The sequence below is a fragment of the Streptomyces sp. NPDC043878 genome (assembly GCF_056435735.1).
This window is the reverse complement of sequence record NZ_JBWKDW010000001.1, coordinates 582,551-640,221: the sequence shown is the minus strand read 5'-3', so window position 1 is coordinate 640,221 and position 57,671 is coordinate 582,551. Positions and strand designations below refer to the sequence as shown.

Below are 57,671 nucleotides of genomic sequence, written 5' to 3'. Positions count from 1 at the left end.
CCATCGCCCCGGACGGCACCGTGACCCTGTCCGGCACCTACCGCTGCACCACCGGCTCGGGCCCCGTGTTCGTCAGCTCCACCCTCTCCCAGAGCTCCCCGACCGTCCTGCACGGCATCGGCGGCACACGCGCGCTGTGCGACGGCGCCGAGCACGCCTGGACGAACACCGGCACGGCCTCCTCGGAGACGCTCAAGCCCGGCGCGGCCCACGTGGAGGCCACCCTGATGGAACTCAGCCCCCAGGGCGGCCTCCCCCTCCCCCTCTTCCACGCGACCCAGCAACAGGACATCACCCTGACCAACAGCTGACCCGGGCCGACCGGAGGCGCCGGACCACGGGGACGCACGTCCTGCCGGCGTCTCTGCCGTGGAGGAGTGCGGCGTCAGACCTCGACACCGGCGCTCCCTCCCCCGAGAACCGTCCTCAGATGTCCCGGAAGATCTCGATCTGCGCCCCGATCGAGTTCAGCCGTTCGGCCAGGTCCTCGTAACCCCGGTTGATCACGTACACGTTGCGCAGTACCGATGTGCCCTCGGCCGCCATCATGGCCAGCAGGACGACGACGGCGGGGCGCAGGGCCGGCGGGCACATCATCTCGGCGGCGCGCCAGCGGGTGGGGCCCTCGACCAGGACGCGGTGCGGGTCGAGGAGCTGGAGCCGGCCGCCGAGGCGGTTGAGGTCCGTGAGGTAGATAGCGCGGTTGTCGTACACCCAGTCGTGGATGAGGGTCTTGCCCTGCGCGGCAGCCGCGATGGCGGCGAAGAACGGGACGTTGTCGATGTTCAGGCCCGGGAAGGGCATCGGGTGGATCTTGTCGATCGGCGCCTCCAGCTTGGAGGGCCGGACGGTGAGGTCGACCAGGCGGGTACGGCCGTTGTCGGCCCAGTACTCGGGCGTACGGTCGTGATCGAGCCCCATCTCCTCCAGCACCGCGAGCTCGATCTCCAGGAACTCGATCGGCACCCGGCGCACGGTCAGTTCCGACTCGGTGACCACGGCGGCGGCCAAAAGGCTCATCGCCTCGACCGGGTCCTCGGAGGGGCTGTAGTCCACGTCGACGTCGATGGTCGGCACGCCGTGCACGGTGAGCGTGGTGGTGCCGATGCCCTCGACCTCGACACCGAGGGCCTCCAGGAAGAAACAGAGGTCCTGGACCATGTAGTTGGAGGACGCGTTGCGGATGACCGTGACGCCGTTGTGCCGGGCGGCCGCGAGCAGCGCGTTCTCGGTGACCGTGTCGCCGCGCTCGGTCAGCACGATGGGGCGGTCGGGGGCGACGGACTGGTCCACCCGCGCGTGGTAGAGGCCCTCGGTCGCGGCGATGTCGAGGCCGAACCGGCGCAGCGCGATCATGTGCGGCTCGATGGTCCGGGTGCCGAGGTCGCAGCCGCCCGCGTAGGGGAGCGTGAAGTGGTCAAGGCGGTGCAGCAGCGGGCCGAGGAACATGATGATCGAGCGCGTACGGCGGGCCGCGTCGGCGTCGATCGCGGTCAGTTCCAGCTCGGCCGGCGGCACGATCTCCAGGTCGACCCCGTCGTTGATCCAGCGGGTGCGTACGCCGATGGAGCCGAGTACCTCCAGAAGGCGGTACACCTCCTCGATGCGGGCGACCCGGCGCAGCACTGTGCGCCCCCGGTTGAGCAGGGAGGCGCACAGCAGTGCCACGCACGCGTTCTTGCTGGTCTTCACGTCGATGGCGCCGGACAGCCGACGGCCGCCGACCACCCGCAGATGCATCGGTCCCGCGTAGCCCAGGGAGACGATCTCGCTGTCCAGCGCTTCACCGATTCGAGCGATCATCTCAAGGCTGATGTTTTGATTGCCGCGCTCGATGCGGTTGACGGCACTCTGACTGGTGCCGAGCGCCTCGGCGAGTTGTGACTGTGTCCAGCCGCGATGCTGCCGGGCGTCACGGATGAGCTTGCCGATGCGTACGAGGTAGTCGTCTGCCATGGGACTGAGGTTATCTCAGATATGAGATGGCGCCTCTCGGGAGGTCCGTTCGGGCGACGAGGCTGACGTGTCCTCAGTGGCGCTTGGCGGTACGGGTGCGACGCCATCCGAAGGGTCCGGGCAGGTCCATCGACGTCGTGCGCCGTCCCGTGCTGCTGTGGGTGTGCCGGGGGCCGCCGCTGCCGCCGGTGGTGATGGACCAGGAGTGCTTGTTGATGTTCAGGCGCACGCCGGGAAAGATGCGGAAGCTCTTGCGGAAGGTGAGGGGCATGTCGGGTCGCCTTTCAGGGGTCCGGTACCTGCTTTCCGCTGTCGTCTACCCCGACTTGGCGAACCGATGGGTGAACCCCGCCCACTCGTGCGGGAGTTCCCCGACCCGCGCGGCGACCGACTTCGCCGGCCGGGCAAGTGGTGCTGATATGAGCCGGTTTCACCGACCGGGAGTCTCCGCGAGCCGCGCCTCCCGGGCGCCGATTGTCAGAAGGGCGGCCAGTTCCGCAGTGCCGCGTCGGCCACCTGCTGGAGTTCGGAGCGGGTGGCGCCGCCGGCGGCCTGGACGGCGATGCCGTTCGACACGGTCATGAGGTAGCGGGCGAGCAGTTCCGGGTCCGTGCCCGGGGGCAGGTCACCCTCGTCGACGGCCCGTTGGAACCGGTGGCGGAGGCGGGCGCGGCCGTCGTCGCGCCAGGCGATCAGGGCGTCCTGGGCGACCCGCCCGGAGTCGCCGGCGGCCAGTGAGCCCTGCACGCCCAGGCATCCGGCGGGGCAGTCGGGGCGGGTGGTCGTCCTGACCGAGCCGGCGAGGAACGCCGCAGCCACCTCTCGCGCGCTCGGCTTCTCCAGCGCGCGGGCCGCGTAGGCGGCGGGACCTTCGGTGTAGCGCTCCAGGGCCTTGCGGAACAGCTCCTCCTTGTTGCCGAAGGCCGCGTACATGCTCTTGCGGGTGATGCCCATGGCGCTGGTCAGGTCGGTCAGGCTGGCGCCTTCGTAGCCCTGCCGCCAGAAGACGATCATCGCCTGCTCCAGGGCCTCGTCCGCGTCGAAGCCTCTCGGCCGACCGATCGGTGCTCTCCGGGTGATCTCCACGAGCTCAGTCTACTCCTTCGATATCGATCGGTGCAGAAGTGCTACAGTCTCTTTCTGCACCGATCGGTATCTAAGTACGGGGAGTTCAGGCAATGGGACAGCTGGAAGGCAAGACCGCCGTCGTCACCGGCGGCAGCACCGGGATCGGCCTGGCCACCGCCGCGCGGCTGGCGTCCGAGGGGGCCCACGTGTTCATCACCGGCCGGCGCGAGGACGCGCTCGACAGGGCTGTCGAGTCGATCGGGTCCGCGGTCACCGCCGTACCCGGCGACGTCGCGGAGCCCGCCGACCTGGACCGGCTCTACGGCGCGGTCCGCGACCGGGGCCGGGGCCTGGACGTGCTGTTCGCCAACGCGGGCACGGCCACGCTCGCTCCGCTGGCGCAGGCCACCGAGGAGCAGTTCGATCAGATGTTCGGCATCAACGTGCGGGGCACCCTGCTCACCGTGCAGAAGGCGCTGCCGCTGTTGAACGACGGCGCCTCGGTGATCGTCAACGACTCCATCCGTGCCGACGACGGCCGGGAGGCCTTCGGCCTGTACGCGGCGTCGAAGGCCGCCGTCCGGTCCCTCGCGCGGACCTTCGCCAACGAGCTGAAGGGCAGGGGTGTCCGGGTCAACACGGTCGCGCCGGGCGCGGTCGACACGCCGGGAGTCGACATCGCGCTGGGTGAGGAGAACGCGGCCGCCGCCAAGGTGGACCTCGCTACGGGAGTGCCCATCGGCCGGATGGGGCGCCCGGAGGAGGTCGCCGCCGTCGTGGCCTTCCTCGCCTCCGCGGACAGCAGCTTCATGGTGGGCGCCACCGTGTATGTCGACGGCGGTGAGAAGCAGTTCTGACCGGGCCGCGCGGAGTTCCCGCCGACCGCGCGCGAGTCACCGCCCGCGGGACACCGCCCGGCCGGTGCGAGCGTTCGCACCACACGTCCTGACCGGTCCGAACGCCGGAAACGACCGGGTCCGCCGTCGAACCGCTGGGCGGGGCGGCGGCGGACGGGTGGGGTCCGGGCATGACCAGTCCGCCCTCGTGTACTAGAGTTATCTCGACATCGAGATATCTGCCGAGGTGCATCGCAGCCGCCACCCGGTAAGGCTTGCCTAACTTAGCCTGACCTCACCGGATCGGCCAACCGGCCGTGGCGGCAGGATCGTGGTGGAACGCGCACATCAATGAAGGAGACTGTCGTGTCGGCGAACAGCTTCGACGCCCGCAGCACGCTGCAGGTGGGCGACGAGTCGTACGAGATCTTCCGCCTGGACAAGGTGAAGGGCTCTGCCCGGCTCCCCTACAGCCTTAAGGTCCTGCTGGAGAACCTGCTCCGCACCGAGGACGGCGCGAACATCACCGCCGACCACATCCGTGCCCTCGGCGACTGGGACTCGCAGGCCCAGCCCTCGCAGGAGATCCAGTTCACGCCGGCCCGCGTGATCATGCAGGACTTCACCGGCGTGCCCTGCGTCGTGGACCTCGCCACCATGCGCGAGGCCGTGAAGGAGCTCGGCGGCGACCCGGCGAAGATCAACCCGCTGGCCCCGGCCGAACTGGTCATCGACCACTCCGTCATCGCCGACAAGTTCGGCACCCGCGACGCCTTCGCGCAGAACGTCGAGCTGGAGTACGGCCGCAACAAGGAGCGCTACCAGTTCCTGCGCTGGGGCCAGACCGCGTTCGACGAGTTCAAGGTCGTCCCGCCGGGCACCGGCATCGTCCACCAGGTCAACATCGAGCACCTGGCCCGTACGGTCATGGTCCGCGGCGGCCAGGCGTACCCCGACACCCTCGTCGGCACCGACTCGCACACCACGATGGTCAACGGCCTCGGCGTGCTCGGCTGGGGCGTCGGCGGCATCGAGGCCGAGGCCGCGATGCTCGGCCAGCCGGTCTCCATGCTGATCCCGCGCGTCGTCGGCTTCAAGCTGACCGGCGAGCTGCCGGCCGGCACCACCGCCACCGACCTCGTCCTCACGATCACCGAGATGCTGCGCAAGCACGGTGTCGTCGGCAAGTTCGTCGAGTTCTACGGCGAGGGCGTGGCCGCGACCTCCCTCGCCAACCGCGCCACCATCGGCAACATGTCGCCGGAGTTCGGCTCCACCGCCGCGATCTTCCCGATCGACGACGAGACGCTGAAGTACCTGCGTCTGACCGGCCGCGACGCGCAGCAGGTCGCGCTCGTCGAGGCGTACGCCAAGGAGCAGGGCCTCTGGCTCGACCCGGCCGCGGAGCCCGACTTCTCCGAGAAGCTCGAACTGGACCTCTCCACCGTCGTCCCGTCGATCGCCGGTCCGAAGCGCCCGCAGGACCGTATCGTCCTCGCCAACGCGGCCGAGCAGTTCCGCGCCGACGTGCTCAACTACGTCGAGGCCGGTGTCACCGGCGGCGACGACCGCAAGCCCGGCGTCCCCGCGCAGGAGAAGCCGCACGGCGTGGCCTCCCCGGTGGACGAGGCGAGCGCCGAGTCCTTCCCGGCCAGCGACGCCCCGGCCTACGGCCACGACGACAACGGCTCCGGTGCCCCGCAGCACTCGGCCGTCGTCCCCGGTGCCGGCCCGTCGAATCCGGTCACCGTCACGGCGCCCGACGGCTCCACGTACGAGATCGACCACGGCGCCGTCACCGTCGCCGCGATCACCTCCTGCACCAACACCTCGAACCCGTACGTCATGGTCGCCGCCGCGCTCGTCGCGAAGAAGGCCGTGGAGAAGGGCCTGACCCGCAAGCCGTGGGTCAAGACCACCCTCGCCCCGGGCTCCAAGGTCGTCACCGACTACTTCGACAAGGCGGGTCTCACCCCCTACCTCGACAAGGTCGGCTTCAACCTCGTCGGCTACGGCTGCACCACCTGCATCGGCAACTCCGGCCCGCTGCCGGAGGAGGTCTCCCAGGCGGTCAACGACCACGACCTCGCGGTCACCTCGGTCCTCTCCGGCAACCGGAACTTCGAGGGCCGGATCAACCCCGACGTCAAGATGAACTACCTGGCGTCCCCGCCGCTGGTCGTCGCGTACGCCCTCGCCGGCTCCATGAAGGTGGACATCACCAAGGACGCCCTGGGCACCGACCAGGACGGCAACCCCGTCTACCTCGCGGACGTCTGGCCCTCCGAGGCCGAGGTCAACGACGTCGTGGCGAACGCCATCGGCGAGGACATGTTCAGCAAGTCCTACCAGGACGTCTTCGCGGGCGACGCCCAGTGGCAGGCGCTGTCGATCCCCACCGGCAACACCTTCGAGTGGGACCCGCAGTCCACCTACGTCCGCAAGCCCCCGTACTTCGAGGGCATGACGATGGAGACCACCCCGGTCTCCGACATCTCCGGTGCCCGCGTGCTCGCCAAGCTGGGCGACTCGGTCACCACCGACCACATCTCCCCGGCCGGCGCCATCAAGGCCGACACCCCGGCCGGCACGTACCTCACCGAACACGGTGTGGAGCGCCGCGACTTCAACAGCTACGGCTCCCGCCGCGGCAACCACGAGGTCATGATCCGCGGTACGTTCGCCAACATCCGCCTGCGCAACCAGATCGCGCCGGGCACCGAGGGCGGCTACACCCGCGACTTCACGCAGGCGGACGCCCCGGTGGCGTTCATCTACGACGCCTCGCGCAACTACATCGAGCAGGGCATCCCGCTGGTCGTCCTCGCGGGCAAGGAGTACGGCTCCGGCTCGTCCCGCGACTGGGCCGCCAAGGGCACCGCGCTGCTCGGCGTCAAGGCCGTCATCGCCGAGTCGTACGAGCGCATCCACCGCTCGAACCTCATCGGCATGGGCGTCCTCCCGCTCCAGTACCCGGAGGGCGCGAGCGCCGAGTCCCTCGGTCTGACCGGCGAGGAGACCTTCTCCTTCACCGGCGTCGAGGAGCTGAACAACGGCACCACGCCGCGCACGGTCAAGGTCACCACCGACACGGGCGTCGAGTTCGACGCGGTCGTCCGCATCGACACCCCCGGTGAGGCCGACTACTACCGCAACGGCGGCATCATGCAGTACGTGCTGCGCAGCCTGATCCGCAAGTAGGGCGCAGTCTCCCGCCAACCAGGCGGCAGCACACGGAAGTTGAGGGCCGCATCCCCGGCGACGGGGGTGCGGCCCCCTGTCGTACGGGGGCAGAGACATCGCCGGTCCTCAGCCTGAACACAGGGTTCCCCCAGCGGACCGGGACAGGATCGGTACATGACTGGCACCCCCGGGACCCGCACCGGCCGCGTCCGCGTGCTCACCACCGACGCCGACACCGACGCCGACATCGCCCCCGAGGCCGACGTCGACGCCGCACCCGTCCAAGTGCCGTCCGTGGCAGCCCCGGTGGCCCGTCGACGGCGTCATCCCGACCTCGCCGGAGCCGCCCGGGCCGCCGCCGCGCGCGGGACGCGTACCCGCGAGCCGGTGTCGCCGCGCCACGCCACCCGGGCGAAGGGACACGCCAGCGGGTGCGCGGAGGACGGCAGATGACCACCCGGACCACACCCCCTGCCCCGACCACGCGGTCCTCCCAGCCGGCCACCCGCCCCCACCCCCCGGCCACCATCCGTGGCCGGCGGTCCTGGTCGTGGCTGCCGCGCACGCGCTCCCTGCGGGGCCGTCTCCTGCTGTTCGTCGGTGTCACGCTCGTCGCGGTGTGCACCACGACGGCGCTGACCACCGCCCTCGTCCAGCGCGCCTACGTGATGGACGACCTCGACAACCGGGTCGCCGACGCCGCCGAGGGCAGCCTGGGCGGCGCCGGGCTCCACCCGGACGACGACAGCGACCTGTCGTTCCTCACCCGGAACGGACAGCCCGCCGGTCTGCTCGCCGCCCGCGTCGACGCCGGCGGAGGCGTCCTCGCCGCGGCGACGGTCCAGGGCTTCGCACCGCGAACCCTCGGCGCCGCCCAGCAGGCCGCGCTGCGGGGCGTCGCGGCCGACGGTACGCCCCACACCCGTGACGTCCCCGGCCTCGGCGCCTACCGTGTCATGGCGCTGGACAGCGGCGGGACACGGGTTCTCGCCGGGCTCCCGATGGACGACGTCCAGGGCATGATCGGCGGTCTGGTCCTGGTCGAGGCGGCGACCGCGGCGGCCGGCCTGGCCGTGGCGGGCTGCGTGTGCGCCGTGTTCATACGACGGCAGCTGCGCCCCCTCGGCCGGGTCGCCGCCACCGCCGCCGAGGTCTCCAGAGCCCCCCTCCACCCCGGCGAGATCACCGCGCTGACCCGGGTGCCCGAACGCGACACCGACCCCGGCACCGAGGCGGGCCGGTTCGGCGCCGCGCTCAACCGGATGATCGACCACGTCGAGTCCGCGCACGCCGAACGCCGGCGCAGCGACGAGCGGGTCCGGCACAGCGAGGAACGCATGCGCCGGTTCCTCGCCGACGCCGGACACGAACTGCGCACCCCGCTCGCCTCGATCGCCGGATACGCCGAGCTGATGAACCGCGGTGCCGACCGGGTCGAACCGGTGCTGGCCTGGCGCCGCGTCTCGGCCGAGTCGGCCCGTATGACCGGCCTGGTCGAGGACCTGCTCCTGCTGGCCCGGCTCGACGAGGGCCGCCCGCTGCAGTCGGCCGAGGTGGACCTCGCGGCCCTGGTCGCCGAGGCGGTGTGGGACGCGCGAGCGGCGGGCGGCGGCCACGACTGGCAGCTGGAACTGCGCCTCGACGCCCCCGCGCTGGTCACCGGCGACGAGGCCCGGCTGCGTCAGGCGGTGGCCAACCTGCTGGCCAACGCGCGTGCGCACACCCCGGCCGGCACCTGTGTGGTCGCCGTGCTGGAGAGCGGGCCGGCGTCCTGCGTCATCCGCGTCCGTGACGACGGTCCCGGCATCCCGCCGGCCCTTCTCCCCACGGTGTTCGAACGCTTCACCCGGGCGGACGCCTCCCGCGCCCGCGTCCACGGCACCCCGGGGGGTTCCGGGCTGGGCCTGGCCGTCGTGGCGGCGATCACGCAGGCGCACGCCGGCCGGATCGACGTGAGCAGCGTACCGGGGCGCACCGAGTTCAGCGTAGAACTGCCGTCCGCGGCGCCCTCGTTGGCGCAAGCGGAACCGCAGTCGCCGACGCAGCCGAGGGGCAGGCCGGCGTCTGTGTGACGCGCCAGGCGTTTACAACTGGGCCGCGGGGCGCTACCTTCCGGCACAGGTGGGATGGGAGCGCTCCCATGCGGGCAGACCGGAACCTGCCCGTACGACGCCCCCATCCCGCCGTCCACAAGGCCCGGGCCGCACGCCCGCCGCGGTGCCGGGTTCGCACGCCCGCGCCCCGTATGCGGGCGCCTACGCGCAGCCTGCAGCCTTGGTCGGCCGGCCAAAGCCGCCGGTACGTCGCACGTTGCATACCGCACATTGCATACCGCGCACAGCACACGGCACTGCGCACAACTCACATCGCGCACCGCGCATTGCATACCGCACACGGTGTATCACGCACCGCATGTCGCACGCCAAGTGCCGTACCTCGTGGCCCAAGTACCGCACACGGAATATTGCATACCGAATACCGCGTATCGAACACCGCGTATCGAACACCGTGCACTGCGCCCCGCCCCCCCACACGCCCCGCCCCGCCCGTGCACTCCACGCCCCGCTCACCCACCCCCGCTCACCCACCCCCACTCACCCATCCGCGCGCCCCACCCGAAGGGATGGATCACCCTGTCATGATCACGTCAAAACCGGGAGCGACCTCGACCTCGACCTCGGCCAGCAGCCCACCCGGCCTCCTGGCCCGATTAACCCGCCCCGCCCGCACCCGAGCCTTCCTCCTCGTGCTGCTCTCCCTGCTCGCCACGATTCCGGCCGTCGGTCTGGTCGTGACGGCCGGTGGCCGGGCCGAGGCCCACGGCACCCCCATGAAGCCCGCCAGCCGCACCTTCCTGTGCTGGCGGGACGCGCTGACCGACACCGGCGAGATCAAGCCGGTCAACCCGGCGTGCCGGAACGCGCAGCAGGTCAGCGGCACCACGCCGTTCTACAACTGGTTCTCGGTGCTCCGCTCGGACGGCGCCGGCCGCACCCGCGGCTTCGTGCCCGACGGCAGTCTGTGCAGCGGCGGCAACCCGAACTTCACCGGTTTCGACGCGGCCCGTGCCGACTGGCCGCTCACCCACCTCACCTCGGGCGCGACCGTCGACTTCTCGTACAACGCCTGGGCGGCGCACCCGGGTTGGTTCTACGTCTACGTCACGAAGGACGGCTTCGACCCGACCAAGCCGCTCACCTGGAACGACATGGAGGACCAGCCGTTCCTGAGCGTCGACCACCCGCCGCTCAACGGCTCCCCGGGCACGGTGGACGCCAACTACTCCTGGTCCGGCAAGCTTCCGGCGAACAAGTCGGGGCGGAACATCATCTACATGGTCTGGCGGCGCTCGGACAGCTCCGAGACCTTCTACTCCTGCTCGGACGTCACCTTCGACGGCGGCAACGGCGAGGTGACGGGCGTCCACGACCCGGGCAACCCGACCGACCCGGTGCCGGGCACCTGCTCCGCGACCCGCCGTACGACCAACAGCTGGTCGGGCGGCTACCAGTCCGAGGTGACCGTCACCAACTCCGGTGACGTCCCGATGCTGGGCTGGATGGTCGACTGGACCTTGCCGGGCGGCCAGAAGGTCGAGAGCCTCTGGAGCGGCAACGCGACCTACAGCGGGCAGGACGTGATGGTGCACAACGCGGACTGGAACGGTTCGCTGAGTCCGGGGCAGAGCGCGACGTTCGGCTATGTCGTCTCGGGCTCCGGAGGTGACCCGGCGACGGCCCTGCCCTGTCGGGTCGGCTGAACCGTCGCTCGGGGCGGACCCGGTGGGGGGTGGGCCACCGGGTCCGCGAGCGGGTCGGCAAAGGGGGGTGCCGGCCCGAGGGGTGCATGGCTTGTGGCGTTCGGCGGTGCGACAACGTTGTCTAATGGTCTGCACATGACTCTATCGCGTCAACCGACAACGATGTCAACCCTGTTGGGCACCGAGTGAGGCCGGCGGCAACGGGGCCGGCGGCTTCGGCGGCTTCGGCGGCTTCGGCGGAAGTAGGAGGCACCCACCCACCTCCGGAGAGCCAGGCCCCCGCCCGAGCCGTCCCCCAGCGCGCGCCGCCCCCCGGGGCCGCACCACCCCCGCCGCCCCCCGTCCGGGCGGCCCGTCCGGGTCCCCCCGTGCGCCCTCCACCCCGCAGGCGCTCTTCCGTGGTACCGCTGGCGCACGCTACTGTCCCTGCGGCTTGTGCGACCTGTGGTGCGCGACCCGTCCGAAGGAGGAGGGGCCGCGTCATGCGTTTCCGTCCTGTGTCCCTGCTGCTGGCGGCCGTTCTCGCGGCCACCGGAGCCACCCCCGCCCTGGCGGCCTCCGCCGCCCCGCCCGGTCTCGTCGACGACCCCGCCGCGTACGTCGACCCGCTCATCGGCACCAGCGGCGGCGGCAATGTCTTCCCGGGTGCCGTCGTCCCGTTCGGCATGCTCTCCTGGAGCCCCGAGAACACCCGCGGCGACGCCACCCGCACCGCCGCGCCCGGCGGCTACCAGTACGGCGCCACCCGTATCCGGGGCTTCAGCCTCACCCACATGTCCGGCACGGGCTGCGCGGGCGGCGGCGGCGACATCCCGTTCCTCCCGTACGCCGGAGAGGTCACCTCGTCCCCGGCGAGCGACACCAGGGACGCCGTGTACGCGGCCGACTTCAGCCACACCGACGAGACCGCCGAGCCCGGCCACTACAAGGTGGGGCTCGCCTCCGGCGTCACGGCCGACCTCACGGCCACCGCCCGCACCGGCTCGGGCCGCTTCACCTTCCCGGCCGGCAAGCCCGCCTCGCTGCTGATCCGTACCGCCAACTCCGAGGTGGGTTCCACCGACTCGTCGATCGAGATCGACCCCGCCACCCGCACGGTCTCCGGCTCGGTCACCTCCGGCAACTTCTGCGGCTACCTCGACCCCGAGGGCCGACGGGCCTACTACACCCTGCACTTCACCGCCCGCTTCGACCGCGCCTTCCAGCAGACCGGCACCTGGCAGGACGACCGGCTCAGCCCCGGTTCCACCTCGGGGTCCGGCGGCACCGGCGGTTTCTCCGGCGGCGGACGGCCCACCGCCGGCAAAGGCGCGGGCGGCTATGTCGAGTTCGCGCCCGGCACGGGCCCGGTCAACGTCAAGGTCGGCATCTCCTACGTCAGCAGGGCGGGCGCCGAGGCCAACCTCAGGGCGGAGAACCCCGGCCGCCGTTCCTTCGACTCCGTGCGCGACGCGGCCCGCCGGGCCTGGAGCGACCGGCTCGACGCCGTCCGGGTCGGTGGCGGCACCGGCGCGGAGCGCACCACCTTCTACACCGCGCTGTACCACGCCCTGCTGCACCCGAATGTCATCAGTGACGCGGACCGCAGATACCGGGGGAGCGACGGAGAGGTGCACGGCGTACGGGCCGGCCACCAGGCCCAGTACGGCACCTTCTCGGGCTGGGACGTCTACCGCTCGCAGGTCCAGCTGCTCACGCTGCTCAGCCCGGGCACCGGCTCGGACATCGCCCAGTCGCTGTACGAACTCGCCCGCCAGAACGGCGGGGTGTGGGACCGCTGGCTGCACGGCGCGAGCGGCACGCACGTCATGAACGGGGACCCCTCGCCCGCCGCCCTCGCCGGCATCCGCGCCTTCGGCGGCACCGACTTCGACCTGCGCGGCGCGCTGCGCTCCCTGGTCGAGGCGGCGACCGTGCCCACCGAGGGCGACCTGTCGGCGGCCGGCAAGCCCGTGCTGTCCGTGGGGCAGCGGCCCTCCCTGGACAAGTACCTGGACCGGCACTACATGCCGTCCGTCTCCAACGCCTGGGGCGGCGCGGCCGAGACGCTGGAGATGTCGGGCGCGGACTTCGCGCTCTCCCAACTCGCGTCGGCGGCAGGGGAGAAGAAGACCGCCGACACCTTCGCCCGCCGCTCCCAGTGGTGGCAGAACAACTTCAACATCGCCGCCGACGACACCGGCGGCTACATCGCCAACCGCAAGGCCGACGGCAGTTGGGTCACCGGCTTCACCCCGGCCACCGGCAACGGCTTCGTCGAGGGCACGGCCGCCCAGTACACCTGGATGGTGCAGCACGACCCCGCCGGACTGTTCGCGGCGATGGGCGGCCGGGACAAGGCTCTGAAGCGCCTGGACGCCTTCTTCCACAACGCGGACGGCAGCTGGGCGTTCACCGGCAGCGGCGGCGACAAGTCGGAGCTGGACAACGAGCCGTCCACCAACGTGCCCTACCTGTACGCCTACGCGGGCGCGCCCTACCGGACGCAGGAGACGGTCCGGGCCGCGATGACCCGGCTGTGGTCCACCGAGCCGGGCGGCATCCCCGGCAACGACGACCTCGGCGCCATGTCCTCCTGGTACGTCTTCTCCGCGCTCGGCATGTACCCGCAGGTGCCCTCGCGGGCCGAACTGGTCCTCGCCTCACCGCTGTTCCCGAGGATCGAGATCGACCGGCCGCACGGCAACGACATCTCCGTGCGGGCTCAGGGCGCCGCGGCCGACGCGCCCTACGTGCGCTCGCTGAAGGTCGACGGCCGGCCGAGCGACCGGGCCTGGCTGCCCGCCTCCTTCGTGCGGGACGGCGGCCGGCTCGACTACACGCTCTCCGGCACGCCCGACCCCGCCTGGGGCTCCACGGACGCGCCGCCGTCCTTCCGGGCCGGCGAGCAGCCGTACCAGATCGGCGTCGGCCCGACCACGGCCACCCTGGCCCCCGGGGAGTCGACGAAGGTCGGCATCCGGGCGCTCGCGCTGAGCGGTGACGGTCCGGGACCCGAGGTCCGCTTCCGGGTCGACACCCCCGCCGGCATCCGGGCGACACCCGCCTCAGGGACGGTCACAGACGGCGCGCAGGAGATCACCCTGTCCTCCGCCGACGACATCGCGCAGGGCTTCCACGACGTCACCGTCACGGTCACCTCGGACGGCACGTCGTACGAACAGCCGGTGGCCCTGACGGTCGCCGCGCCCGGCTCCCTGCTCGCGGCCTACAACAGCACCGGGATCTCCGACGACGCGGGCGACCACGACGAGGCCGACTTCGACGGCGGCGGCTGGAGCTACTCGCGCCAGGCGCTCGCGGACGCCGGCCTCACCCCGGGCCGGCGGACCACGGCCGGAGGGCTCTCCTTCACCTGGCCGGACTCTCCCGCGGGCCGCCCCGACAACGCGTCGGCGGCCGGCCAGACCATCCGGCCGGCCACGCCCACCAGCCGGCTGAGCTTCGTCGGCAGCGCGGTCAACGGCAACCAGCAGACCGAGGCCACGGTGACGTACTCCGACGGCTCGACCGAGGCCGTGGACCTGTCGTTCACCGACTGGACGGTGGGCGGAGGCGGCGGCACCGTGCAGTACGGCAACGAGGTCGTCGCCAGGGCGGCGTACCGCAACGTCGCGGGCGCCGACAAGGACCCGGTGGCGACGTACGTCTTCGCCACGAAGCCGTTCACGGCCCCGGCCGGCCGGACGATCTCCGCGGTGACCCTGCCGGACGACGCGGACCTGCACGTCTTCACGCTCGCCGTGGACTGAGCGCACCCCGCGTCCGGGCGACGGAAAGGGGCGGGCGCGGAGACCATCTCCGCGCCCGCCCTCCGTTCACGGGGCGTCCGGGGTCAGCCCAGCAACTCCACCTCCGCCAGCGTGCCCGGGCCGTCGAGGACCAGCCGGTAGTGCGCGTACGAGCCCGCCTTGCCGACGGAGAACGCCCGCGTCTGCCGGTCCCACGGGAACGACTCGGCGCGGCGCCGGTCCAGGGTCTTCCAGTCGGTGCCGTCCGCCGAGCCCTGCAGGACCCAGCCCACCGGTGCCTTCGTGTGGTCCGAGGACGACGTCAGCGTGTACTGGACGGCCTCGGTGCGGCCCTCGACCGGCAGGTCCACCGAGGTGACCTCGGCCTCCGTCGCCGAGGTGTTGTCGAAGAGCGGTCCGTCGCCCTTCAGGACGTCCGCCCGGGGCGTCGGCACCCGGTCGTCCGTGGTGATGGACGCGGGCGCCGCGTTCCGGCCGGTGCCCCACGCGGAGGGCCTGGAGCCCATGTCGAAGTCCAGCACGCCGCCCCTGGCGAGCAGCGAGTGGGGCAGCGAGGTCGACGTCCAGGTACGGCCGTTGACTTTCAGTCCCTGCACGTAGACGTTGCGTGTGCTGTTCTTCGGCGCCCTGACGACCAGGTCCCGGCCGTTCTCCAGATGGACCGTCGCCTGGGTGAACAGGGGCGATCCCACGGCGTACTCGCCGCTGCCGAGCACCAGCGGGTAGAAGCCCAGCGCGGAGAACAGGTACCAGGCCGACTGCTCGCCGTTGTCCTCGTCACCGTGGTAGCCCTGCCCGATCTCGCTGCCGGAGTACAGCCGCGACAGGACCTCGCGGACGTCGGCCTGCGTCTTCCAGGGCTGCCCGGCCGCGTCGTACATGTAAGTGACGTGGTGCGCCACCTGGTTGGAGTGGCCGTACATGCCCATCCGTACGTCCCGGGCCTCCGTCATCTCGTGGATGACCCCGCCGTAGGAGCCGACGAAGTCCGGTGAGGCGGTCTCGGGCGTCCCGAAGTACGCGTCGAGCTTGTCCGCGAGGCCCTTGCGGCCGCCGTACAGGTTCGCCAGACCCCGTGAGTCCTGCGGGGCGGTGAAGGCGTAGCCCCAGCCGTTGGTCTCCGTGTAGTCGTAGCCCCACACGCGCGGGTCGAACTTCGTGGAGTCGACCCGCCAGTCGCCCTTGGCGTCGCGGCCCTGGAAGAAGCCGGCCTTCGGGTCGAAGAGGTTGACGTAGTCCTGGGCGCGGTTGAGGAAGTACCGCGACTCCTCCTGGTAGCGCCGCTCGCCGGTCTTCTCGTAGAGGGCCTTGCCCATCCGGGAGATGCCGTAGTCGTTGAGGTAGCCCTCCAGCGCCCAGGACAGGCCCTCGTGGGTGTCGGTGCTGGTGTAGCCGAGGAAGGGGGAGGTCGCCATGCCCTTGCGGCCGACACCCGACATGGGTGGGACGACGGTGGCGTTCTTCAGGGCGGCCTCGTACGCCGACTTCGCGTCGAAGCCGACACCCTTGACGTACGCGTCCGCGAAGGCGACGTCGGACGAGGTGCCCGTCATCAGGTCCGCGTACCCCGGGGAGGACCAGCGTGAGGTCCAGCCGCCGTCCTTGTACTGCTGCACGAACCCGTCGACCATCGTGCCCGCCTGAGTGGGCGTCAGCAGCGAGTACGCCGGCCAGGTGGTCCGATAGGTGTCCCAGAAGCCGTTGTTGACGTACACCTTGCCGTCCACGATCTTCGCCCCGGTGTGCGTCGGGGTGTCGGGACCCGGCATCGGCGAGAACGGGGACGCGTACTGGTACTTCGAACCCACCTTCTCGAAACCGGAGTTGGGGTACAGGTACAGCCGGTACAGGCTGGAGTAAAGGGTCGTCAGCTGGTCCGGGGTGGCGCCCTTCACCTCGACCTTGCCGAGGACACGGTCCCAGGCCCGCTGCGCCCGCGAGCGCACCGAGTCGAAGGAGGTGCCGTCCGGGATCTCCTGGCGCAGGTTGTCCTTCGCCTGGTCGAGGCTGATGAGGGAGGTCGCCAGCCGGAGGGTGACCGTGCGGTCCTCGCCGGCGGCGAACCGCAGGTAGCCCTTGACCCCGCTGGAGTCGCCGTCCGTCACGGGCTTGTCGAACACCCCGTACACGAACAGGCGGGTGGCTCCGGTCGACAGTCCCGACTTCACGTCCGAGTAGCCGGTGATCACGCCGGCCGACCTGTCGAGGGTCAGACCGGCCTGGTCGGTCACGTTGTCGAAGAGGACGCTCGCGTCGTCACCGGGGAAGGTGAAGCGCAGGGCGGCCGCGTGGTCGGTCGGTGCCATCTCCGCCCGGAGACCGTTCTCGAAACGCACCCCGTAGTAGTACGGCCGGGCGGTCTCGTTCTCGTGCCGGAAGGCGAGTTCCCGTGTCTCCCGGCCGGTGGGCGGGGTGCCGGCCGCGGCGGACGGCATGACCTGGAACGTCTGCCGGTCACCCATCCAGGGGCTCGGCTCGTGGCTGGCGCTGAACGCCTGGATGGCCGGCAGGTTGTCCGCGTTGTTGCCGCGCGCGTAGTCGTAGAGCCAGCTCAGCGAGGAGGCGTTGGTCACCGGAGTCCAGAAGTTGAAGCCGTGCGGCACGGCCGTCGCCGGGAAGTCGTTGCCGCGCGAGAAGCTGCCGCTGGAGTTGGTGCCGCGGGTGGTGAGCGCGTAGTCCGACAGGTGGGCCTTCGGCTTCTGGGGCGGGGCCGCCCTCAGCGTCACGTCGTCCAGCCAGCCGCGGAACTTCGCCGGGCCGCCGGGGGAGTCGTAGGCGACCAGGACGCGGTCGACGGTCCGGCCGGCCGCGACCGACCCGATCCGCGCGACCACGTTGTTCCACTGGTTGACGTAGAGCGCCTTGGAGTCGCCCTGGCCGCGCGGGCTCAGCCTGAAGCCGTGCTGGTCGGTCGCGCCGAGGTCGCTCAGCCGGGTGCCGTCGGTGAAGGCGAGGTCCACCGCCACGTTCGTGGCGTCGTAGTCCCGGTCGCCGTCGGCCATCGACGGGTAGATCCGGTACGACAGTTCGGTGTCCCGGGCCACCGCCACGTTCACGTCGAAGACCTTGTTGTACGAGTAGGCCCGGCCGTCCGCGGTGTGCCGGCCGGCGTAGCGCAGGGCCCGCTTCCCGGTGAAGCCGGCGCCCGACTTCGCGGTGGGTGAGCCGCTCGGTCCCCGGTCCACCAGGGACAGCATGTCCTCGGGTACGGGCCCGTTGCCGCCGCCGGTGGAGAACTGGATGTCCGCGAGCTGGAGGATGTCCGGGGCGCCGTTGTTCTTCGTGACGTCGAGCCGGAAGTGCTGGTACTCGGCCGGCTCGGCGAGGTCGTAGGACCGGGTCTGGAAGCGTTCGGCGAAGGTCTGCCGGGAGCGGGTGTCCAGGGTCTTCCAGTCCTTGCCGTCGGTGGAGCCCTGGAGCGTCCAGTCCGCCGGGTCGCGTTCGTCGTGGTCGTTGGCCGAAGTAAGGGCGTATGTCGCAAGCTTGACTGGTTTGTCCAGGTCGAACTCAGCCCACCCGGTGGGGGCGAAGATCAGCCACTTGGTGCCCGGTTCGCTGTCGACGAGGTTCTCCTTCACCTCCCCGCCGGCCGTGTTCTCGCCCTCGGCCCGTACGTCGGTGACGTGGTCGGTGACGTTGCCCGGGATGCCGCTGCTGTAGCCGCCGTCGACGCCGGAGGCGGCCTTGCCGCCGTCCGGCGCGGTGTCGACGGTGCTGAGCCAGTCGGGTGCGGGATCACCCGTCTCGAACGAGGAGGCGAACTCCCGGTCCGCGGTCGCGCCGGTCTCCGGAAGCGCGATCGCCGCCCCGGTCGAGCCCATCGTCAAAGCGAAGGCGGCCGCCAACACGACCACCGATCTGTGCCGAGCTCCGTGCTGCATCTGCGAGCACCCTCCTGCGCGGGACAACGTTGTCAGCTTTGTGGCGCAAGGATCAGTTGTGACCCAAGTCCTCAGCTGTGTCAAGGGTGTTGGCTGCGGCATTAGGGCCCTATGTCCAGGATCTTTCCGACAGGACGCCCACAGTCGGCTCATATTTCCGCGAGGTCTCAACTCGGATAAGACAAACGGCCAACCTTGCATTCGATCTTGCTCCGTCGGCGGGAAGTGGACTATACCTGTCGGCAATTCACCCGATTCGCATTTCCTGCACGACCCAGCTCGACCCGTTCGCGGTGCCCGGAGATCCGGTTCACCGCCTGAGTCCTGGAGAAGGCGAGGACTTGAGCATGGGATCCACCTCCGAGCACGACGGTTTTGAGAACAACGGCTGGTCAGGTGTCGGCCGCCGTGATCTGATCAGACGGTCGGCCGCCCTCGGCCTGATCGCCGTACCGACGATGAGCTTCCTGTCCGCGTGTGCCAGCGGCGGCGGGGACGACGGCTCCGGCGACGACACGTCCAAGGGCAAGGCGACCAAGGACAACCCCTTCGGCGTGGAGAAGGGCGGCAAGCTCGACGTCGTCATCTTCAAGGGCGGCTACGGCGACTCCTACGCCAAGGCGTGGGAGGCCGACTTCCAGAAGAAGCTCGGCGTCACCTCCACCCACACCGGCACCCAGGAGATCACCGGCAAGCTCCAGCCGCGCTTCAACGCCGGCAACCCGCCGGACGTCGTCGACGACTCCGGCGCCCAGCAGATCAAGGTCGACGTCCTGTACAAGAACGGCCAGCTGCTCGACCTCGCCGCCGTCCTCGACTCGCCCTCCGTCGACGACCCCTCCAAGAAGGTCCGCGACACCCTGATCACCGGCACCCTCGACCCGGGCCTGCAGGAGGGCAAGGTCGTCGCCCTCAACTACATCTACACGGTGTGGGGCCTGTGGTACTCCGGCAAGCTCTTCAAGGAGAAGGGCTGGGCGGAGCCCAAGACCTGGGCCGACTTCCTCGCCATCTGCAAGGACGCCAAGTCCCAGGGCATCGGCGGCCTCGCCCACCAGGGCAAGTACCCGTACTACATCAACGTCGCCATCATGGACATGATCGCCAAGAAGGGCGGTCTGGACGCCATGAAGGCGATCGACAACCTCGACCCGAAGGCGTTCGTCGGCTCCGACGCCGCGCAGGCGGGCATCGAGGCGATCTACGAGGTCGTCGAGAAGGGCTATCTGATGCCCGGCACGAACGGCCTGACCCACACCGAGTCCCAGACCCGCTGGAACCAGTACAAGGCCGCGTTCATCACCTGTGGCTCCTGGCTGGAGAACGAACAGCTCAAGCAGACCCCGGACGACTTCGACATGAAGTTCATGCCGATGCCGCTGCTGCCGGACAGCGCGATGCCGTTCGAGGCGATCCGGGCCGGCTCCGGTGAGCCGTTCATCATCCCGAAGAAGGCCAAGAACCTCCCCGCCGCCCAGGAGTTCGCGCGGCGGATGCTGTCCAAGGAGTGGTCCACGCTCTTCGCCAAGGAGGCCAACTCACTGACCATCCTCAAGGACGGCGTCGACGCGGGCGTCCAGCTGCGGCCGGGCACCCAGTCCACGGTCGAGGCGTCCAAGGCGGCCGGCGAGAACACCTTCCGCTTCCTGTACACCGAGTGGTACAGCGAGATGGGCGCCTCCATCGAGGCCGCCTCCAACGAGCTCATGGCCAAGCGCATCCAGCCCAAGGAGTGGCTGAAGCGGGCCCAGGCGGCGGTGGACAAGGCGGCCAAGGACCCGGCGTCCAAGAAGAACCACCGCGACTGATCGCGCGACCAGCCGTACGCACTCCGGGCCGGACCCGCGTCCGGCCCGGAGGTGGACACCAGGGGCAGGAACGCCATGCGCAAAGGGCAGTACAGGTTCGTCGCGGGATTTCTTCTCGTCCCCGTGGCGCTTTACCTGGTCTTCGTCATCTGGCCGTACATCCAGACGATCGGCTATTCGCTGACCGACTGGAAGGGACAGTCGCAGACCTTCAAGTTCGTCGGACTCGACAACTACCGGGCGCTGTACCACGACGACGTCTTCCAGAAGGCCATCTGGCACAACATCCAGTTCCTGGTGTTCATCCCGGTGATCACCATTCTGCTCGCCCTCTTCTTCGCCTTCATGGTGAACGCGGGAGGTCGCAGCCGTGCCGGCGGGGTCAGCGGGGTCGCCGGATCCGGGTTCTACAAAATCGTGTACTTCTTCCCGCAGGTGTTGTCGCTGGCGATTCTCGCGGTGCTGTTCAACGCCGTGTACCGCAGTGACGGCGGCGGCATGCTCAACGGCGTGCTGATCAAACTCGGGCTGGTCGATCCCAGCAGTCCGGTGGAATGGCTCAACGAACCCGGAATCGTCCGCTGGGCCCTCATCCTGGTCGTCGTGTGGCACGGCGTCGGCTTCTACCTGGTGCTCTTCTCCGCGGCGCTCCAGTCGATCCCCAGGGACATCTACGAGGCCGCCCTGATCGACGGCGCCGGCCGCGCCCAGTCCTTCTTCCGCATCACCCTGCCGCTGCTGTGGGACACCGTGCAGACCGCCTGGGTGTACCTGGGCATCGTCGCGATGGACATGTTCGTGCTGGTGTCCTCCATGACCGCGAGCATGGGCGCGTACGGCGGCGGACCCGATCACGACAGCGACGTCATGTCGACCGTGATGATGCGCAACTTCCTCTACTTCGGGAAGAGCGGTTACGCCTGCGCCATGGGCGTGGTCATGCTGCTGCTCACCCTTGTCCTGTCCGTGGTCACACTGCGCGCCACCCGCCGTGAGCGCATCGAGTTCTGAGCGGGAGAGACGACGACGATGAGTGCACCCATCAAGGAGCCCACCGAGGTCCCCGTCCGGCCGTCCGCGCAGGGGGGTCCGGCCCGGCCCGGCACCCGGCGCGGTGAGGGCGTCGTGCTGAACGCCTTCTCGCACGGCTTCCTCGCCCTGTGGGCCCTGCTGATCGTGCTGCCGCTGCTGTGGCTGGTGTTCAGCTCCTTCAAGACCGACGCGCAGATCGGCGGCTCGGCCTTCGGCTGGCCGCAGCACTGGTCCCTGGACGTGTTCTCGCGGGCCTGGGGCAAGGGCATCGGTGACTACTTCCTCAACACCGTCATCGTGCTGGTGTTCTCGGTGCCGCTGACGATGCTCTTCGGCTCGATGGCCGCCTACGTGATCGCCCGCTACCGCTTCCCCGGCAACCGTTTCCTCTACTACTTCTTCGTCGCGGGCGCGATGTTCCCGGTGTTCCTGGCCCTGGTCCCGCTGTTCTTCATGGTCAAGCGCCTGGACATGCTGAACACCTACCAGGGCCTGATCCTGGTGTACGTCGCCTACTCGCTGCCGTTCACGGTGTTCTTCATGCACGCCTTCTTCCGGACCCTGCCCACGGCCGTCTTCGAGGCGGCGGTCCTCGACGGCGCCTCGCACACCCGGACCTTCTTCCAGGTGATGCTGCCGATGGCGAAACCGGGCCTGATCAGCGTCGGGATCTTCAACGTGCTGGGCCAGTGGAACCAGTTCATCCTGCCCACGGTCCTGATGCAGCCGCAGAGCGGCGACGATCCCGAGCGCTACGTCCTGACCCAGGGCCTCATCCAGCTCCAGCAGCAGATGGGCTACGCCTCCGACCTGCCCGTTCTCTTCGCGGGCGTGACCATCGCGATGATCCCGATGCTGGTGGTCTACCTGTCCTTCCAGCGTCAGGTCCAGGCGGGCCTGACCTCGGCCACCCTCAAGTAGGAAGCTCCGAGCGACCCCGCGCGCGCACGCCGTTCCCGGTTCCGGTGACGGCGTGCGCCGGCGTGTCCCGGGCCCCCGATCCGGTTCAACCTCTTGACGGGAGGCAACCCGAACGGCTCAGCTTAGAGTTCACTTGTTGGACATAGACGGGGCCTCATCGAAGCGGTCCCGCGCGCGGGAGGTCGTCGTGGAGACTCCAGGGTCGCAGTCGTCGCTGCACCGAGCCAACCTGGAGCGGGTCGTACGAGCCGTACGGCTGGCCGGGTCCCTCACGCAGGCGGAGATCGCGCGGACGACGGGCCTGTCCGCCGCGACCGTCTCCAACATCGTGCGCGAACTCAAGGACGGCGGAACCGTCGAGGTCACGCCCACGTCGGCGGGCGGCCGGCGGGCGAGGAGCGTCTCCCTGAGCGGGGACGCGGGCATCGTCATAGGTGTCGATTTCGGCCACACGCATTTGCGCGTCGCGATCGGGAACCTCGCCCACCAGGTGCTGGCCGAGGAGTCCGAGCCACTGGACGTGGACGCCTCCTCGACCCAGGGCTTCGACCGGGCGGAGGAGCTGGTCAATCGCCTGATCGCAGCAACCGGGGTGGACCGGTCGAAAATCGCCGGCATCGGCCTGGGCGTGCCCGGTCCGATCGACGTCGAGTCCGGCTCGCTCGGCTCCTCCGCGATCCTGCCGGGCTGGATCGGCACCAAGCCCGCCGAAGAGCTGCGGGGGCGCCTGGGCGTGCCCGTTCACGTGGACAACGACGCCAACCTGGGCGCCCTGGGAGAGCTGGTCTGGGGCAGTGGCAGGGGCGTGCGCGACCTGGCGTACATCAAGGTCGCCAGCGGGGTCGGCGCGGGTCTGGTGATCAACGGGACGATTTATCGCGGGCCCGGTGGCACCGCAGGAGAAATCGGACATATTACACTTGACGAATCCGGTCCCGTCTGCCGGTGCGGTAACCGGGGCTGCCTGGAGACCTTTGCGGCCGCACGCTATGTGCTGCCCCTCCTCCAGTCCAGTCACGGCACCGACCTGACGATGGAAGGCGTCGTGCGGCTGGCGCGGGACGGGGACCCGGGCTGCCGTCGCGTGATCGCCGACGTCGGCCGCCACATCGGCAGTGGAGTCGCCAATCTCTGCAATCTGTTGAACCCGAGCCGAGTGGTCCTGGGCGGTGATCTCGCCGAGGCCGGTGAGCTGGTGCTCGGGCCGATCAGGGAGTCTGTCGGCCGCTACGCGATCCCGAGTGCGGCACGTCAACTGTCCGTTCTCCCGGGGGCACTCGGGGGCCGTGCGGAGGTGCTCGGAGCTCTCGTTCTCGCGCTCAGCGAGATGGGGGATTCGACCCTTTTGGACGGCACGCTGTCGGTGGCGACCCCTGCCTTCACTTAGAGAACGCACGACGCCGTTGCCATCTCGTTAAGTATTTACTTCTTGACGTCGCACGCGTGCCCGAGAAGACTTCCAGCCACCTCGGCCGCAACGACGCGGCCTCGTCAGGGAGGTTTCTGAAGTGAACACGCATATGCGTCGTGCAGCCGTTGCCGTCATCGCCTCCGCGATGGCCGTCTCGATCGCGGCCTGTGGCAAGGCCGGCGACAACAAGGACTCCGGCAGCGGCAGCAGCAGCAGCTCGGACAACAAGTCGATCGGCCTGCTCCTGCCCGACAGCGTCACGGCGCGGTACGAGAAGTTCGACAAGCCGTACTTCGAGGACAAGGTCAAGGCGCTCTGCTCGGACTGCACCGTGCAGTACGCCAACGCCAACGCCGACTCGGCCAAGCAGGCCCAGCAGGTCAGCAGCATGATCACCAAGGGCGTCAAGGTCATCGTGATCAGCGCCCAGGACTCGGCCGCGATCAAGTCCTCCATCAAGGCCGCGGTCGACAAGGGCATCAAGGTCATCGCGTACGACCGCCTCGCCCAGGGTCCCGTCTCCGCGTACGTCTCCTTCGACAACGTCGAGGTCGGCAAGCTCCAGGGCCAGGCCCTGATCGACGCGCTGGGCAAGAAGGCCACCACGAAGTCCAAGGTCGTCATGATCAACGGTGACGACGCCGACCCGAACGCCGCGCAGTTCAAGAAGGGCGCCCACGAAGCCCTCGACGGCAAGGTGAACATCGCCTACGAGCAGTCCGGCCTCTGGAAGGACACCGTCGCCGCGCAGAAGATGTCCGCGGCCATCACGCAGCTCGGCGCCAAGAACATCGCGGGCGTCTACGCGGCCAACGACGGCATGGCCGGCGGTATCGCCACCACGCTGAAGGGCGCCAAGATCGCCGGCATCCCGCTGACGGGTCAGGACGCGGAGCTCGCCGGTATCCAGCGCATCGTCGCCGGTACCCAGTCCAGCACCGTCTACAAGGCCTTCAAGCCGGAGGCCGAGGCGGCCGCCACGCTCGCGGTCGACCTGCTCCAGGGCAAGAGCATCTCCGGCCTCGCCACCGAGACGCTGACCAGCGGCTCCGGCGACAAGGTGCCCTCGCAGCTGCTGACCCCGGTCTCGGTCACCAAGGCCAACATCAAGGACACCGTGGTCAAGGACGGTCTCTACTCCGTCCAGGACATCTGCACCTCGGCGTACGCCGCGGCCTGCAAGTCCGCGGGTCTCTCCTAGTCGGCCGCGCGGGCCGGGTCGAAGGACCCGCCCCGACGGCAGGCAGAGCCTGTCCGGCGCCCGCCCCACCTTCAACCCCGCTGCGGGGCGGGCGCCGGACGGCAGCATGACCGGCGCCGAGCGGCCCAAGGGCCGCTCGGCCGTTGCCAAACGGCACCGGTCGCGCGATGTTCATCTTGTAAATCGGTGCCCTCGGGCACAACTTTCCGCGTCTTTCGAACAAGCGCGGCATCCCCGCCGGTCAGGCGGCGAAGGAGATGGTTCACGTGTCCGCTACGCCCGTGCTGGCGTTGCGCGGAGTCTCCAAGCGATTCGGTGCGGTACAGGCACTCACCGATGTCGAACTGGAGGTCCACGCCGGAGAAGTGGTCGCACTCGTCGGCGACAACGGCGCCGGAAAGTCCACTCTGGTAAAGACGATCGCCGGTGTGCACCCGATCGACGAAGGCGTCATCGAGTGGGACGGCAAGCCCGTCAGCATCAACAGGCCGCACGACGCCCAGGGACTCGGCGTCGCGACGGTCTACCAGGACCTCGCCCTGTGCGACAACCTCGACGTCGTCGGAAACCTCTACCTCGGTCGTGAGCTGCTGCACCGCGGTGTGATCGACGAGGTCACCATGGAGAAGAACGCCCGGGAGCTGCTGAGCACCCTCTCCATCCGCATCCCCAGCGTCCGGATCCCGATCGCGAGCCTCTCCGGCGGTCAGCGGCAGGTCGTCGCCATCGCCCGCGCGCTGATCGGCGACCCGAAGATCGTCATCCTCGACGAGCCCACCGCCGCCCTCGGCGTCGAGCAGACCGCGCAGGTCCTCGACCTGGTCGAGCGGCTGCGCGAGCGCAACCTGGGCGTCATCCTCATCAGCCACAACATGGCCGACGTCAAGGCGGTCGCGGACACCGTCGCCGTCCTGCGCCTGGGCAAGAACAACGGTTCCTTCCCGGTGAAGGACACCACCCACGAAGAGATCATCGCCGCGATCACCGGTGCCACGGAAAACGCCGTGACCCGCCGTGCGGGGCGTCGCACCACGGAGGCGGCAAAGTGAGCGACACGTCCAAGACCGTGAAGCAGGATCCGGAGCCGGTCCAGGAGACCGTCGCTCCCGCCGACGACCCCACGGCCGCGCCCGTCACGGTCGTCGACCCGCGTCTGCTGATCCGCGAAGAGGGCCTCAAGGGCTACTGGACGGAGTTCAAGCGCAAGGTGAAGGGCGGCGAGCTCGGCTCGCTGCCGGTGGTCATCGGACTGATCGTCATCTGGACGATCTTCCAGCTCCAGAACGACCGCTTCCTCAGCGCCGACAACCTCTCCAACATCAGCTACTACCTGTCGGCCACCGGCATGCTCGCCATCGGCCTGGTGTTCGTGCTGCTGCTCGGTGAGATCGACCTGTCGGTCGGCTCCGTCAGCGGTCTGGCGTCCACGCTGTTCGCCGTCTTCGTGGTCAACCACGGGATGACCCCCTGGCTCGCCCTGGTCCTGGCGATCGTCACCGGCATCCTGATCGGCGCGTTGCAGGGCTGGTTCTTCGCCCGGATCGGTGTCCCGGCCTTCGTGGTCACCCTGGCCGGCTTCCTCGGCTGGAACGGCCTGATGCTGTGGCTGCTCGGCGCGAGCGGCACCATCAACATCCCGGACGAGGGTCCGGTGCACCTGCTCGGCCAGAGCTCGTTCTTCATGGACCAGGCCGTCATCGGCGGCTACCTGCTGGCCGGCCTCGGTGTCGCGTCCATGCTGGCCGGCTCGATCATCGACCAGCGCCGCCGCAAGGCCGCCGGGGTGCCGTTCCGCCCCACCAGTGAGATCGCGCTGCGGGTCGGCGCCCTCGCGGTGGCCGCGTTCGTCTCCGCGTACGTCCTCAACCAGTCCTCCGGCGTGTCCAACGCGCTGGTGATCTTCCTGGCGTCGCTGGTGATCGTGGACTTCGTGCTGCGCCGCACCACCTACGGCCGCAAGGTCTTCGCGGTCGGCGGCGGCATCGAGGCCGCGCGCCGCGCCGGTATCAACGTGTCCATGATCCGCATCACCGTCTTCGCCATCTCCGGTGGCTTCGCGGCGGTCGGCGGTATGTTCTTCGCCGGCCAGACGCAGAGCGCCACGCTGAACGCCGGTGGCGGCAACACGCTGATGCTGGCGATCGCCGCCGCGGTCATCGGCGGTACGAGCCTCTTCGGTGGTCGCGGTACCGTCTGGTCCGCCCTGCTGGGCATGCTGGTCATCCAGTCCATCCAGACCGGCCTCGACCTGCTCAACATGAACACCTCGATCCAGTACATGATCACCGGTGCGGTGCTGCTGGGCGCGGTCGTCATCGACTCCGTGTCCCGCCGCAGCCAGAAGGCGTCCGGCCGCGCGTAGCCGCCGTCCCGCGACATGGCTGTTGCCCGGTACCGACGAGGTACCGGGCAACAGCCATGTCGTGGGCAGGGCGCATAGTGGGTACAGCCGATCGCGTGACGCATGACGCACCGCCCGGGCGCCGGGCACAAAGGCGGAACATTAGACTCGACAAGCCCGGAACAGCTCGATCAGCTCTACTGCAAGGAGGCACGGGTGCCGCTGCTGACCCGCATCAGGGGACCGCGCGATCTGGACCGGCTCAGCCTGGAGCAGCTGGACCAGCTGGCAGAGGAGATCCGGACCTTCCTCGTCGACGCCGTCTCCAAGACCGGCGGCCACCTCGGCCCGAACCTCGGCGTGGTCGAGCTCACCATCGCGCTGCACCGGGTCTTCGAGTCGCCCAGGGACAAGGTGCTCTGGGACACCGGCCACCAGTCCTACGTCCACAAGCTGCTCACCGGCCGCCAGGACTTCTCCCGGCTGAAGATGAAGGGCGGCCTGTCCGGCTACCCCTCGCAGGCCGAGTCCGAGCACGACGTCATCGAGAACTCGCACGCCTCCACGGTCCTGGGCTGGGCCGACGGCCTCGCCAAGGCCAACCAGGTGCTGAAACGAGACGACCACGTCGTCGCCGTCATCGGTGACGGCGCCCTCACCGGCGGCATGGCCTGGGAGGCGCTCAACAACATCGCCGACGCCCGGGACCGCCCGCTGGTCATCGTCGTCAACGACAACGAGCGCTCGTACGCGCCGACCATCGGCGGCCTCGCCAACCACCTGGCGACCCTGCGTACCACCGACGGCTACGAGCGCTTCCTGGCCCGCGGCAAGGACCTCCTGGAGCGCACCCCGGTCGTCGGCAGGCCCCTGTACGAGACGCTGCACGGCGCCAAGAAGGGCCTGAAGGACTTCATCGCCCCGCAGGGCATGTTCGAGGACCTCGGCCTGAAGTACGTCGGCCCCATCGACGGCCACGACATCGAGGCCCTGGAGTCCGCGCTGGCCCGCGCCAAGCGCTTCGGCGGCCCGGTCATCGTGCACTGCCTCACCGAGAAGGGCCGCGGCTACCAGCCCGCCCTCCAGGACGAGGCGGACCGCTTCCACGCCGTCGGCAAGATCCACCCGGACACGGGCCTGCCGATCGCCACCTCCGGCGCCGACTGGACCAGCGTCTTCGGCCAGGAGATGGTCGAGCTGGGCCGGGAGCGCGAGGACATCGTCGCCATCACGGCCGCCATGCTCCAGCCCGTCGGCCTCGACAGGTTCGCCAAGGTCTTCCCGGAGCGGGTGTACGACGTCGGCATCGCCGAGCAGCACGCCGCCGTCTCCGCGGCCGGCCTCGCCGCGGGCGGTCTGCACCCGGTGTTCGCCGTGTACGCGACCTTCCTCAACCGCGCCTTCGACCAGGTCCTGATGGACGTCGCCCTGCACCGGTGCGGAGTGACGTTCGTGCTGGACCGGGCGGGCGTCACCGGCACCGACGGCGCCTCCCACAACGGCATGTGGGACATGTCGATCCTCCAGGTCGTCCCCGGTCTCAGACTGGCCGCGCCGCGCGACGCCGACCAGGTGCGCGCCCAGCTGCGCGAGGCCGTCCAGGTGACCGACGCGCCGACCGTGGTCCGTTTCTCCAAGGGCGCCGTCGGCCCCGCGGTCCCCGCCGTGGGCCGGGTGGGCGGCATGGACGTGCTGCGCGAGCCGGGCACCGACACGCCGGACGTGCTGCTGGTCTCGGTGGGCGCCCTCGCGCCGATGTGCCTGGAGATCGCCGGCCTGCTCGACCGGCAGGGCATCACCACCACCGTCGTCGACCCGCGCTGGGTCAAGCCCGTCGACGAGGCCATGGCCCCGCTCGCCGAGCGGCACCGCGTGGTCGTCACCGTCGAGGACAACTCCCGCGTCGGCGGCGTCGGCTCGACGATCGCCCAGGCGCTGCGGGACGCGGGCGTCGACGTCCCGCTGCGTGACTTCGGCATCCCGCCGCGCTTCCTCGACCACGCCTCCCGCGCCGAGGTCATGGCCGAGATCGGGCTCACCGCTCCCGACATCGCCCGCCAGGTCACCGGCCTGGTCTCCCGGCTCGACGGCCGCTACAACCCCGCCGCGGCCGAGGCCGACCCGGTGGAGTCGGCGCGCGACTGACGCGAGGCGACGCGTCCGAACGGGCCGCTTGAACCCCCACGAAGGGTGGTGAAAGCGGCCCGTTTGCGTGAATCCGGCCGCGCCGGGGCATACGGAATACGCCCCCTCTCGATCATGTCGAGGACGACACAGCGTGGGAGGTACGCCCGTGAGCAGCACCCTCTTCCGGACGAAGAAGGTCGAGCAGTCCATCCTCGATACCGAGGAGCCAGAGCACGCGCTCAAGAAATCGTTGTCCGCGCTGGACCTGACCGTCTTCGGCGTCGGTGTCATCATCGGCACCGGCATCTTCGTCCTGACCGGCACGGTGGCCAAGAACAACGCCGGCCCCGCCGTCGCCCTGGCCTTCGTCGTGGCCGGCGTCGTCTGCGCGCTCGCCGCGCTCTGTTACGCCGAGTTCGCCTCCACCGTCCCGGTGGCCGGCTCCGCGTACACCTTCTCCTACGCCTCGCTCGGTGAACTGCCCGCCTGGATCATCGGCTGGGACCTGGTCCTCGAGTTCGCGCTCGGCACCGCGGTGGTCGCGGTCGGCTGGTCCGGCTACATCGCCTCGCTGCTGGACAACGCCGGCTGGCACCTGCCGGCGGCGCTCAGCGGACGGGAGGGGGCCAACGGCTTCGGCTTCGACATCCTCGCGGCCGCCCTCGTCCTGGTCCTCACCGGCATCCTCGTGGTCGGCACGAAGCTCTCCGCGCGCGTCACCGCCGTGGTGGTCGCCATCAAGGTGACCGTCGTCCTGGTCGTGATCATCGCCGGTGCCTTCTTCGTCGTGGGCGACAACTACCACCCGTTCATCCCCAAGGCCCAGCCCGTGGAGGCGGGCGGCGGCCTCAAGTCCCCGCTGATCCAGCTGATGTTCGGCTGGGCGCCGTCCAACTTCGGTGTGATGGGCATCTTCACCGCCGCCTCCGTCGTCTTCTTCGCCTTCATCGGCTTCGACGTGGTGGCCACCGCGGCCGAGGAGACCAACAACCCGGAGCGCGACATGCCCCGCGGCATCATCGGCTCGCTCCTCATCTGCACCACCCTCTACGTCGCCGTGTCGATCGTCGTGACCGGCATGCAGCACTACACCAAGCTGTCCGTGGACGCCCCGCTCGCCGACGCCTTCAAGGCCACCGGACATCCCTGGTTCTCGGGCTTCATCAGCTTCGGCGCCGCCGTCGGCCTGACGACGGTCTGCATGATCCTGCTGCTCGGCCAGACCCGGGTGTTCTTCGCGATGAGCCGCGACGGACTGCTGCCCCGGTTCTTCTCGCAGGTGCACCCGCGGTTCAGGACCCCGCACCGGCCGACCATCCTGCTCGGCGTGATCATCGCGATCGTCGCCGGCTTCACCAGCCTCAGCGAGCTGGCCGAACTGGTGAACATCGGCACGCTGTTCGCGTTCATCGTGGTCGCCGTCGGTGTGGTCATCCTCCGCAGGACCCGCCCCGACCTGCCGCGCTCCTTCCACACCCCGCTGGTGCCGTTCCTGCCGATCGCGTCGGTGCTCGCCTCGCTGTGGCTGATGCTGAACCTGCCGGCCGAGACCTGGCTGCGCTTCGGCATCTGGATGGTCATCGGCTTCGCCGTGTACTTCCTCTACGGCCGCTCCCACAGCCGGCTGGCCCTGGGGGAGCAGACCCCGGCCGGTCCGGCCGGCGAGTAACCACGCCGCCCGGGCGCCCGGCCCCGTACACCCCGCCACGGCGGAGCGTGCGGGGCCGCGCCGCGTCCGGCGGGGGAGGCGCTTCGCGGCGTGGGGTCCCGGGGCACGCACACGGGTCACGGGTGTCGCGGGGTGTGCCGGTCCCGGGCCGTCGACCACCGGGCGACGGCCGGTCTCCTACGGCCTGACGGTCCGCGGTCCCGTCACCCGCGCGCCCAACTCGCCCACCCTTCGCCGCAGTTCACGGTCTGCGGTGACCGCGAGGACCGGCCGCCCGCCGGCCTGGGCGACCAGAGCGACGATGTGGTCGTCGCCGCTCCCGGGCGCGGACTCGACCCGGACGCCGGGCACGGACTCCACCCCGCGGGCGCCGCCCTCGACCACGAGGACGATCTCCACCGGCCCCTCGTGCCCCGGCAGTCCGTCTGCCGCCAGCCGGTCCCGCAGTCGCTCCGCGGCCCCGCGCCGGTCCCGCCACCAGCCATCCGGCACCGATCCGACGACGTTCGCGGCGTCGACGATCACGAGGAGCGGAGGGTTCTCGGCCGTGGGCTCGTCCATGGGGCAAGGGTCGCACGGGGTGCCCCGCACGAAGGCGGTGACCGGGCCCCGTCATACAGTGATCCGGTGAACGGCGACTGGCTCATGCGCGGCCGAGACGGCCGCCTCAGTGTCTATCTGCCCTCGGGCGACGCCGTCCTGTGCCGGGCGGAGCGCGGCCCGGGCGGACCCTGGGGCCCGCCCCGCCGGGTGGGCGGCGACCAGCGGCTGCACGCCGGGTTCGCGCTCGGGCAGGGCGGCGACGGCTACGCCCATCTGGTCGCCTGGCGGCCCACCGTGTCCGGTGAGTCGGGCCTCGTCCACTCCACACACTTCCGGCCCCGGCTCGCCGCCCTCGACTGGAACCCCGTCGGCCATCCCGACAAGAAGGGCGAACGCACCGGCACCCCGGCCGTCGCCGTGGACGACGAGGGCCGCGCCCACGTCTTCGTCCGCAACAAGGGCGGCGGCCTGAGCATGCTCGCCCAGAAGGAGAAGGGCGGTTGGGGCCCGTGGCGCGACCTCAAGGGACGGGACGTCGCTGACGGGCCGGCGGCGGTGACCGGCGAGTCGGGGCGCGTCGAGGTGTACGCGGCCGTCCCCGGCGCGATCCTGCACTGGCGGCAGGAGAAGCCGGGCGGCCAGCCGGTCCTGGAGGAGGCGATGGAGGTGGCGGTCCGCCCGGGCACGCTCCGCGCGCTGGCCACCTCCGGGCGCAGCACGACCCTCTTCTTCACCGACGACTCCGGCGACCTGTGCGCCTGGCGTCCGGGCGGCGCCCCCGCCCCCCTGCTCACCGCCGCCGGACCCGGCCCGGTCTCCGCCGTCCGCTGCGAACTGGACGGCTACGACTGCACGTTGCTCGCCCAGCGCTCGGCGAGCGGCCGGGTCGCCTTCGCCGCGTATCCCACGGAGCAGGAGTCGGCGGGTGCCTGGTGGGCCGAGTCCGGTCCGCAACTCCCCGTGGACGCCGAGGTGTCGACGGCGCTCGACGAGGAGGGGCGGGTGGTCGCGGCCACGCTGTCCCCCTCGACAGGCGGCCTGCTGATGACCCGCCGCAAGGACGAGCCGGGGCTGGCACTGGAGGCATGGCGGGAGATCTGAGGGGCCGGGCGGTGGGCCGCGGAGTCCTGCGGCCGGTCATCCTCCCGGGCGGGTGGCCGCCTCACGTGCGACCGGCCGCCTTCCCGCGGGGGCCGGCCGCCTCTCCGTGCGGGCGGTGCAGGGTCAGGAACTCCCGCCCGTGGCCGGGGACTTCTTCGCCGACTCCGGGATCCGCGCGTCGTTGCGCAGCGCCTTCCACAGGGTGGACGCCTGCGGCTCGGCGGCCACCACGCGGTTCGGGTCGATCTTGTCGTACTCCACCGGAAGCATGATCGTCTCCATGCTCGACGGGTCGACGCCGTTCAGGCTGCGGCCGAACTCCGCGAGCTTGGTGAGGGAGGCGAGGTCGGAGTCGGTGGTGAGCGCCGCGGTGAGCTCGTCGGCGATCTTGTAGGTCCTGGTGGGGCTGCCCAGCAGGTCCTGCTTCTTGATCTCACCCAGCAGGGCGATCATGAACTGCTGCTGGAGACCGATGCGTCCGAGGTCGCTGCCGTCGCCGATGCCGTGCCGGGTGCGGACGAACTGCAGGGCCTGGGTGCCGTCGAGCCGGTGTGTGCCGGCGGTCAGGTTCAGGCCGCTGGAGCTGTCGTGGATGTCCTGGCCGACGGTGACGGTGACCCCGCCGATGGCGTCCACCAGCCCCTTGAAGCCGGCGAAGTCGATCTCGACGTAGTGGTCCATGCGGACCCCGGAGATCTGCTCCACGGTCTTGACCACGCAGGCCGGACCGACCTGCGAGTAGATGGAGTTGAACATCACGCGCTTGGCGGAGGCCACGGTGGAGCCGTCCGCCCTGGTGCACTCGGGCCGGGTCACGAGGGTGTCGCGCGGGATGCTGACGGCGACGGCTCGCGTACGGCCCTCGGGTATGTGCATCACCATCGCGGTGTCGGAACGCGCCCCGGAGACCTTGGCCTTGTCCAGTGCCGCGTTGGCGCCGGCGCGCGAGTCGGAGCCCAGGATCAGGATGTTCTGCCCCGAGGTGGGCAGCTTCTCGGGCCGGTCGTCACCGATGGCCCTGTCGATGTCGACGCCCTTGATGTTGCCGTCGAGATCCCGGTAGAACCAGTAGCCGGTGCCGGCGGCGGCCACGAGGACCACGACCAGGCCCAGCAGGATCCATCTCCCGATCCGGCGGCGGCCCGTCCGCTCGCGCTTGCGTCCGCGGCCGCCCGCTCGTCTGGACGGTGTGTCGTCGTCGGTGTCCTGGGGCGTCGAGACATGGCTCATCCTGGTCCGAGTCCTCGCTGTTCGTGCCCGGAAAGGGCGGTGCGTGCGGTGGTGAGGACTCGGGTGGGGGAGGCCGGTCCGTACTGCTCGATCGACCCAGAACTATAAACAGTTCTCAGACCGGTCATGTTCGGATCGTGATCGAATCGTGAACACAAGCCGAACAAGCCGCATCCGCCCGCAACCCGGCCGATCCGGGACGAGTCGGTGCCCGGACCGCCGCCCGGCGGGGTCCGCTCCCGCCGCGAGGCAGGGGAACTGGTGAACGAGCGGCATATGATGACGCGGAATGTCAGGGTTTCCGTGGCCGTGACACGGCGGGCTTCAGGAAGGTGCACCAGGCCATGCGGAGAAGGTCGCCAGGCTCTGCGGTCGCCGCCCGCCCCGTCGCTCCCACCGTGCGGGAACAGGGCCGCGTCGCCTCCGCAGCCGCCCACGGCGACTGGCTCACCCTCGGCAGGGACGGCCGGCTCAGCCTCTACGCCCCCACCGGCGGCGGCCTGTTGCGCTGGACCGAGACCACCCGGGGCGGCCCCGGATGGAGCGGCCCGTACTTCGTGGCCGTGGCCGGACTGACCTACCTGACGGTGGCGCAGGGCGCCGACACCTACGTGCACCTCCTCGGGCGCCGGGAACGTGCCGGCGCCGACGGCTCCCGGGGCGTGGACATCGTGCACGCCGTCCAGTACCAGACCGGGCTCGCCGTCTCCGACTGGCGCTCGCTCGGCAATCCGCACCGGGGGGAGCGGGGCCGCGAACTGGGACCGCCGGCCGGGGCGGTCGCGCCGGACGGCACCGTGCACGTCTTCGCCCGCGGGGCCCAAGGCGGCCTGATGCTGCGCCGCGAGGCTCCGAACGGCAAGTGGCGGGCCTGGGAGGACCTGCGCGGCGGCGGCATCGACGCGCTGCCGGCGCCGGTCGCCCTCGCCGGTGGCCGCGTCGAGGTGTGTGCCGCCGCGGAGACCGGTGTGCTCGTGTGGCGCCAGCTGGAGCCGGGCGGGGACTTCACGGGGCCCCGCGGTTTCGCGCTGCACCCCTCGCCGGGCACGGTGGCCGCCCTGGAGACCGGGCCGGAGCGGACCACGTTCTTCTGGACGGACGCCGACAGCGGCGGGGCCGCGGCCTGGCGGGCCGGCGGCTGGCCCGTCACCCTGGGGTTCTCCCCGGCCCGGGTGCCGTACGGGACGCTGCGCGCGTCGGTCGACGGCTACGACTGTGTCGTCCTCGCCTGCCGGGACGACGACGGCACCGCCGTGCTCGGCGTGGGCGCCACCGAGGGGGAGTCCGACGGCTTCTGGTGGTACGCGCTTGCTGAGGTGTGCCAGGGCGCGCCGGCGCTGGCCCTCGACGGCGCGGGCCGGGTCGTGATGGCGCTGATCGGTCCCGACGGGGTGCCGAAGGTGGCCCGGCAGGAGGACGGTTCCGGCCTCACGCTGACCCGCTGGCACCGGCTCTGACGCCCCGGGGGTCTCCGGACCCCGCTGCCCCGGTCATATGACGCGGATCTCACTCACCCTCATCTCCCTTGCCAGCGCTATGCCTTAACACGTCCAAGCGGTGAACGGACCATTAATGGACCTTGACCATTCGTTAAGGCGACATAAGATGTGCCAATCCTGTGACCGCAGGTGGAGGGGGCTCGACCGCGGTTTCGGAGGCGCGTGATGCCCAGGACGGCAAGGGGGCCGGACGGGCGCGCCGTTCAGGGGGGCCCAGCTGTCGCCGGCCGGTGTCCCGGGGGTGAATTGTCTGGGTAGGAGTATGTGTTGGCGGTACACCCGCGTCTGAGTGTTGTCGTGCCCTTTCAGGACGTAGAGGTGTACCTCGCCGAATGTCTGGAATCGATCGCTCGCCAGTCGTTCCGTGACTTCGAGGTGATCCTGGTCGACGACGGCTCCACCGACGGATCCGTCCGGATCGCGGCCGATTTCTGCGCAGCGGACAAGCGCTTCCGGCTCATCCGGCAGCACGCGCACGGCCCCGGCCACGCCCGCAACACCGGTCTGCGCTCCCTGCACCCCCGCGGTGAGTTCCTCGCCTTCGTCGACGGTGACGACGTCATCCCCGAGTACGCCTACGAACTGCTGGTCCGCACCCTGGAGGAGTCCGGCTCGGACTTCGTCTCGGGCAACGTGCAGATGATGAACTCCACGAAGAAGTGGCAGTCCCCGCTGCACAAGAGCCCGATGCAGAAGAACCGGCGCGGCACCCACATCACGAGGTTCGACGCGCTGATCTACGACCGCACGGTCTGGAACAAGCTGTTCCGGCGGACCTTCTGGGACCACCACCACATCGAGTTCCCCGAGGGCGTCCTCTACGAGGACTCCTGGGTCAACATGTACGCGCACTTCCGCGCCGCCAAGGTCGACGTCCTCACCGACATCGTCTACTTCTGGCGCCGCCGCGACGGTGGCGCCGCCCCCTCGATCACCCAGCGCCACACCGAGCTGTCGAACCTGCGGGACCGTGTCTCCGCGGTGCAGTCGGTGAGCCGGTTCCTCGCCGACCGGCGCTCGAAGCAGTACGAGGGCAGCAAGCGCAAGTACGACCTCGCCTGTCTGAAGTCCGACCTCATGCTGCACCTGAAGGTGCTGCCGGACGCCGACGAGGAGTACCAGCAGGCGTTCATGGAGTGGGCCAACGAGTTCCTCGACGAGACCGACCTCACCATCATCGACGAACTGCCCGCCGACGCCCGGGTCAAGTGGCTCCTGGTGCGCGACCGCCGGCTGGCGGAGCTCCTGGAGGTCGTCCACTTCGAGCGCAAGGGCGGGCCGATGCCCGTCCACCGGCGGTTCCACCGCTACCTGAAGTACCCCTACCTCGGGGACCGCAAGGTCGGCCTGGACAAGAAGGCATACCGCCTGGACAAGGAGTTCTCGCTGCACGGGACGCTGAACGGCGCCCGCTGGAGCGACGACGGTCACCTGCTGACCCTCACGGGCGCCGCCTACGTCCGCTTCATCAACGTCCACAAGAAGCACATGTCGGTCAAGGCGATCGCCCTGCGGAACAAGAAGCAGGGGCGGATGGTGGTCACCACCGCGAAGACCACCTACGCGCCGCAGGTCACCGAGCGCTCCAACCAGAATCGTTACTGCTACGACTGGGCCGGCTTCGAGGCGCGCATCGACACCACCCGGCTCAAGCGCAAGGGCCGGTGGGCCGAGGGGACCTGGGACGTCGCGGCCGGGGTCCTCAGCCGCGGTCTGTTCCGCTACCGGGGCATCGACCGCGGCGGCGCGGGATCGGCAGCCAACCCGCCGTACCGCTATGTCGACAAGAACACCCGTGTCCTTCCGGTGTTCGTGCAGGGCAAGCTCAAGCTACGCGTGGAGATCGTGCGCTGCCGGATCACCGGCCACCGCGTCACCGGCGACCAGCTGGAACTGCGCGGTGTCTACCTCGGCCCCACGGTCCCGGAGTGGGGACGACTGCGGGTCACCAGCATGAGCGGGGCCGGACAGCACGACGCCCGCGCGCACTTCACCCCCGGCGGCGACGGCTGGTCCACCTTCAGCGCCCGCATCCCACTGCGCCTGCTGGTACCGGGCTTCCGGTCCGACGCCCGGGCCGGCTCGGACATCCCCAAGTCCTGGAGCATGGGCAGCAACGGCTGGAAGACCACCTTCCACGTCGAGGGCCGCAAGATGACCATGTATCCGGTCATGGCCCAGGACACGCCGGACGGGCACTACCGCATGCCCGCCTCGCTCCAGACCCGCGAGGGCGACCGGGAGGTCGTCGTCCACCGCAACGGCTCGGGCTACCTCGTCCTGTTCGAGCGCGCGACCCTGCCCACCGCGACGGACGTCACCTGGCGCGACGACGGCTCCCTGGAGATCGGCGCCCGCTACCTGGCCGCCGACCGGCTCTCCGCCCAGCAGTACGGCGACGCCCACCTGGTGGTCCGCTCGCGCGCCCACGGGGCCGAACGCCCCGTCCCCCTCGTGTGGGACGGCAACACCTTCCGCAGCGTGCTGACCCCCGCCGCGATGCGGACCCTCGCCGGCGGCATCCCGCTCGCGGCCGGCCGCTGGGACTTCTTCCTGCGCCGCCAGGACCTCTCGGCGGTCGCCCGCGACGACCGGCTCGAAGACCTGACGGTGAAGATCGAACAGGACCTCGTCGAGTCCTTCCCGCAGCACCACGCGGAGAACGAACGCGGCTACGAGCTCCAGGCCGAGGCGTACGACCGGCTCTCCCTCCTCGTCCACTCGGCGATGCCCGACCACGCCCGCGGCCCCTACCGCCAGAAGCTGCTGCGCACGAAGACCTACCCGGCGGCCCGCCGCGCGAAGGTGCGCCCGGCGATCCTCTTCGACGCCTTCAAGGGCACCCAGTACTCCGACAGCCCGCGCGCCCTGCACGAGGAACTGGTGCGGCGCGGAGTCGACCTGGAGCACCTCTTCGTGGTCCGCGACGACCAGGTCGAGGTGCCGCCCACGGCGAAGCCCATACGCATGTGGTCCCCGCAGTGGTACGAGGCGCTGGCCACCAGCCGGTACGTCGTCGCCAACAACCACCTGCCCGACTGGTTCCAGAAGCGGGAGGGCCAGATCGTCGTGCAGACCTGGCACGGCACCCCGCTGAAGAAGATCGGCCATGACATCGAGGCCATCCACTTCGCCGACCAGCGCTACCTGGAACGGGTGGAGAAGGAGGTGCAGAACTGGGACATGCTGGTCTCGCCCAACAGCTTCTCCACCCCGATCCTCAAGCGCGCCTTCGGCTTCCCCGGCGAGATGGTGGAGAGCGGCTACCCGCGCAACGACATCCTGCGCCTGCCCGGCACCGAGCGGCGCGAGCAGGAGATCCGCCGCCGTATCGGCCTGCCGGAGGGCAAACGCGTCGTCATGTACGCCCCGACGTGGCGCGACGACCAGTTCTACGCCCCCGGCAAGTACAAGCTCGACTTCCGCATCGACCTCGCGGACGCCCGCGCCCGGCTGGGCCCCGACCACGTCCTGCTGGTCCGCCGCCACCCCAACGTGGTCGACCCGGTCCCGGGAGCCGGTGACGGCTTCGTCTTCGACGTCTCCGACTACCCGGACATGGCCGACCTGTCCCTGATCACCGACATCATGATCACGGACTACTCGTCCCTGATGTTCGACTACGTGAACACCGGCCGTCCGATCCTCTTCTTCACCTACGACCTGGACCACTACCGCGACACGCTGCGCGGCTTCTACTTCGACTTCCAGCAGAGCGCTCCCGGGCCCCTGCTGTACACCTCGCAGGACCTGGTCGGCGCGGTCCGGGACATCGACCGGATCCAGGAGACGTACGCCGAGCGCTACCGCTGGTTCCAGGACGAGTTCTGCGACCTCGACGACGGCTACGCCTCGGCGCGGCTCGCCGACCGGATGCTCGTGGCCGGCGGCGACCTCGTCCCGGGGGACGCGCGGGCTCCCGCGGTCGGTACGGTGGCCCACCGCCACGTCGGGCGGCCGCTCACCCCGGTCCGGTGGCAGGCCCAGCACTGGTTCGCGCCCCAGTGGCGCCGGGCACGGACCCCGGCCGAGGGCACCATCGGCGCGATCCCCGGCCAGCCCGTGCCCGCCGACCGGACGGCGCCGGCACGGGGAGCCACCAGCGGGACGCAGCCGTACCTGCCGGCGGGCACGCCGCAGGCGCAGGCCCGGACACCGGCCCACTCCCGCCCCGCGACGGGTCAGGCCGCTGCCGCCGGCCAGGAAGCGCAGCATCAGCAGGCGCAGTTCGGGGCGATGCGGCTCCAGCAGGGCGTGGGGCAGACCCCGCGCACCCAGGGGGCCGGGGGCAGGGCCGTCGCGGACGTGATCGTGTGACAGCGGCCCGCGCGTGCCGCCGGTGTCCGGACGAGCCGAACGGCCGCGGGACGCCATGAGCCGGCCCCACCCCGGCACACCACCGGCGCTCACCGGCGCCCGCACCCGGTGGCCTTGGAAGCGGCGTCCCGGTGGCGCCGGCTCAGTCGGTCCGCACCGTTGCGAGCAGCGCGAGGTGGTCGGAGGCTCCGGTGTCGCGCACCGTGCACCGCAGCCTGGGCAGGCCGGTGAACAGGTAGTCCAGCTTGTGCCCGGAGGTGTGGGTGACCCGGCCGGCGCGGGAGGACGCGGACCGCTGGTCGCACTCCCGGTGGATCGTGTAGGGCGCCGGAGGCCACACCCAGGAGGCGGAGTCGGCGCCGCCCGGCGGACTGACGTTCAGGTCGCCGCCGTACACCGTGCGCCGCCGGGGCACGGCCGCCACCAGGGCCTTGAGCTGGTCGTCGCGGAACTCCCAGTCGGGGTGCGCCCGGTCGCTGCCCGCCGGACTCAGATGGGCGGTGCACAGCCGGACGTCGTGCGCCGCGACCGTGGCGCACAGGATGCCGCGCCGCAGACCCACGGTCGGCTGTCGCGAGGGCACCGCCGTGACGGCGGACAAGGGGTACGCGGCGAGGATCGCGTAGCCCGCGGCGCCCTGCCCGGGGTCGGCGCACCGCACGGTGGTGACGTGCCCCGCGTGGTCCCGTTCGGTGTAGGCCCGGAACGCGCTGTGCCACGACCGGCCGAGCGACCCGCGCACCGCCGCCACGTCACCGGCGCACGCCTCCTGGAGGAGGACGGCCCGCGCACCGGACCGGGTGGCGAGGTGCCTCAGCTCCCGCTGCTTCACGGCGCGGCTCCCGGTGTCCGCGCAGTCCCACTGCCGGACGCCGCACATGTTCCAGGTGGCCACGGTCAGCGTCCGGGCCGAGGCGAAGGACCGGTCGCCGCCCGTGGTCTGCGCGACCGTCACCGCGGCGGCGAGCCCCAGCAGGGCCGCCGCCACGGCGACGGCCCGGCGAGCGCGACGCGGCCGTGGGCCGGGCGCGGGCCGGGCGGGTGTCGGGAGCATCCCGACATCATGTCCGACTCACACATCGGACGCCATGGCTCCGGCTTTTCATCCCGTCTCGGGCGTTCGCTCCACCGCGGGCACCGAGACCGTCCCCTTCCGAAGGACCTGACGAAAGTGGAAGCGCACCATGTCTGACGCACCCGCCAAGGGCCGACAGGTGATCCGGGGAATCGACGCGTCAGGTGGCCGTCCCGTCGAGTACCGGTTCTCCCACGCCAAGAGCGGCAACCGGCATCTGACGGTGGTCTTCGCCAACATCTTCGCGCCGGACGACTACGGCTGGGCCACGGGCGTGCTGGACAACCTCCGGTCCAACATCCTCTGGATACGCGACCGGTTCGACGGCGGGAACACCTACTACCTGTGCGAAGGCATGGACTTCTCCGTGGAGAGGTCCGTCATCGGACTCATCTCGAAAGTGGTGACGTCGCTCGGTCTGACGCCCGGCGACGTCACCCTGTGGGGCAGCTCGAAGGGCGGCAGCGCCGCGCTCTACTTCGGGCTGCGGTACGGCTTCGCGAACATCGTCGCGAGCGTTCCGCAGATCGCGATCGGCACCTTCGTACGGAACGTGTATCCCGACACCGGCCGGCACATGCTGGGCGAGGCGATGGCCGACGACGACGTCCGCACCCTCGACGCGATCCTGCCCGACCTGCTCGCGTCCGGAGCGAACCCGAACGCACACATCTACCTGGTGTCCTCCCCGCAGGACGAGCAGTACGGCAGCCAGGTGGAGCCCTATCTGGGGCTGTTGCGGCGCTACGAGAACTTCAACTTCATCTTCAGCGAGTCCCCGTTCATCACGGACCACGGGAAAGTGACCCAGCGCAACACACCTCCGCTGCTGGGGATCGCCTACCTGCTCGTCGAGGGCATCGCTCCGCGCCTGGGCATCACCCGGCACGGCTACGAGGAGCCCGACGCCGACCGGTCGGGCATCGACTCCTTCCTCAAGTCCACCTCGGTGGTGCAGGGTTCGTTCGCCGCTCCGGTCGTGACCGCACCCGCCCCGCACGATCTGCTGCCCCTCACCGGCGTCCGTTTCACCGGACACGCGCCGGGAGCGGTCCGGGTGAGCATCTGGGAGCACGGCACGTACCTGTCCTCGGCCCCCGTGGGCGAGGACGGCGGCTGGACCTGGGTCAAGGACAGCCCGTGGAGCCCGGGCGAGCACCAGGTGAGGCTCTTCGCCGTCGACCCGAACGGATACCAGTCCGAGCGCGTCGACGCCCGGTTCACGGTCTCGGAGCACGTCGCGGCGCGGCCGCCGGGCCCCGGCACCGGGCATACGGCGGACACGGTCCCCGGCGAACTGCCGGCGCCGCTGGTGCAGCAGCCGGAGGCCTACCGCCGACTGGCCGACGCCCAGGTCGACTTCGCCGGCTTCGCCGCAGGTGCCGTGCACGTGGGTTTCCGGGAGAACGGGATCTTCCTCGGGTCGTGCGCCGTCGCTCCCGACGGTCGCTGGTCCTGGAAGCCGGGCTGGTCCTGGGCCGGGGGCATGCACACCGTCGAGGTCTTCGCGGCGGACGCGGCGGGCGGCGAGTCCCCGGCGGCTGCCGTGCCCTTCGCCGTCCAGAACCTCCCGGCAGACGCGGCGACCGCCCGGTACTGAGCTCGTCGGACTTCGCAGAATCAGAGAGTGGATCACGCACATGTCACAGGCACCCCCGAGCGGGCGGCAGTTGCACACCGGCATCGAAGCCTCCGGGACGTTCCCGGTCGAGTACCGGTTCACCCACGCCCAGAAGGGCAACCGCCATCTGGTGGTCGTCTTCGCCAACTTCGCGGCGCCGGGCGACTACGGCTGGTCCAACGGGGTGTTCGACAAGCTGCGGGCCAACATTCTCTGGATCCGTGACAAGTTCGACGACAACCAGAGCTTCTACCTGTGCAGGGAGATGGACTTCTCGCTGGAGCAGTCCGTCGTCACGCTCATCTCGACCATGATGCGCGCCCTTGACCTCACCCCGGACGCCGTCACCCTGTGGGGCAGTGCCAAGGGAGGCAGCGCAGCGCTCTACTTCGGCCTGAAGTACGGCTTCGGAAACATCGTCGCCGTCGCGCCGCAGTTCTCCATCGGCACGTACGTCAGGGACCTCCACCCCCGTACGGCCCGTTACATGCTCGGCGAGGGGGTGCCCGAGGAGTACGTGCGGGCGCTGGACTCGCTCCTTCCCGACCTGGTGCGCTCGGGCGCGAACCGCGCGGCCAACATCTATCTGGTGTCGGCGGCCCAGGACGACCAGTACCCGGTCCAGGTGGAGCCCTTCCTCGGGCTCTTCCAGCATCACGAGAACGTCAACCTCGTCTTCAGCGACTCCCCGCACATCGCCGACCACACGCAGGTCGCCGGACGCAACGTGCCTCTCCTCATGGGCCTCGCCAACTTCCTGATCGACGGGATCGCCCCGCGCCTGGGCTTCGTGCGCAACGGCTTCGAGGAGCCCGACCGCGACCGCTCGGCCATCGCCTCCTACCTCTCGGCCACCTCGGTGGTGCGGGGGGCGGAGGTCCCGCCCCCCGTGGTGACGGCGCCGGCACCCCGGGAGGAGGTGCGCCGGGACGCCGTACGGCTGGCGGGTCACGCCCGGGGTGCCGTCCGCGTGATCGTCTGGAAGCACGGCAAGTACCTGGGACAGGCCGACGTCGCCGGCGACGGGAGCTGGTCCTGGGAGCTGGGCAGGGACTGGAGGAAGGGCGAACAGGTGCTGAAGCTCTACGCGGTGGACGCCTCGGGCTACCAGTCCGAGCGGATCGAGGCGCGCTTCACGGCTGTCGACGGCTCGCCCGGGGCCGCCGCGCCCGCGGGCCCGAAGGCACCGGTCCTGGACCGCGGGCCCCTGCTCTCCACCGTCGGCCCGGACCCGTCCGCGCCGATGGTGCTGGAGCCCGTGGCCCACGAACAGGTGCCGGACTCCCGGGTGGTGTTCGCGGGCGCGGCCGGCGGTGCCGTACAGGTCGGCTTCCGTGAGAACGGCGTACTGCTGGGCGGGGCCCCGGTCGCCGCGAACGGCAGCTGGTCGTGGGACGCGGGGTGGCCCTGGAGCGAGGGCACGCACGTCGTCGACGTCTTCGGGGTGGACGTCTCCGGGGGCGAGTCCCCGGTGACCCGGGTCCCGTTCACCGTCATGAACGCCTCGGCCGGGCCGATGACGAGCTCGTACTACGGCGGCACCTACTGAGCGACCGCCCGGGTAACACGGGAAGGGGGGCTCCCGCCGACCGGCGGGAGCCCCCCTTCGCTGTGCTGTGAGCCGTACGGCTGTTACGCCGGAACGCTGGCCGTGCCCGGCGTGAGGAACCTCTTGCCGGTCACCCGCTCCGACACGCCCTCGCGGTCCAGGTACGGCGTGATGCCGCCCAGGTGGAAGGGCCAGCCGGCGCCCGTGATCAGGCACAGGTCGATGTCCTGGGCCTCGGCGACGACGCCCTCGTCGAGCATCAGCCCGATCTCCTGCGCCACCGCGTCCAGCACCCGGTCCCGCACCTGCTCCTCCGAGAGCACGGTGTCGCCCTGCTTCAGCAGCGCGGCGACCTCCGGGTCCAGCTCGGGCTTGCCGCTGTCGTACACGTAGAAGCCGCGCTTGCCCGCCTTGACGACGGCCGCGAGGTTGGGGGAGACCGTGAAGCGGTCCGGGAAGGCCCGGTTGAGGGTCTCGGAGACGTGCAGGCCGATCGCGGGGCCGACCAGCTCCAGGAGCACCAGCGGGGACATCGGCAGGCCCAGCGGCTCGACCGCCTTCTCGGCGACCTCGACCGGGGTGCCCTCGTCGATGACGTTCTGGATCTCGCCCATGAAGCGGGTGAGGATGCGGTTCACCACGAACGCCGGGGCGTCCTTGACCAGCACCGCCGTCTTCTTCAGCTTCTTGGCGACGGCGAACGCCGTGGCCAGCGAGGCGTCGTCGGTCTGCTCGCCGCGCACGATCTCCAGCAGCGGCAGGATCGCGACCGGGTTGAAGAAGTGGAAGCCCACGACCCGCTCGGGGTTCTTGAGCTTCGACGCCATCTCGCTCACCGACAGCGAGGAGGTGTTGGTGGCGAGGATCGCGTGCGCCGGGGCGACCGCCTCGACCTCCGCGAACACCTGCTGCTTGACGCCGATCTCCTCGAAGACCGCTTCGATGACGAAGTCCGCGTCCGAAAAGCCCTCGGCCTTGTCGAGGACGCCACTCACCAGCGCCTTGAGGCGGTTGGCCTTGTCCTGGTTGACGCGGCCCTTGAGGAGCAGCTTGTCGATCTCGGCGTGGACGTAGCCCACACCCTTGTCGACGCGCTCCTGGTCGATGTCGGTCAGCACGACCGGCACCTCCAGGCGGCGCAGGAACAGCAGCGCGAGCTGCGAGGCCATGAGGCCCGCGCCCACCACGCCGACCTTGGTCACCGGACGCGCCAGCGACTTGTCGGGCGCGCCGGCCGGGCGCTTGCCGCGCTTCTGCACCAGGTTGAACGCGTAGATGCCGGCGCGCAGTTCGCCGCCCATGATCAGGTCGGCCAGCGCCTTGTCCTCGGCGTCGTAGCCCTGCTGGAGGTCGCCGTTCCTGGCGGCGGCGATGATGTCGAGGGCGCGGTAGGCGGCCGGGGCCGCGCCGTGCACCTTGCTGTCCGCGATGAAACGGCCACGCGCGACGGCCTGGTCCCAGGCCTCGCCGCGGTCGATCACCGGACGGTCCACGACGATCTCGCCCTTGAGGACGGACGCCGTCCACAGCAGCGACTGCTCCAGGAAGTCCGCGCCCTCGAACAGGGCGTCGGCGATGCCCAGTTCGTAGACCTGCACGCCCTTGAGCTGCTTGTTCTGGTTGAGCGAGTTCTCGATGATCACCGAGACGGCCTTGTCCGCGCCGATCAGGTTCGGCAGCAGGGTGCAGCCGCCCCAGCCGGGGACCAGACCGAGGAAGACCTCGGGGAGCGAGAAGGCGGGCAGGGCCGCGGACACCGTGCGGTAGGTGCAGTGCAGGCCGACCTCGACGCCGCCGCCCATGGCCGCGCCGTTGTAGTACGCGAAGGTCGGCACGGCCAGCGTCGCCAGGCGCTTGAAGACCTCGTGGCCGCCCTTGCCGATGGCCAGCGCGTCCTTGTGCTCCTTGAGCAGCTCGACGCCCTTGAGGTCGGCGCCGACCGCGAAGATGAACGGCTTGCCGGTGATGCCGGCGCCGATGATCTCGCCGGCCGCGGCCTCCTTCTCGACCTGGTCGATCGCGGTGTTGAGGTTCGCGAGCGAGGCCGGACCGAAGGTGGTGGGCCGGGTGTGGTCGAAGCCGTTGTCCAGCGTGATGAGCGCGAACCGGCCCGCGTTGAACGGCAGGTCGAGGTGGCGGACGTGCGCCGACGTCACGACCTCGTCGGGGAACAGCTCGGCCGCTCCCTTGAGGAGTTCAGCGGTGCTCACTTGTCGCCTCCGGCGTCCTTGTGGTGCGGGTTCTCCCAGATCACCGTGGCGCCCATGCCGAAGCCGACGCACATGGTGGTGAGGCCGTAACGGACCTCGGGCTGCTCCTCGAACTGGCGGGCCAGCTGCGTCATCAGCCGGACACCGGAGGAGGCCAGCGGGTGGCCGTAGGCGATGGCGCCGCCGTACTGGTTGACGCGCGCGTCGTCGTCCGCGATGCCGTAGTGCTCCAGGAAGGCGAGCACCTGGACCGCGAAGGCCTCGTTGATCTCGAAGAGGTTGATGTCCTCGATCGACAGGCCCGCCTTGGCGAGGGCCTTCTCGGTCGCGGGGATCGGGCCGTAGCCCATGACCTCCGGCTCGACGCCCGCGAAGGCGTACGACACCAGGCGCATCTTGACCGGCAGGCCGTTCTCGCGGGCGAAGTCCTCGCTGGCGATGATCGACGCGGTGGCGCCGTCGTTGAGACCGGCCGCGTTTCCGGCGGTGACCCGGCCGTGCACGCGGAAGGGGGTCTTGAGGCCGGAGAGGTTCTCCAGCGTGGTGCCCGGGCGCATCGGCTCGTCGGCGGTGACCAGGCCCCAGCCCGTCTCGCCGGCCTCGGCGTTGGTGCGGCGCACGGAGACCGGGACCAGGTCGGCCTGGATCTTGCCGTTGGCGTACGCCTTCGCGGCCTTCTCCTGCGAGCGCACGGCGTACTCGTCGGCGCGCTGCTTGGTGATGGTCGGGTAGCGGTCGTGCAGGTTCTCGGCGGTCATGCCCATGAACAGGGCGGACTCGTCGACCAGCTTCTCGCTGACGAACCGCGGGTTCGGGTCCACGCCCTCGCCCATGGGGTGGCGGCCCATGTGCTCCACGCCACCGGCGATGACGGCGTCGTAGGCACCGAAGGCGATGGAGCCCGCGGTGGTCGTGACGGCGGTCAGCGCGCCCGCGCACATGCGGTCGATGGAGTAGCCGGGCACCGACTGGGGGAGTCCGGCGAGGATGCCCGCGGTGCGGCCGAGGGTCAGGCCCTGGTCGCCGATCTGCGTGGTCGCGGCGATGGCGACCTCGTCGATCTGCTTCGGGTCGAGACCGGGGTTGCGGCGCAGCAGCTCCCGGATCGCCTTGACGACGAGGTCGTCGGCACGGGTCTCGTGGTAGATGCCCTTCGGGCCCGCCTTGCCGAACGGGGTGCGGACGCCGTCGACGAAGACGACGTCCCTGACGGTACGAGGCACGATGGCTCTCCTCCAGGGTGCGGGATCTGCACTGCTGAGACACGCATGCGCTGAGCGCGCGCTCACCGCCATGCTACTTGTGGGTAACCAGACTGCCCAGTCCCCCCGCCGGGAGCGGCGAACGTCACACCCGCCAACACCCCGATTCCGCCGTACCAGGCGCGCGGCGGCGCCGTCGAGCCCCTCGGGGTCGGGGCCGGAGTCGGCACCGTGGGGATCTTGGCGTGATCTCGACGTCCCTGTTCCCCTTCCGGGGGCACCGGCATGGGCAGGACGACCAGGATCGCTGCGGCCGAGATCGTCTCCCGGTGCGCTCCGTTGGCGTTCCTGAGCCTGCGGAGGTGCATCCACAACGGTTTCACCCGCGGGGCGACCAGGTGACGGATACGTCGGCGCGGCGCCGGAGGCCGCGACCCGGGGCCGGGCCGCCCCTCACGCCTCCTGCGCGGGCGGGGCGGCCGCGGCCGGCGGGGCGGGCGCGGTCAACGCGGCCACCAGCACCGGCGTGACCTGCTCGACCTGCCAGGGCCGGGCCCCGTACCCGGTCAGCGCGGCGCTCACCGACTCGGCGTCCACCACCCGCGGCGGCTCCCAGCACACCCGCCGCACGGTGTCCGGCGTGATCAGGTTCTCCTGGGGCATGGCGAGCTGCTCGGCCAGCGCCGAGACCGCCGCCCTGGCCGCCGACAGACGCGCCGCCGCGACCGGGTCCTTGTCGGCCCAGGCGCGGGGCGGCGGCGGACCCGCCACCTGCTGGCCCGGCTGGGGCAGCGCGGCGTCCGGCAGGGCCTTCGCCCGGTCCACGGCGGCCTGCCACTGCTCCAGCTGACGCCGGCCGACGCGGTGCCCGAACCCGTTCAGCGCGGAGAGGGCGTGCACGGTGGCCGGGACGGCGAGCGCCGCCTCCACGATCGCCGCGTCACTGAGCACCTTGCCCGGCGACACGTCCCGCCGCTGCGCGACGCGGTCCCGGGTCTCCCACAGCTCGCGCACCACGGCCAGCTGCCGGCGCCGGCGCACCTTGTGCATGCCGGAGGTGCGGCGCCACGGGTCCTTGCGGGGCTCGGCGGGCGGGGCCGCGGCGATGGCGTCGAACTCCTGCCGGGCCCAGTCCAGCTTGCCCTGCCGGTCCAGCTCCTTCTCCAGGGCGTCCCGCAGGTCGACCAGGAGTTCCACGTCCAGGGCCGCGTAGCGCAGCCAGGGCTCGGGCAGCGGGCGGGTGGACCAGTCGACGGCCGAGTGCCCCTTCTCCAGGACGAAGCCGAGCACGCCCTCGACCATCGCGCCGAGGCCGACCCGCGGGAACCCGGCCAGCCGTCCGGCCAGCTCGGTGTCGAACAGCCGCGTGGGCACCATGCCTATTTCGCGCAGACACGGCAGGTCCTGGGTGGCCGCGTGGAGCACCCACTCCGTACCGGAGAGCGCCTCACCGAGGCCGGAGAGGTCGGGGCAGGCCACGGGATCGATCAGCGCGGACCCGGCACCCTCGCGGCGCAGCTGGACCAGATAGGCGCGCTGTCCGTAGCGGTAGCCGGACGCGCGTTCGGCGTCGACGGCGACGGGGCCGGAACCCGCGGCGAACGCGGCGATCACCTGGGCGAGGGCGTCCTCGTCGGTGACCACGGCCGGAATGCCCTCGCGCGGTTCCAGCAGGGGGATCGGCGCCTCCGCAGCAGATCCGCTGTCGTCCGGAGGGGCGCCTCCGGTGGTGCGCAGTGTGCTGTCTGCTGCGGTGTCTTGGGCGTCGGTCACCTGTCAAGGGTATCCGTGTATGGACAGCGCCCGCCGACGGAACGTTCCGTCGGCGGGCGCCTGGGGGTCGTAAACCAGTCAGGTCGGTGAAACTTCCGGTTCACGACGGGCGGGGTGCGCGGACGGGGATCTCGGGGCGATCCCTTTCGCGTCCGTGAACGGTGGGTGCGGGCTGTCGCGGGGACCGGGGAGGTCGGGGTCAGTGGATGATGCCGGTGCGCAGGGCGACGGCGACCATGCCGGCCCGGTCGCCGGTGCCCAGCTTGCGGGCGATACGGGCGAGGTGGCTCTTGACGGTCAGGGCGGACAGGCCCATCGAGACGCCGATCGCCTTGTTGGACTGGCCCTCCGCGACCAGCCTCAGTACCTCGACCTCGCGGCCGGAGAGCTCGCGGTAGCCGCCCGGGTGGCTCGGGGCACCCGGGGGGCGGCGGTGCATACGGGCGGCGGCCGAGCCGATGGGCGCGACACCCGGCCGGGTGGGAAGTCCGACGTTGGTACGGGTGCCGGTGACGACGTAGCCCTTGACGCCGCCGGCGAGGGCGTTGCGTACGGCGCCGATGTCGTCGGCCGCGGACAGGGCCAGGCCGTTGGGCCAGCCCGCCGCACGGGTCTCGGACAGCAGGGTGAGGCCGGAGCCGTCGGGCAGGTGGACGTCTGCGACACAGATGTCGCGGGGGTTGCCGATGCGGGGACGAGCCTCCGCGATGGACGAGGCCTCGATGACGTCGCGCACACCGAGCGCCCACAGGTGACGGGTGACGGTGGAGCGGACGCGGGGGTCGGCCACGACCACCATGGCGGTCGGCTTGTTCGGGCGGTAGGCGACCAGGCTTGCGGGCTGCTCGAGGAGAACGGACACCAGGCCTCCTGGGTGGGGGACGGGGCCGGCTTGTGGGGATGAAGCCGGGAGGAACCGTATTTTCAAGGTCACAGTCGTCTTCGGCATCAAACCCATGGGCCTTTAGAGAATGATCACGATCTGGTGAGTAACAATCTGTGCAATTCGGACGCGCGATCGATCATTCGAAGACCGGACGGTTTCGGTCCGCGTCGATACGCGGCCGAAAGTGGCCGTATCGACAAAGAGATGCCCAACGGCCGGTGTGGATGACGGGCTCGGACGGCGGGGTGTGCCGACGGGGTGGGGCGAGCGGCCCGCGACGGCTCCGACGGCGTGGCTGGACCCGGCCGCTCGATGGGACCCGGCCGCTGGGTGGACCCGGTCGCTGGGTGCCCCGCGCCTCTGCGTCCGCGGAGGCTCTGTGGCCGCAGGGGCCGTAGGGGCCCGGCGGCTGGGTGGCGCGGTGGGCGCGGTGGCCCGGCGATGTGGTGGCCGCGGCGGATGGGGGTCCGGCGGCTGTGTGGCCCGCCGGACGGTGATCCCCGCGGTGCGGTGGGCCCCGTCGGTGTCGCGGGCCCGCCGCCGCGCTGTCCCCGACGGCACGCTGTTCCCCCGCGGCGCGATGGTCCCGTACACGCCGACGGCCGGCCGCGCCGGTGGACGGCTGCGGCCGGCCGTGCCGGCGGGATGCGGTGAGCGTGGGCGGACGGAAGGAGGAGGAAGAGGAGGTGCGGCCTCAGCGGGACTGCGGGCCCCGTCGCTGCGGGAGCGTCACCACCGACGCGTCACCCGGGCCGGCCGGCGGGAGGCCCGCGATCTGGGCCAGCAGGTCGCACCAGGCGGCCAGGTGGGCCGCCGCGTCGGGAACGCCGCCCAGGCCCTCGCGGGGGGTCCAGGACGCCCGGATCTCGATCTGCGAGGCGGCCGGGCGTTCCGACAGACCGCCGAAGTAGTGCGAACTCGCGCGCGTGACCGTGCCGCTCGGCTCGCCGTACGTCAGCCCGCGCGCCTGGAGCGCGCCGGTCAGCCAGGACCAGCACACCTCCGGCAGCAGCGGGTCGGCCGCCATCTCCGGTTCCAGTTCCGCGCGCACCAGCGTCACCAGACGGAACGTGCCGTGCCAGGCGTCGTGCCCGTCCGGGTCGTGCAGCAGGACGAGCCGGCCGTCGGCCAGGTCCTGGTCGCCGTCGACGACCGCGGCCTCCAGCGCGTACGCGTGCGGGGCGAGCCGCTGCGGTGCGCGGGTCGGCTCGATCTCGATCTGCGGCCGCAGCCGCGCGGACCTCAGCGCGTCGACGGCCGCCCGGAAGGGCGGCGGCGCCGCACTGCTCGCATCCTTGTCCCCCTCCTTGGTGTCGTCCATTCCGTCAGCGCCGTCCGACAGTCGTCCCTGAGCCGCAGCCATGCGGGGAAGGTTAAGGGGAACGGGGCCTCGGTGCGGGGAGGGACACCCGTGCGAGGGCCGCCTGTCCGGATCACGCCGCCCCGACGGGCCGGGAGGTGCGCCCCGCGGTCCGGCACCGCCGGTGCGGCGTGCGAGACTTTTCGTCGTGAGCGCCAACCAGAACCCCGCGGGCGAGCAGCCGACAGCGACATACGAGTCAGCCTTCCTGAAGGCGTGCCGGCGCGAGCCCGTGCCGCACACGCCGGTGTGGTTCATGCGGCAGGCCGGGCGCTCCCTGCCGGAGTACCGCAAGGTGCGCCAGGGCATCCCGATGCTCGAGTCCTGCATGCTGCCCGAGCTGGTCACCGAGATCACCCTCCAGCCGGTGCGCCGGCACGGCGTGGACGCGGCGGTCTACTTCAGCGACATCGTCGTCCCGCTCAAGGCGATCGGGATCGACCTCGACATCAAGCCGGGTGTCGGCCCGGTCGTCGAGAAGCCGATCCGCACCCGCGCGGACCTCGCGCAGCTGCGCGACCTCACCCCGGAGGACGTCGGCTACGTCACCGAGGCGATCGGCATGCTGACCCGCGAGCTCGGCGCCACCCCGCTCATCGGCTTCGCCGGCGCCCCCTTCACCCTCGCGAGCTATCTCGTGGAGGGCGGCCCGTCCCGCACGTACGAGAACGCCAAGGCGATCATGTACGGCGACCCGCAGCTGTGGGCGGACCTGCTGGACCGGCTCGCGGACATCACGGCCGCGTTCCTGAAGGTCCAGATCGAGGCGGGTGCCTCCGCCGTCCAGCTCTTCGACTCCTGGGCCGGCGCGCTCGCCCCCGCCGACTACCGGCGCTCGGTGATGCCCGCCTCGGCGAAGGTCTTCCGGGCGATCGAGGGCTACGGCGTGCCGCGCATCCACTTCGGCGTCGGCACCGGCGAACTCCTGGGCCTGATGGGCGAGGCCGGGGCGGACGTCATGGGCGTCGACTGGCGGGTCCCGCTGGACGAGGCGGCCCGCCGCGTCGGCCCCGGCAAGGCCCTGCAGGGCAACCTCGACCCGACCGTGCTGTTCTCCACCACGGAGGCGGTCGAGGCCGCCACCCGTGACGTCCTGGAGGCCGCGGCGGGCCTGGAGGGCCACATCTTCAACCTGGGCCACGGCGTCATGCCGGCCACCGACCCGGACGCGCTGACCCGGCTCGTGGAGCACGTCCACACGCACACCGCGCGCTGAGCCGACGGCCGTTCACCACGTGTGCCGGGGCCGTGCCTTCCTGCCGAACAGCAGGCCGCGCGGTTCCGGCGGCGGTGGGGTGCCGGGCCGCAGCGGCCAGGCGATCAGCAGGCCGGCGAGGAAGCCGACGACATGCGCCGCGTACGCCACGGTGCCGGCGTCGGACACGCCCTCCCCGGACGAGTAGACCGCCTGGAGCCCGAACCAGAAGCCCAGCACCAGCCAGGCCGGCAGTCTGAGCGGCAGGAACACCAGGAACGGCACCAGGACCCAGACCCTGGCCCTCGGATACAGCGCCAGGTACGCGCCCAGCACCCCGGCGATGGCTCCCGAGGCGCCGATCAGCGGATCGCCCGAGTCGGCGTTGAGCAGCGCGAAGCCGTAGGAGGCCGCGTAGCCGCAGACGACGTAGAAGACCGCGAAGCGCACGTGGCCCATGCGGTCCTCGACGTTGTTGCCGAAGATCAGCAGGAACAGCATGTTGCCCAGCAGGTGCAGCCAGCCGCCGTGCAGGAACATGGCCGTCAGGACGCTCAGCGGCGGGGACTTGTCGTAGCCGGGCGGACCGACCACGCAGCCGGGCGTGCCCCGCAGGCTGGTCCCGACCTGGCCGGTGGGGACGGAACGCGGCAGCTGATGGTGGATCAACTCCTGCGGTACGGCGGCGTAGTGGTCCAGGAACGCCTGGAGGTGACACAGCTGGGACAGGCCGCTGTCGCCCGTCACGGAACCGGCGAGGCCGGGTGTGAACAGGAAGACGAGCACATTCGCGGCGATCAGGGCGTACGTCACCCAGGGGGTGCGGCGCACCGGATTCACGTCATGAACGGGGATGACCACAAGGAAGTAGTGCCCTCATCGCGACCGCCGAACCGGTGAACGGCCGTGTCCGCGCGTGCGTATGTCCTCTCAACCGCCCGCGGCACGGGAAAGGCAGGCCGCGGGGACGACGTGAGGATCAGGCGATGAACGACCGAGTCACTCCACCGATGCAGGCACTGCCCGACGGTGAGGCGGAGCTCTCCCTGGTGGTCCGCCTGCCCTGGGAGGACGTGGCCAGGCTCGGCCAGGAGGCCGGCCGGCTGGCCACCCAGATGCAGCGTCCGGTGACCCTCGACGAGGCGGTGAGTCACCGGCTGCGCTCCGCGCGCCCCGCGGCGCACGCGAAGCCGGCCGGTGAGCAGCCGGCGCCGATGGCCACCAGTGCCATGACCTCCAGCGCCTCGGTGTCCGCGCTGCCGCCCCGCCAGCAGCCCGCCGACCAGGCCCGGCAGGCCATCGAGCGGATCAACGGCACGACGGCCTAAGGGGTTTCGGGCCGGCCCGCGGAGGCCCGGACCTTCGACACGGCCTTGCGGGCCGCCACCAGTACCGGGTCCCAGACGGGGGAGAACGGTGGCGCGTAGCCCAGGTCCAGGCTCGTCATCTGCTCCACCGTCATGCCCGCGGTGAGGGCCACGGCGGCGACGTCGACGCGTTTGCCGGCACCCTCCCGGCCCACGATCTGCACCCCGAGCAGCCGCCCCGTGCGGCGCTCGGCGAGCATCTTCACCGTCATGGTCGAGGCGCCGGGGTAGTAGCCGGCGCGGCTCGTCGACTCGACGGTGACCGTCTCGAACTGGAGGCCCACCCGGCGGGCGTCCTTCTCCCGCAGTCCCGTGCGGGCGATCTCCAGTTCGCAGACCTTGCTCACCGCGGTGCCGACGACGCCCGGGAAGGTGGCGTAGCCGCCGCCCACGTTGGTCCCGATGACCTGGCCGTGCTTGTTGGCGTGGGTGCCCAGCGCGATGTGCCGCTCCTGCCCCGAGACCAGGTCGAGCACCTCGACGCAGTCCCCGCCGGCCCAGATGTTCTCGTGCCCGCGCACCCGCATCGCCAGGTCGGTCAGCAGCCCGCCGTGGGCGCCGAGCGGCAGCCCGGCCGCCCGCGCGAGGGCCGTCTCGGGGCGGACGCCGATGCCGAGCACCACGACGTCCGCCGGGTACTCGGCGTCCCGGGTGCGCACCGCCCGCACCCGTCCGTCGTCCCCGGTGAGCACCTCGGTGACCTCGGCGTCGTCGACCATGGTGATCCCCATGCCCTCCATCGCCGTGTGCACGAGCCGCCCCATGTCGGGGTCCAGCGTCGACATGGGCTCACTGCCCCGGTTGACGACCGTCACCGCGTAGTCGCGGTTGATGAGCGCCTCGGCCATCTCCACGCCGATGTAGCCGGCGCCGACGACCACCGCGCGCCGGCCGTCCGTGCGGGCCAGGGTGTCGAGCAGGGCCTGGCCGTCGTCGAGGGTCTGCACGCCGTGCACCCCGCGCGCGTCGCCGCCCGGCATGGCGGGGCGGATCGGCCGGGCCCCGGTCGCGATCACGAGTTTGTCGTACGACGTCCACGACTCGGCGCCGGAGTCGACGTCCCGCGCGCGTACCCGCTGCCCGGCGACGTCGATCTCCGTGACCTCGGTGCGCAGCCGCAGGTCGATGTCGCGCGCCCGGTGCTCCTCGGGGGTGCGGGCGATCAGGTCGTCCCGCTCCGTGACGTCCCCGCCCACCCAGTACGGGATGCCGCAGGCCGAGTAGGAGGTGAAGTGCCCCCGTTCGAAGGCCACGATCTCCAGCTCCCCGGGGCCCTTCAGACGGCGTGCCTGCGACGCCGCGGACATGCCCGCGGCGTCGCCGCCGATCACCACCAGTCGCTCTGTCCCACGGCTCGTCGCGCTCTCGCTCATGCGAACACGCTACGGCCGGACGGCATTTCGCTTCTCGTCAGGCCCGCTCAGTGCGTGTCGTCGCCCTCCCGCGCCGGCTCGGACCGCGGGGCCGGCGCGGCCGCCACGGGGCCTGGGACGGCCACCGCGGGCGCCCCGGTGCGGGGGGAGCGGGAGCGGGCGAGCCGCAGCCACCCCAGGACGAGCACCGCGGCCACCGCGGCGAACGGCAGGACCGCCGCCAGCGCCACCACGATCCAGCGCAGCATGGTCACGAACGCGCTCCAGCCGCCCGACAGCGCGTCGGCGATCCCCGGGTCGTCGTCCGCGGCGGCCCTGTGCACCGGCCGCTCGGACAGCGACAGGGTGATCGTGGCCAGACTGGTGCGGTCCTTCAGGGACGCCTGCTCGGCGAGCAGCGACTCCAGGTTCGCCTCGCGCGTGCTCAACTCGCCCTCCAGCGTCACCACGTCGCTGAGCTTGGTGGCCCGGTCCATGAGCGCGCGGACCCGGGTGACGCTGGCGCGCTGCGACGCGATGCGGCTGTCCACGTCGACGACCTGGTCGGTGACGTCACGGGCCTTCGCGTCGCGGGCGAGGAGCTTGCCCGCGCCCTCCAGGTCGGTGAGGACCTCGTCGTACCGGTCGACGGGCACGCGCAGCACCACGCGCGTCTGCTCGTTGCCCTCCTCGTCCCGGGACGTCGACTCCCGGCCGACGTAACCGCCCGCGGACTCGGTGGTGGCGCGGGCCTCGTCGAGAGCCTTCGGCACGTCCTTGACGCGCACGGTCAGGGCGGCGGTGCGGATGATCCGGCTGGTGGGCAGCTTCGTCGGCGCGGTGGCCCCGCGGCCGCCGGCGCCGCCCGCGCTGTCGGCGGCGGCGCCCGGAGCGCCCCCCTTGGCGTCGCTCCGCGACAGCGCGGCCGTGTCGCCGCGGGAGTCGGAGCTGTCGGAGCCGCCGCAGCCGGCCAGCGCGAGCGCCGAGACCAGCAGCAGCCCGGCCAGGGCGTGGACGGGTCGGGCGTGAGTTCGTGCGCGCATGTGGGCGTACCCCCTGGGTTGTGACGACTGACGCTCCTTCGACGCCCGGGCGGGGCGGGACGTTGGCCTGTGCCGGTCCCGAAGAGGTCACGGTCCGGACTCGCGCGGGACACCGCGGCCGGGACGCCGGGGCGCGGACGGACTGTCAGCGGGGTTTGAGAGGGTGGGGGTATGCGTGAAGTGGACACTCGGACGGGCCCGGAACAGGTCGTCGTCGTCGGAGCGGGCATCGCCGGACTGGCCGCGGCCCACCGGCTGGTTCAGCGCGGGGCGCGGGTGACCGTCCTGGAGGCCTCCGACCGCGTCGGCGGCAAGCTGCTGCCCGGTGAGATCGCGGGCGCGCGCGTCGACCTCGGCGCCGAGTCGATGCTGGCGCGCCGGCCCGAGGCGGTCGCCCTGGCCCGTGAGGTGGGCCTCGCCGACCGGCTCCGGGCCCCGGCCACCACGACCGCCTCCCTCTGGACCCGCGGTGCCCTGCGCCCCATGCCCAAGGGCCATGTCATGGGCGTCCCCGGCACCGCCGGCGCCCTCACCGGCGTGCTGTCCGACGAGGGGCTGCGCCGCGTCGAGCGGGACGCCGACCTGCCCCGCACGGAGCTGGGCGAGGACGTCGCCGTCGGCGAGTACGTCGCGGCGCGCGTCGGACGCGAGGTCGTGGACCGGCTCGTGGAACCGCTGCTCGGCGGCGTCTACGCGGGCGACGCGTACCGCATCTCGATGCGCTCGGCCGTCCCCCAGCTCTTCCAGGCCGCCCGGAGTCACCTCTCGCTCACCGAAGCGGTCCGCGACATCCAGGCGAAGGCGGCCGAGGCCCCGCCGACCGGCCCCGTGTTCATGGGCATCGAGGGCGGGGTGGGCGGCCTCCCGCTCGCGGTGGCGGAGTCGGTGCGCGCGCGGGGCGGCGAGATCGTCACCCGCGCACCGGTGACGGAGCTGCGCCGCGAGGCGTCCGGCGGCTGGCGGGTCGTCGCCGGCGACCGGGTGCTGCACGCCGACGCGGTCGTGGTGTCCGTGCCCGCCCCGGCCGCCGCCCGCCTGCTGCGCGCCGAGGCCCCCGCGGCCGCCGCCGAGCTCGACGCCGTCGCGTACGCCTCGATGGCCCTGGTCACCCTCGCCTACCGCCGGGGCGACACCGCGCTGCCCGAGGGCAGCGGCTTCCTCGTGCCCCCGGTCGACGGGCGGACCATCAAGGCATCCACCTTCGCCTCACAGAAGTGGGGGTGGATCACCGAGTCCGCCCCGGACCTGGTCGTCCTGCGCACCTCCGTCGGACGGCACGGCGAGTCGGAGATCCTCCGGCGCGAGGACGCGGAGCTGGTGGACGTCTCGCGGCACGACCTGGAGCAGGCGACCGGCCTCGCCGCCACGCCCGTCGAGACCCGCGTCACCCGCTGGGACGACG

At 71.1% G+C, this 57,671-nt stretch carries 39 protein-coding genes (2 of these 39 running past the window's edge); 24 read left to right on the top strand and 15 right to left on the bottom strand.

Going from position 1 to position 57,671, the window contains the following annotated elements; genetic code table 11:
• On the top strand, positions 1-311 hold the 3' portion of the coding sequence (locus AC07AZ_RS02695) for a DUF6299 family protein (protein ID WP_478843421.1). 118 nt of this gene lie to the left of the window's left edge; only the last 311 of its 429 coding nucleotides appear in the window; the start codon falls outside the window, past its left edge; its stop codon occupies positions 309-311.
• 115 nt (positions 312-426) lie between these two features.
• On the opposite strand, the gene AC07AZ_RS02690 is transcribed toward AC07AZ_RS02695, so the two are convergent.
• The 3 genes from AC07AZ_RS02690 to AC07AZ_RS02680 all read right to left on the bottom strand — a co-directional run bounded on the left by AC07AZ_RS02690 (position 427) and on the right by AC07AZ_RS02680 (position 3,042).
• Entirely contained in the window at positions 427-1,956 is a 1,530-nt protein-coding gene (locus AC07AZ_RS02690) for a helix-turn-helix domain-containing protein (RefSeq protein WP_478843041.1), read from the bottom strand.
• 73 nt (positions 1,957-2,029) lie between these two features.
• A complete protein-coding gene (locus AC07AZ_RS02685; protein ID WP_371668615.1) occupies positions 2,030-2,227 on the bottom strand; it encodes a DUF4236 domain-containing protein in 198 nt (65 codons plus the stop codon).
• A 206-nt stretch (positions 2,228-2,433) separates the two neighbouring features.
• Entirely contained in the window at positions 2,434-3,042 is a 609-nt protein-coding gene (locus AC07AZ_RS02680) for a TetR/AcrR family transcriptional regulator (RefSeq protein WP_478843038.1), read from the bottom strand.
• Positions 3,043-3,134: 92 nt separating this feature from the next.
• Between AC07AZ_RS02680 and AC07AZ_RS02675 the strand changes: the two genes are divergently transcribed.
• The 6 genes from AC07AZ_RS02675 to AC07AZ_RS02650 all read left to right on the top strand — a co-directional run bounded on the left by AC07AZ_RS02675 (position 3,135) and on the right by AC07AZ_RS02650 (position 14,555).
• Positions 3,135-3,881 (top strand): SDR family oxidoreductase, encoded by a 747-nt coding sequence (locus AC07AZ_RS02675; protein ID WP_478843036.1) that lies wholly within the window; start codon positions 3,135-3,137, stop codon positions 3,879-3,881.
• 330 nt (positions 3,882-4,211) lie between these two features.
• On the top strand, positions 4,212-7,061 hold the full coding sequence (locus AC07AZ_RS02670; protein WP_478843034.1) for an aconitate hydratase: 2,850 nt from the start codon (positions 4,212-4,214) through the stop codon (positions 7,059-7,061).
• A gap of 156 nt (positions 7,062-7,217) precedes the next feature.
• Positions 7,218-7,496: a hypothetical protein gene (locus AC07AZ_RS02665; RefSeq protein WP_478843032.1), complete on the top strand. Its 279-nt coding sequence runs from the start codon at positions 7,218-7,220 to the stop codon at positions 7,494-7,496.
• A complete protein-coding gene (locus AC07AZ_RS02660) occupies positions 7,493-9,115 on the top strand; it encodes a sensor histidine kinase (RefSeq protein ID WP_478843030.1) in 1,623 nt (540 codons plus the stop codon). The genes AC07AZ_RS02665 and AC07AZ_RS02660 overlap by 4 nt, the downstream gene beginning before the upstream one ends.
• A 566-nt stretch (positions 9,116-9,681) precedes the next feature.
• A complete protein-coding gene (locus AC07AZ_RS02655) occupies positions 9,682-10,803 on the top strand; it encodes a lytic polysaccharide monooxygenase auxiliary activity family 9 protein (RefSeq protein WP_478843028.1) in 1,122 nt (373 codons plus the stop codon).
• A 482-nt stretch (positions 10,804-11,285) separates the two neighbouring features.
• Positions 11,286-14,555 (top strand): GH92 family glycosyl hydrolase, encoded by a 3,270-nt coding sequence (locus tag AC07AZ_RS02650; RefSeq protein ID WP_478843026.1) that lies wholly within the window; start codon positions 11,286-11,288, stop codon positions 14,553-14,555.
• A gap of 83 nt (positions 14,556-14,638) precedes the next feature.
• Here the strand turns inward: AC07AZ_RS02650 and AC07AZ_RS02645 are convergent, their stop codons facing one another.
• The gene (locus AC07AZ_RS02645) at positions 14,639-18,436 is read right to left on the bottom strand and encodes a GH92 family glycosyl hydrolase (protein WP_478843024.1); all 3,798 of its coding nucleotides are present in this window, start codon (positions 18,434-18,436) and stop codon (positions 14,639-14,641) included.
• Positions 18,437-18,783: 347 nt separating this feature from the next.
• Between AC07AZ_RS02645 and ngcE the strand changes: the two genes are divergently transcribed.
• From ngcE to AC07AZ_RS02600, 9 genes are all read left to right on the top strand, one after another.
• Positions 18,784-20,244, top strand: a complete 1,461-nt coding sequence (gene ngcE, locus AC07AZ_RS02640; RefSeq protein ID WP_478843022.1) for an N-acetylglucosamine/diacetylchitobiose ABC transporter substrate-binding protein — start codon at positions 18,784-18,786, stop codon at positions 20,242-20,244.
• A gap of 75 nt (positions 20,245-20,319) precedes the next feature.
• Positions 20,320-21,255 (top strand): carbohydrate ABC transporter permease, encoded by a 936-nt coding sequence (locus AC07AZ_RS02635; RefSeq protein ID WP_478843020.1) that lies wholly within the window; start codon positions 20,320-20,322, stop codon positions 21,253-21,255.
• An 18-nt stretch (positions 21,256-21,273) separates the two neighbouring features.
• Entirely contained in the window at positions 21,274-22,197 is a 924-nt protein-coding gene (locus AC07AZ_RS02630) for a carbohydrate ABC transporter permease (protein ID WP_478843018.1), read from the top strand.
• Between the two features lie 187 nt (positions 22,198-22,384).
• Positions 22,385-23,584, top strand: a complete 1,200-nt coding sequence (locus AC07AZ_RS02625) for an ROK family transcriptional regulator (RefSeq protein WP_478843016.1) — start codon at positions 22,385-22,387, stop codon at positions 23,582-23,584.
• 133 nt (positions 23,585-23,717) lie between these two features.
• Entirely contained in the window at positions 23,718-24,809 is a 1,092-nt protein-coding gene (locus AC07AZ_RS02620) for a sugar ABC transporter substrate-binding protein (protein WP_478843014.1), read from the top strand.
• Between the two features lie 257 nt (positions 24,810-25,066).
• Entirely contained in the window at positions 25,067-25,858 is a 792-nt protein-coding gene (locus AC07AZ_RS02615) for an ATP-binding cassette domain-containing protein (protein ID WP_478843012.1), read from the top strand.
• Complete coding sequence (locus AC07AZ_RS02610; RefSeq protein ID WP_478843010.1) at positions 25,855-27,171, top strand: sugar ABC transporter permease; 1,317 nt, start codon at positions 25,855-25,857, stop codon at positions 27,169-27,171. Before AC07AZ_RS02615 ends, AC07AZ_RS02610 begins: the two co-directional genes overlap by 4 nt.
• 195 nt (positions 27,172-27,366) lie before the next feature.
• Entirely contained in the window at positions 27,367-29,295 is a 1,929-nt protein-coding gene (gene dxs / locus AC07AZ_RS02605) for a 1-deoxy-D-xylulose-5-phosphate synthase (RefSeq protein ID WP_478843008.1), read from the top strand.
• A 148-nt stretch (positions 29,296-29,443) separates the two neighbouring features.
• Complete coding sequence (locus tag AC07AZ_RS02600) at positions 29,444-30,946, top strand: amino acid permease (protein ID WP_478843006.1); 1,503 nt, start codon at positions 29,444-29,446, stop codon at positions 30,944-30,946.
• A gap of 177 nt (positions 30,947-31,123) precedes the next feature.
• On the opposite strand, the gene AC07AZ_RS02595 is transcribed toward AC07AZ_RS02600, so the two are convergent.
• Positions 31,124-31,507, bottom strand: a complete 384-nt coding sequence (locus AC07AZ_RS02595) for an NTP pyrophosphohydrolase (RefSeq protein WP_478843004.1) — start codon at positions 31,505-31,507, stop codon at positions 31,124-31,126.
• Positions 31,508-31,573: 66 nt separating this feature from the next.
• On the opposite strand from AC07AZ_RS02595, the gene AC07AZ_RS02590 reads away from it, so the two are divergent.
• Positions 31,574-32,590, top strand: a complete 1,017-nt coding sequence (locus AC07AZ_RS02590) for a hypothetical protein (protein WP_478843002.1) — start codon at positions 31,574-31,576, stop codon at positions 32,588-32,590.
• A 123-nt stretch (positions 32,591-32,713) separates the two neighbouring features.
• Here AC07AZ_RS02590 and AC07AZ_RS02585 read toward each other — a convergent pair whose 3' ends face one another.
• Positions 32,714-33,820: an LCP family protein gene (locus tag AC07AZ_RS02585; protein ID WP_478843000.1), complete on the bottom strand. Its 1,107-nt coding sequence runs from the start codon at positions 33,818-33,820 to the stop codon at positions 32,714-32,716.
• A 398-nt stretch (positions 33,821-34,218) separates the two neighbouring features.
• On the opposite strand from AC07AZ_RS02585, the gene AC07AZ_RS02580 reads away from it, so the two are divergent.
• Both AC07AZ_RS02580 and AC07AZ_RS02575 read left to right on the top strand, forming a co-directional pair.
• Positions 34,219-35,277 carry a PLL family lectin gene (locus AC07AZ_RS02580; RefSeq protein WP_478842998.1) on the top strand — a complete coding sequence of 353 codons (1,059 nt, stop codon included), beginning with the start codon at positions 34,219-34,221 and terminating at the stop codon, positions 35,275-35,277.
• Positions 35,278-35,616: 339 nt separating this feature from the next.
• Entirely contained in the window at positions 35,617-39,636 is a 4,020-nt protein-coding gene (locus AC07AZ_RS02575) for a bifunctional glycosyltransferase/CDP-glycerol:glycerophosphate glycerophosphotransferase (protein ID WP_478842996.1), read from the top strand.
• Between the two features lie 142 nt (positions 39,637-39,778).
• Here the strand turns inward: AC07AZ_RS02575 and AC07AZ_RS02570 are convergent, their stop codons facing one another.
• Complete coding sequence (locus tag AC07AZ_RS02570; protein ID WP_478842994.1) at positions 39,779-40,690, bottom strand: endonuclease/exonuclease/phosphatase family protein; 912 nt, start codon at positions 40,688-40,690, stop codon at positions 39,779-39,781.
• A 130-nt stretch (positions 40,691-40,820) separates the two neighbouring features.
• Here AC07AZ_RS02570 and AC07AZ_RS02565 point away from each other — a divergent pair, with 130 nt between their 5' ends.
• Positions 40,821-42,311, top strand: coding sequence for a hypothetical protein (locus AC07AZ_RS02565; RefSeq protein ID WP_478842992.1), 1,491 nt, complete (start codon positions 40,821-40,823; stop codon positions 42,309-42,311).
• 40 nt (positions 42,312-42,351) lie between these two features.
• A complete protein-coding gene (locus AC07AZ_RS02560) occupies positions 42,352-43,881 on the top strand; it encodes a hypothetical protein (protein WP_478842990.1) in 1,530 nt (509 codons plus the stop codon).
• Between the two features lie 83 nt (positions 43,882-43,964).
• On the opposite strand, the gene AC07AZ_RS02555 is transcribed toward AC07AZ_RS02560, so the two are convergent.
• The 5 genes from AC07AZ_RS02555 to AC07AZ_RS02535 all read right to left on the bottom strand — a co-directional run bounded on the left by AC07AZ_RS02555 (position 43,965) and on the right by AC07AZ_RS02535 (position 51,315).
• Entirely contained in the window at positions 43,965-46,091 is a 2,127-nt protein-coding gene (locus AC07AZ_RS02555) for a 3-hydroxyacyl-CoA dehydrogenase NAD-binding domain-containing protein (RefSeq protein ID WP_478842988.1), read from the bottom strand.
• Positions 46,088-47,314 (bottom strand): thiolase family protein, encoded by a 1,227-nt coding sequence (locus AC07AZ_RS02550; protein ID WP_478842986.1) that lies wholly within the window; start codon positions 47,312-47,314, stop codon positions 46,088-46,090. The genes AC07AZ_RS02555 and AC07AZ_RS02550 overlap by 4 nt, the downstream gene beginning before the upstream one ends.
• A gap of 432 nt (positions 47,315-47,746) precedes the next feature.
• Positions 47,747-49,066, bottom strand: a complete 1,320-nt coding sequence (locus tag AC07AZ_RS02545; RefSeq protein ID WP_478842984.1) for an HRDC domain-containing protein — start codon at positions 49,064-49,066, stop codon at positions 47,747-47,749.
• A 199-nt stretch (positions 49,067-49,265) separates the two neighbouring features.
• Positions 49,266-49,928: a LuxR C-terminal-related transcriptional regulator gene (locus AC07AZ_RS02540; protein WP_383857525.1), complete on the bottom strand. Its 663-nt coding sequence runs from the start codon at positions 49,926-49,928 to the stop codon at positions 49,266-49,268.
• Between the two features lie 718 nt (positions 49,929-50,646).
• On the bottom strand, positions 50,647-51,315 hold the full coding sequence (locus tag AC07AZ_RS02535) for a DUF3000 domain-containing protein (RefSeq protein WP_478842982.1): 669 nt from the start codon (positions 51,313-51,315) through the stop codon (positions 50,647-50,649).
• Between the two features lie 145 nt (positions 51,316-51,460).
• Here AC07AZ_RS02535 and hemE point away from each other — a divergent pair, with 145 nt between their 5' ends.
• Positions 51,461-52,528: a uroporphyrinogen decarboxylase gene (gene hemE, locus AC07AZ_RS02530; protein ID WP_478842980.1), complete on the top strand. Its 1,068-nt coding sequence runs from the start codon at positions 51,461-51,463 to the stop codon at positions 52,526-52,528.
• 12 nt (positions 52,529-52,540) lie between these two features.
• Here hemE and AC07AZ_RS02525 read toward each other — a convergent pair whose 3' ends face one another.
• A complete protein-coding gene (locus tag AC07AZ_RS02525; RefSeq protein ID WP_478842978.1) occupies positions 52,541-53,368 on the bottom strand; it encodes a rhomboid family intramembrane serine protease in 828 nt (275 codons plus the stop codon).
• Between the two features lie 125 nt (positions 53,369-53,493).
• Between AC07AZ_RS02525 and AC07AZ_RS02520 the strand changes: the two genes are divergently transcribed.
• Positions 53,494-53,835 carry a hypothetical protein gene (locus AC07AZ_RS02520; protein WP_478842976.1) on the top strand — a complete coding sequence of 114 codons (342 nt, stop codon included), beginning with the start codon at positions 53,494-53,496 and terminating at the stop codon, positions 53,833-53,835.
• Here AC07AZ_RS02520 and AC07AZ_RS02515 read toward each other — a convergent pair.
• Together AC07AZ_RS02515 and AC07AZ_RS02510 are read right to left on the bottom strand one after the other, a co-directional pair.
• Positions 53,832-55,247 carry an FAD-dependent oxidoreductase gene (locus tag AC07AZ_RS02515; protein ID WP_478842974.1) on the bottom strand — a complete coding sequence of 472 codons (1,416 nt, stop codon included), beginning with the start codon at positions 55,245-55,247 and terminating at the stop codon, positions 53,832-53,834. The two genes, AC07AZ_RS02520 and AC07AZ_RS02515, sit on opposite strands and share 4 nt — an antisense overlap.
• Positions 55,248-55,294: 47 nt before the next feature.
• Complete coding sequence (locus AC07AZ_RS02510; RefSeq protein WP_478842972.1) at positions 55,295-56,269, bottom strand: DUF4349 domain-containing protein; 975 nt, start codon at positions 56,267-56,269, stop codon at positions 55,295-55,297.
• 171 nt (positions 56,270-56,440) lie between these two features.
• Here AC07AZ_RS02510 and hemG point away from each other — a divergent pair, with 171 nt between their 5' ends.
• Positions 56,441-57,671: the 5' portion of a protoporphyrinogen oxidase gene (gene hemG, locus AC07AZ_RS02505; protein ID WP_478842968.1), read on the top strand. Its footprint extends 200 nt past the window's final position; only the first 1,231 of its 1,431 coding nucleotides appear in the window; the start codon lies at positions 56,441-56,443; its stop codon lies beyond the right edge, outside the window.

Excerpts from the sequence above, each read along its gene's own strand:
- AC07AZ_RS02690 (WP_478843041.1), bottom strand. The coding sequence starts at position 1,956 with ATGGCAGACGACTACCTCGTACGCATCGGCAAGCTCATCCGTGACGCC.
- AC07AZ_RS02685 (WP_371668615.1), bottom strand. The coding sequence starts at position 2,227 with ATGCCCCTCACCTTCCGCAAGAGCTTCCGCATCTTTCCCGGCGTGCGC.
- AC07AZ_RS02675 (WP_478843036.1), top strand. The coding sequence starts at position 3,135 with ATGGGACAGCTGGAAGGCAAGACCGCCGTCGTCACCGGCGGCAGCACC.
- AC07AZ_RS02670 (WP_478843034.1), top strand. The coding sequence starts at position 4,212 with ATGAAGGAGACTGTCGTGTCGGCGAACAGCTTCGACGCCCGCAGCACG.
- AC07AZ_RS02665 (WP_478843032.1), top strand. The coding sequence starts at position 7,218 with ATGACTGGCACCCCCGGGACCCGCACCGGCCGCGTCCGCGTGCTCACC.
- AC07AZ_RS02660 (WP_478843030.1), top strand. The coding sequence starts at position 7,493 with ATGACCACCCGGACCACACCCCCTGCCCCGACCACGCGGTCCTCCCAG.
- AC07AZ_RS02655 (WP_478843028.1), top strand. The coding sequence starts at position 9,682 with ATGATCACGTCAAAACCGGGAGCGACCTCGACCTCGACCTCGGCCAGC.
- AC07AZ_RS02650 (WP_478843026.1), top strand. The coding sequence starts at position 11,286 with ATGCGTTTCCGTCCTGTGTCCCTGCTGCTGGCGGCCGTTCTCGCGGCC.
- AC07AZ_RS02645 (WP_478843024.1), bottom strand. The coding sequence starts at position 18,436 with ATGCAGCACGGAGCTCGGCACAGATCGGTGGTCGTGTTGGCGGCCGCC.
- ngcE (WP_478843022.1), top strand. The coding sequence starts at position 18,784 with ATGGGATCCACCTCCGAGCACGACGGTTTTGAGAACAACGGCTGGTCA.
- AC07AZ_RS02635 (WP_478843020.1), top strand. The coding sequence starts at position 20,320 with ATGCGCAAAGGGCAGTACAGGTTCGTCGCGGGATTTCTTCTCGTCCCC.
- AC07AZ_RS02630 (WP_478843018.1), top strand. The coding sequence starts at position 21,274 with ATGAGTGCACCCATCAAGGAGCCCACCGAGGTCCCCGTCCGGCCGTCC.
- AC07AZ_RS02620 (WP_478843014.1), top strand. The coding sequence starts at position 23,718 with ATGCGTCGTGCAGCCGTTGCCGTCATCGCCTCCGCGATGGCCGTCTCG.
- AC07AZ_RS02615 (WP_478843012.1), top strand. The coding sequence starts at position 25,067 with ATGGTTCACGTGTCCGCTACGCCCGTGCTGGCGTTGCGCGGAGTCTCC.
- AC07AZ_RS02595 (WP_478843004.1), bottom strand. The coding sequence starts at position 31,507 with ATGGACGAGCCCACGGCCGAGAACCCTCCGCTCCTCGTGATCGTCGAC.
- AC07AZ_RS02585 (WP_478843000.1), bottom strand. The coding sequence starts at position 33,820 with ATGAGCCATGTCTCGACGCCCCAGGACACCGACGACGACACACCGTCC.
- AC07AZ_RS02570 (WP_478842994.1), bottom strand. The coding sequence starts at position 40,690 with ATGCTCCCGACACCCGCCCGGCCCGCGCCCGGCCCACGGCCGCGTCGC.
- AC07AZ_RS02565 (WP_478842992.1), top strand. The coding sequence starts at position 40,821 with ATGTCTGACGCACCCGCCAAGGGCCGACAGGTGATCCGGGGAATCGAC.
- AC07AZ_RS02560 (WP_478842990.1), top strand. The coding sequence starts at position 42,352 with ATGTCACAGGCACCCCCGAGCGGGCGGCAGTTGCACACCGGCATCGAA.
- AC07AZ_RS02535 (WP_478842982.1), bottom strand. The coding sequence starts at position 51,315 with ATGGCTGCGGCTCAGGGACGACTGTCGGACGGCGCTGACGGAATGGAC.
- AC07AZ_RS02520 (WP_478842976.1), top strand. The coding sequence starts at position 53,494 with ATGAACGACCGAGTCACTCCACCGATGCAGGCACTGCCCGACGGTGAG.
- AC07AZ_RS02515 (WP_478842974.1), bottom strand. The coding sequence starts at position 55,247 with ATGAGCGAGAGCGCGACGAGCCGTGGGACAGAGCGACTGGTGGTGATC.
- AC07AZ_RS02510 (WP_478842972.1), bottom strand. The coding sequence starts at position 56,269 with ATGCGCGCACGAACTCACGCCCGACCCGTCCACGCCCTGGCCGGGCTG.